Annotated in this window: 62 protein-coding genes, 1 other RNA gene and 6 pseudogenes (2 of these 69 cut by a window edge); 40 read left to right on the plus strand and 29 right to left on the minus strand. The window is 51.0% G+C overall.

Annotated elements, in window-relative coordinates; all coding sequences use genetic code 11:
- From nadK to bamE, 3 genes are all read left to right on the plus strand, one after another.
- A protein-coding gene (gene nadK, locus FEM41_RS23980) for an NAD(+) kinase (RefSeq protein WP_138098991.1) crosses the window boundary here: on the plus strand, nucleotides 1-20 show its 3' portion. The gene continues 859 nt to the left of window position 1, outside the view; 20 of the gene's 879 nt are visible here — the last part of the coding sequence; its start codon lies off the left edge, out of view; its stop codon occupies nucleotides 18-20.
- An 84-nt stretch (nucleotides 21-104) separates the two neighbouring features.
- Nucleotides 105-1,766 (plus strand): DNA repair protein RecN, encoded by a 1,662-nt coding sequence (gene recN / locus FEM41_RS23985; RefSeq protein WP_138098992.1) that lies wholly within the window; start codon nucleotides 105-107, stop codon nucleotides 1,764-1,766.
- A 304-nt stretch (nucleotides 1,767-2,070) separates the two neighbouring features.
- On the plus strand, nucleotides 2,071-2,409 hold the full coding sequence (bamE, locus tag FEM41_RS23990; protein ID WP_138098993.1) for an outer membrane protein assembly factor BamE: 339 nt from the start codon (nucleotides 2,071-2,073) through the stop codon (nucleotides 2,407-2,409).
- A 58-nt stretch (nucleotides 2,410-2,467) separates the two neighbouring features.
- On the opposite strand, the gene FEM41_RS23995 is transcribed toward bamE, so the two are convergent.
- Together FEM41_RS23995 and FEM41_RS24000 are read right to left on the minus strand one after the other, a co-directional pair.
- Nucleotides 2,468-2,758 carry an RnfH family protein gene (locus tag FEM41_RS23995; protein WP_138098994.1) on the minus strand — a complete coding sequence of 97 codons (291 nt, stop codon included), beginning with the start codon at nucleotides 2,756-2,758 and terminating at the stop codon, nucleotides 2,468-2,470.
- Nucleotides 2,748-3,185, minus strand: coding sequence for a type II toxin-antitoxin system RatA family toxin (locus FEM41_RS24000; RefSeq protein WP_138098995.1), 438 nt, complete (start codon nucleotides 3,183-3,185; stop codon nucleotides 2,748-2,750). The genes FEM41_RS23995 and FEM41_RS24000 overlap by 11 nt, the downstream gene beginning before the upstream one ends.
- A 147-nt stretch (nucleotides 3,186-3,332) precedes the next feature.
- Here FEM41_RS24000 and smpB point away from each other — a divergent pair, with 147 nt between their 5' ends.
- The 9 genes from smpB (at nucleotide 3,333) to FEM41_RS24045 (ending at nucleotide 12,222) form a co-directional block, all read left to right on the plus strand.
- Nucleotides 3,333-3,815, plus strand: a complete 483-nt coding sequence (gene smpB, locus FEM41_RS24005) for an SsrA-binding protein SmpB (protein WP_138098996.1) — start codon at nucleotides 3,333-3,335, stop codon at nucleotides 3,813-3,815.
- 163 nt (nucleotides 3,816-3,978) lie between these two features.
- A complete protein-coding gene (gene alr, locus FEM41_RS24010; RefSeq protein ID WP_138098997.1) occupies nucleotides 3,979-5,229 on the plus strand; it encodes an alanine racemase in 1,251 nt (416 codons plus the stop codon).
- Between the two features lie 101 nt (nucleotides 5,230-5,330).
- Nucleotides 5,331-5,695: a transfer-messenger RNA gene (gene ssrA / locus FEM41_RS24015) on the plus strand.
- Between the two features lie 165 nt (nucleotides 5,696-5,860).
- On the plus strand, nucleotides 5,861-7,090 hold the full coding sequence (locus FEM41_RS24020) for an integrase domain-containing protein (RefSeq protein WP_063268356.1): 1,230 nt from the start codon (nucleotides 5,861-5,863) through the stop codon (nucleotides 7,088-7,090).
- A gap of 214 nt (nucleotides 7,091-7,304) precedes the next feature.
- Nucleotides 7,305-8,504 (plus strand): hypothetical protein, encoded by a 1,200-nt coding sequence (locus tag FEM41_RS24025; RefSeq protein ID WP_138098998.1) that lies wholly within the window; start codon nucleotides 7,305-7,307, stop codon nucleotides 8,502-8,504.
- Nucleotides 8,501-8,947, plus strand: coding sequence for a three component ABC system middle component (locus FEM41_RS24030; protein ID WP_138098999.1), 447 nt, complete (start codon nucleotides 8,501-8,503; stop codon nucleotides 8,945-8,947). Before FEM41_RS24025 ends, FEM41_RS24030 begins: the two co-directional genes overlap by 4 nt.
- Nucleotides 8,947-10,812, plus strand: a complete 1,866-nt coding sequence (locus FEM41_RS24035; RefSeq protein WP_138099000.1) for a DUF3732 domain-containing protein — start codon at nucleotides 8,947-8,949, stop codon at nucleotides 10,810-10,812. Before FEM41_RS24030 ends, FEM41_RS24035 begins: the two co-directional genes overlap by 1 nt.
- Before the next feature lies 1 nt (nucleotide 10,813).
- Nucleotides 10,814-11,746 carry a hypothetical protein gene (locus tag FEM41_RS24040; RefSeq protein ID WP_138099001.1) on the plus strand — a complete coding sequence of 311 codons (933 nt, stop codon included), beginning with the start codon at nucleotides 10,814-10,816 and terminating at the stop codon, nucleotides 11,744-11,746.
- A 77-nt stretch (nucleotides 11,747-11,823) separates the two neighbouring features.
- Nucleotides 11,824-12,222, plus strand: a complete 399-nt coding sequence (locus FEM41_RS24045; protein ID WP_138099002.1) for a hypothetical protein — start codon at nucleotides 11,824-11,826, stop codon at nucleotides 12,220-12,222.
- Between the two features lie 36 nt (nucleotides 12,223-12,258).
- Here the strand turns inward: FEM41_RS24045 and FEM41_RS24050 are convergent, their stop codons facing one another.
- The gene (locus FEM41_RS24050; protein ID WP_138099003.1) at nucleotides 12,259-12,546 is read right to left on the minus strand and encodes a hypothetical protein; all 288 of its coding nucleotides are present in this window, start codon (nucleotides 12,544-12,546) and stop codon (nucleotides 12,259-12,261) included.
- Between the two features lie 245 nt (nucleotides 12,547-12,791).
- Here FEM41_RS24050 and FEM41_RS24055 point away from each other — a divergent pair, with 245 nt between their 5' ends.
- From FEM41_RS24055 to FEM41_RS24070, 4 genes and pseudogenes are all read left to right on the plus strand, one after another.
- On the plus strand, nucleotides 12,792-13,229 hold the full coding sequence (locus tag FEM41_RS24055) for a hypothetical protein (RefSeq protein WP_138099004.1): 438 nt from the start codon (nucleotides 12,792-12,794) through the stop codon (nucleotides 13,227-13,229).
- Nucleotides 13,198-13,533 (plus strand): annotated as a pseudogene (locus FEM41_RS24060) (relaxase/mobilization nuclease domain-containing protein); the annotation flags it as partial. The gene FEM41_RS24055 and the pseudogene FEM41_RS24060, both read left to right, overlap by 32 nt.
- A gap of 276 nt (nucleotides 13,534-13,809) precedes the next feature.
- On the plus strand, nucleotides 13,810-14,328 hold the full coding sequence (locus FEM41_RS24065) for a DUF2778 domain-containing protein (RefSeq protein WP_138099005.1): 519 nt from the start codon (nucleotides 13,810-13,812) through the stop codon (nucleotides 14,326-14,328).
- Nucleotides 14,306-14,563, plus strand: a complete 258-nt coding sequence (locus FEM41_RS24070) for a hypothetical protein (protein WP_138099006.1) — start codon at nucleotides 14,306-14,308, stop codon at nucleotides 14,561-14,563. The genes FEM41_RS24065 and FEM41_RS24070 overlap by 23 nt, the downstream gene beginning before the upstream one ends.
- 14 nt (nucleotides 14,564-14,577) lie before the next feature.
- Here FEM41_RS24070 and FEM41_RS24075 read toward each other — a convergent pair.
- Both FEM41_RS24075 and FEM41_RS24680 read right to left on the minus strand, forming a co-directional pair.
- Nucleotides 14,578-15,066 (minus strand): annotated as a pseudogene (locus FEM41_RS24075) (Hcp family type VI secretion system effector).
- 148 nt (nucleotides 15,067-15,214) lie between these two features.
- Nucleotides 15,215-15,358: a hypothetical protein gene (locus FEM41_RS24680; RefSeq protein WP_168198857.1), complete on the minus strand. Its 144-nt coding sequence runs from the start codon at nucleotides 15,356-15,358 to the stop codon at nucleotides 15,215-15,217.
- Between the two features lie 29 nt (nucleotides 15,359-15,387).
- Here FEM41_RS24680 and FEM41_RS24080 point away from each other — a divergent pair.
- Nucleotides 15,388-15,788: pseudogene (locus FEM41_RS24080) on the plus strand (phage portal protein); the annotation flags it as partial.
- Between the two features lie 76 nt (nucleotides 15,789-15,864).
- On the opposite strand, the gene FEM41_RS24085 reads toward FEM41_RS24080, so the two are convergent.
- The gene (locus FEM41_RS24085) at nucleotides 15,865-16,182 is read right to left on the minus strand and encodes a contact-dependent growth inhibition system immunity protein (RefSeq protein WP_138099007.1); all 318 of its coding nucleotides are present in this window, start codon (nucleotides 16,180-16,182) and stop codon (nucleotides 15,865-15,867) included.
- A gap of 5 nt (nucleotides 16,183-16,187) precedes the next feature.
- Nucleotides 16,188-17,003, minus strand: coding sequence for an RNase A-like domain-containing protein (locus FEM41_RS24090; RefSeq protein ID WP_138099008.1), 816 nt, complete (start codon nucleotides 17,001-17,003; stop codon nucleotides 16,188-16,190).
- Between the two features lie 458 nt (nucleotides 17,004-17,461).
- On the opposite strand from FEM41_RS24090, the gene FEM41_RS24095 reads away from it, so the two are divergent.
- The gene (locus FEM41_RS24095; protein ID WP_138099009.1) at nucleotides 17,462-19,246 is read left to right on the plus strand and encodes an AIPR family protein; all 1,785 of its coding nucleotides are present in this window, start codon (nucleotides 17,462-17,464) and stop codon (nucleotides 19,244-19,246) included.
- Nucleotides 19,247-19,323: 77 nt separating this feature from the next.
- Here the strand turns inward: FEM41_RS24095 and FEM41_RS24100 are convergent.
- The 3 genes and pseudogenes from FEM41_RS24100 to FEM41_RS24120 all read right to left on the minus strand — a co-directional run.
- Nucleotides 19,324-19,779 (minus strand): annotated as a pseudogene (locus FEM41_RS24100) (IS3 family transposase); the annotation flags it as partial.
- A gap of 83 nt (nucleotides 19,780-19,862) precedes the next feature.
- A complete protein-coding gene (gene ltrA / locus FEM41_RS24105) occupies nucleotides 19,863-21,371 on the minus strand; it encodes a group II intron reverse transcriptase/maturase (RefSeq protein WP_168198877.1) in 1,509 nt (502 codons plus the stop codon).
- Nucleotides 21,372-22,043: 672 nt separating this feature from the next.
- Nucleotides 22,044-22,729: pseudogene (locus tag FEM41_RS24120) on the minus strand (IS3 family transposase); the annotation flags it as partial.
- 22 nt (nucleotides 22,730-22,751) lie between these two features.
- Between FEM41_RS24120 and FEM41_RS25025 the strand changes: the two are divergent.
- The 3 genes and pseudogenes from FEM41_RS25025 to FEM41_RS24135 form a co-directional block, all read left to right on the plus strand.
- Nucleotides 22,752-22,970 (plus strand): annotated as a pseudogene (locus FEM41_RS25025) (hypothetical protein); the annotation flags it as partial.
- 71 nt (nucleotides 22,971-23,041) lie between these two features.
- Nucleotides 23,042-23,302 (plus strand): hypothetical protein, encoded by a 261-nt coding sequence (locus FEM41_RS24130; RefSeq protein WP_138099013.1) that lies wholly within the window; start codon nucleotides 23,042-23,044, stop codon nucleotides 23,300-23,302.
- Between the two features lie 2 nt (nucleotides 23,303-23,304).
- The gene (locus FEM41_RS24135; protein WP_138099014.1) at nucleotides 23,305-23,772 is read left to right on the plus strand and encodes a hypothetical protein; all 468 of its coding nucleotides are present in this window, start codon (nucleotides 23,305-23,307) and stop codon (nucleotides 23,770-23,772) included.
- Between the two features lie 567 nt (nucleotides 23,773-24,339).
- Here the strand turns inward: FEM41_RS24135 and FEM41_RS24140 are convergent.
- Entirely contained in the window at nucleotides 24,340-24,975 is a 636-nt protein-coding gene (locus FEM41_RS24140) for a hypothetical protein (RefSeq protein WP_138099015.1), read from the minus strand.
- A gap of 121 nt (nucleotides 24,976-25,096) precedes the next feature.
- On the opposite strand from FEM41_RS24140, the gene FEM41_RS24775 reads away from it, so the two are divergent.
- From FEM41_RS24775 to FEM41_RS24160, 5 genes are all read left to right on the plus strand, one after another.
- Nucleotides 25,097-25,294, plus strand: a complete 198-nt coding sequence (locus FEM41_RS24775; RefSeq protein WP_206665540.1) for a cupin domain-containing protein — start codon at nucleotides 25,097-25,099, stop codon at nucleotides 25,292-25,294.
- Between the two features lie 193 nt (nucleotides 25,295-25,487).
- Nucleotides 25,488-26,063, plus strand: a complete 576-nt coding sequence (locus tag FEM41_RS24150; protein WP_206665541.1) for an SDR family NAD(P)-dependent oxidoreductase — start codon at nucleotides 25,488-25,490, stop codon at nucleotides 26,061-26,063.
- A gap of 5 nt (nucleotides 26,064-26,068) precedes the next feature.
- A complete protein-coding gene (locus FEM41_RS25255) occupies nucleotides 26,069-26,185 on the plus strand; it encodes an SDR family oxidoreductase (RefSeq protein WP_206665542.1) in 117 nt (38 codons plus the stop codon).
- A gap of 97 nt (nucleotides 26,186-26,282) precedes the next feature.
- Nucleotides 26,283-26,600: an ArsR/SmtB family transcription factor gene (locus tag FEM41_RS24155; protein WP_138099016.1), complete on the plus strand. Its 318-nt coding sequence runs from the start codon at nucleotides 26,283-26,285 to the stop codon at nucleotides 26,598-26,600.
- Nucleotides 26,597-27,121: a rhodanese family protein gene (locus FEM41_RS24160; protein ID WP_138099017.1), complete on the plus strand. Its 525-nt coding sequence runs from the start codon at nucleotides 26,597-26,599 to the stop codon at nucleotides 27,119-27,121. The genes FEM41_RS24155 and FEM41_RS24160 overlap by 4 nt, the downstream gene beginning before the upstream one ends.
- Before the next feature lie 15 nt (nucleotides 27,122-27,136).
- Here FEM41_RS24160 and FEM41_RS24165 read toward each other — a convergent pair whose 3' ends face one another.
- Complete coding sequence (locus FEM41_RS24165) at nucleotides 27,137-28,018, minus strand: LysR substrate-binding domain-containing protein (protein ID WP_138099018.1); 882 nt, start codon at nucleotides 28,016-28,018, stop codon at nucleotides 27,137-27,139.
- Nucleotides 28,019-28,136: 118 nt separating this feature from the next.
- Between FEM41_RS24165 and FEM41_RS24170 the strand changes: the two genes are divergently transcribed.
- The gene (locus FEM41_RS24170) at nucleotides 28,137-29,618 is read left to right on the plus strand and encodes a UbiD family decarboxylase (RefSeq protein ID WP_138099019.1); all 1,482 of its coding nucleotides are present in this window, start codon (nucleotides 28,137-28,139) and stop codon (nucleotides 29,616-29,618) included.
- 63 nt (nucleotides 29,619-29,681) lie between these two features.
- On the opposite strand, the gene FEM41_RS24175 is transcribed toward FEM41_RS24170, so the two are convergent.
- The 5 genes from FEM41_RS24175 to lpxO form a co-directional block, all read right to left on the minus strand.
- On the minus strand, nucleotides 29,682-30,020 hold the full coding sequence (locus FEM41_RS24175) for a YegP family protein (protein WP_138099020.1): 339 nt from the start codon (nucleotides 30,018-30,020) through the stop codon (nucleotides 29,682-29,684).
- 113 nt (nucleotides 30,021-30,133) lie between these two features.
- Nucleotides 30,134-31,369 carry an HD-GYP domain-containing protein gene (locus FEM41_RS24180; protein WP_138099021.1) on the minus strand — a complete coding sequence of 412 codons (1,236 nt, stop codon included), beginning with the start codon at nucleotides 31,367-31,369 and terminating at the stop codon, nucleotides 30,134-30,136.
- An 88-nt stretch (nucleotides 31,370-31,457) separates the two neighbouring features.
- On the minus strand, nucleotides 31,458-31,592 hold the full coding sequence (locus FEM41_RS25095) for a hypothetical protein (protein ID WP_277752987.1): 135 nt from the start codon (nucleotides 31,590-31,592) through the stop codon (nucleotides 31,458-31,460).
- A gap of 613 nt (nucleotides 31,593-32,205) precedes the next feature.
- The gene (locus FEM41_RS24185; RefSeq protein ID WP_138099022.1) at nucleotides 32,206-32,985 is read right to left on the minus strand and encodes a hypothetical protein; all 780 of its coding nucleotides are present in this window, start codon (nucleotides 32,983-32,985) and stop codon (nucleotides 32,206-32,208) included.
- A gap of 68 nt (nucleotides 32,986-33,053) precedes the next feature.
- Nucleotides 33,054-33,956 (minus strand): lipid A hydroxylase LpxO, encoded by a 903-nt coding sequence (gene lpxO, locus FEM41_RS24190; RefSeq protein ID WP_138099023.1) that lies wholly within the window; start codon nucleotides 33,954-33,956, stop codon nucleotides 33,054-33,056.
- A 219-nt stretch (nucleotides 33,957-34,175) separates the two neighbouring features.
- Here lpxO and FEM41_RS24195 point away from each other — a divergent pair, with 219 nt between their 5' ends.
- Nucleotides 34,176-34,355, plus strand: a complete 180-nt coding sequence (locus FEM41_RS24195) for a YodC family protein (RefSeq protein WP_138099318.1) — start codon at nucleotides 34,176-34,178, stop codon at nucleotides 34,353-34,355.
- A gap of 38 nt (nucleotides 34,356-34,393) precedes the next feature.
- Here FEM41_RS24195 and stpA read toward each other — a convergent pair whose 3' ends face one another.
- Nucleotides 34,394-34,789 carry a DNA-binding protein StpA gene (gene stpA / locus FEM41_RS24200; RefSeq protein WP_138099024.1) on the minus strand — a complete coding sequence of 132 codons (396 nt, stop codon included), beginning with the start codon at nucleotides 34,787-34,789 and terminating at the stop codon, nucleotides 34,394-34,396.
- A 26-nt stretch (nucleotides 34,790-34,815) separates the two neighbouring features.
- Complete coding sequence (locus FEM41_RS24685; RefSeq protein ID WP_168198858.1) at nucleotides 34,816-34,971, minus strand: hypothetical protein; 156 nt, start codon at nucleotides 34,969-34,971, stop codon at nucleotides 34,816-34,818.
- A 557-nt stretch (nucleotides 34,972-35,528) separates the two neighbouring features.
- Here FEM41_RS24685 and FEM41_RS24205 point away from each other — a divergent pair.
- Nucleotides 35,529-35,984, plus strand: coding sequence for an L-alanine exporter AlaE (locus FEM41_RS24205; protein ID WP_421804689.1), 456 nt, complete (start codon nucleotides 35,529-35,531; stop codon nucleotides 35,982-35,984).
- A gap of 22 nt (nucleotides 35,985-36,006) precedes the next feature.
- Here FEM41_RS24205 and FEM41_RS24210 read toward each other — a convergent pair whose 3' ends face one another.
- Complete coding sequence (locus FEM41_RS24210; RefSeq protein ID WP_138099025.1) at nucleotides 36,007-36,342, minus strand: DUF2002 family protein; 336 nt, start codon at nucleotides 36,340-36,342, stop codon at nucleotides 36,007-36,009.
- A gap of 347 nt (nucleotides 36,343-36,689) precedes the next feature.
- Complete coding sequence (pdxR, locus tag FEM41_RS24215; protein WP_138099026.1) at nucleotides 36,690-38,051, minus strand: MocR-like pyridoxine biosynthesis transcription factor PdxR; 1,362 nt, start codon at nucleotides 38,049-38,051, stop codon at nucleotides 36,690-36,692.
- Nucleotides 38,052-38,125: 74 nt separating this feature from the next.
- On the opposite strand from pdxR, the gene FEM41_RS24220 reads away from it, so the two are divergent.
- From FEM41_RS24220 to proX, 8 genes are all read left to right on the plus strand, one after another.
- On the plus strand, nucleotides 38,126-38,557 hold the full coding sequence (locus tag FEM41_RS24220) for a carboxymuconolactone decarboxylase family protein (protein WP_138099027.1): 432 nt from the start codon (nucleotides 38,126-38,128) through the stop codon (nucleotides 38,555-38,557).
- 184 nt (nucleotides 38,558-38,741) lie between these two features.
- Nucleotides 38,742-38,990, plus strand: a complete 249-nt coding sequence (nrdH, locus tag FEM41_RS24225; protein WP_138099028.1) for a glutaredoxin-like protein NrdH — start codon at nucleotides 38,742-38,744, stop codon at nucleotides 38,988-38,990.
- Entirely contained in the window at nucleotides 38,987-39,397 is a 411-nt protein-coding gene (gene nrdI, locus FEM41_RS24230; RefSeq protein WP_138099029.1) for a class Ib ribonucleoside-diphosphate reductase assembly flavoprotein NrdI, read from the plus strand. The genes nrdH and nrdI overlap by 4 nt, the downstream gene beginning before the upstream one ends.
- A complete protein-coding gene (gene nrdE, locus FEM41_RS24235) occupies nucleotides 39,370-41,514 on the plus strand; it encodes a class 1b ribonucleoside-diphosphate reductase subunit alpha (protein ID WP_138099030.1) in 2,145 nt (714 codons plus the stop codon). The genes nrdI and nrdE overlap by 28 nt, the downstream gene beginning before the upstream one ends.
- A gap of 10 nt (nucleotides 41,515-41,524) precedes the next feature.
- On the plus strand, nucleotides 41,525-42,487 hold the full coding sequence (gene nrdF, locus FEM41_RS24240; protein WP_138099031.1) for a class 1b ribonucleoside-diphosphate reductase subunit beta: 963 nt from the start codon (nucleotides 41,525-41,527) through the stop codon (nucleotides 42,485-42,487).
- A 363-nt stretch (nucleotides 42,488-42,850) separates the two neighbouring features.
- Nucleotides 42,851-44,053 (plus strand): glycine betaine/L-proline ABC transporter ATP-binding protein ProV, encoded by a 1,203-nt coding sequence (gene proV, locus FEM41_RS24245; protein WP_138099032.1) that lies wholly within the window; start codon nucleotides 42,851-42,853, stop codon nucleotides 44,051-44,053.
- Nucleotides 44,046-45,155, plus strand: coding sequence for a glycine betaine/L-proline ABC transporter permease ProW (gene proW / locus FEM41_RS24250; RefSeq protein WP_138099033.1), 1,110 nt, complete (start codon nucleotides 44,046-44,048; stop codon nucleotides 45,153-45,155). Before proV ends, proW begins: the two co-directional genes overlap by 8 nt.
- Before the next feature lie 55 nt (nucleotides 45,156-45,210).
- On the plus strand, nucleotides 45,211-46,206 hold the full coding sequence (proX, locus tag FEM41_RS24255) for a glycine betaine/L-proline ABC transporter substrate-binding protein ProX (protein ID WP_138099034.1): 996 nt from the start codon (nucleotides 45,211-45,213) through the stop codon (nucleotides 46,204-46,206).
- A 72-nt stretch (nucleotides 46,207-46,278) separates the two neighbouring features.
- Here proX and ppnP read toward each other — a convergent pair whose 3' ends face one another.
- The 3 genes from ppnP to aroL all read right to left on the minus strand — a co-directional run bounded on the left by ppnP (nucleotide 46,279) and on the right by aroL (nucleotide 48,065).
- Nucleotides 46,279-46,569, minus strand: a complete 291-nt coding sequence (gene ppnP, locus FEM41_RS24260) for a pyrimidine/purine nucleoside phosphorylase (RefSeq protein ID WP_138099035.1) — start codon at nucleotides 46,567-46,569, stop codon at nucleotides 46,279-46,281.
- Between the two features lie 63 nt (nucleotides 46,570-46,632).
- Nucleotides 46,633-47,307: an AroM family protein gene (locus FEM41_RS24265; RefSeq protein ID WP_138099036.1), complete on the minus strand. Its 675-nt coding sequence runs from the start codon at nucleotides 47,305-47,307 to the stop codon at nucleotides 46,633-46,635.
- A 233-nt stretch (nucleotides 47,308-47,540) separates the two neighbouring features.
- Nucleotides 47,541-48,065: a shikimate kinase AroL gene (gene aroL / locus FEM41_RS24270; protein ID WP_138099037.1), complete on the minus strand. Its 525-nt coding sequence runs from the start codon at nucleotides 48,063-48,065 to the stop codon at nucleotides 47,541-47,543.
- Nucleotides 48,066-48,425: 360 nt separating this feature from the next.
- Here aroL and FEM41_RS24275 point away from each other — a divergent pair, with 360 nt between their 5' ends.
- Nucleotides 48,426-49,178 (plus strand): DUF2076 domain-containing protein, encoded by a 753-nt coding sequence (locus FEM41_RS24275; protein WP_138099038.1) that lies wholly within the window; start codon nucleotides 48,426-48,428, stop codon nucleotides 49,176-49,178.
- On the opposite strand, the gene FEM41_RS24280 is transcribed toward FEM41_RS24275, so the two are convergent.
- Nucleotides 49,175-49,627, minus strand: coding sequence for a YaiI/YqxD family protein (locus FEM41_RS24280; protein ID WP_138099039.1), 453 nt, complete (start codon nucleotides 49,625-49,627; stop codon nucleotides 49,175-49,177). The two genes, FEM41_RS24275 and FEM41_RS24280, sit on opposite strands and share 4 nt — an antisense overlap.
- A gap of 136 nt (nucleotides 49,628-49,763) precedes the next feature.
- On the opposite strand from FEM41_RS24280, the gene proC reads away from it, so the two are divergent.
- Complete coding sequence (gene proC, locus FEM41_RS24285; RefSeq protein WP_138099040.1) at nucleotides 49,764-50,573, plus strand: pyrroline-5-carboxylate reductase; 810 nt, start codon at nucleotides 49,764-49,766, stop codon at nucleotides 50,571-50,573.
- 61 nt (nucleotides 50,574-50,634) lie between these two features.
- On the opposite strand, the gene FEM41_RS24290 is transcribed toward proC, so the two are convergent.
- From FEM41_RS24290 to FEM41_RS24305, 4 genes are all read right to left on the minus strand, one after another.
- A complete protein-coding gene (locus tag FEM41_RS24290) occupies nucleotides 50,635-50,949 on the minus strand; it encodes a PsiF family protein (RefSeq protein WP_138099320.1) in 315 nt (104 codons plus the stop codon).
- Nucleotides 50,950-51,183: 234 nt separating this feature from the next.
- Entirely contained in the window at nucleotides 51,184-51,441 is a 258-nt protein-coding gene (locus FEM41_RS24295) for a sigma-S stabilization anti-adapter protein IraP (protein WP_168198859.1), read from the minus strand.
- Between the two features lie 215 nt (nucleotides 51,442-51,656).
- Complete coding sequence (locus tag FEM41_RS24300; RefSeq protein ID WP_138099042.1) at nucleotides 51,657-52,862, minus strand: multidrug efflux MFS transporter; 1,206 nt, start codon at nucleotides 52,860-52,862, stop codon at nucleotides 51,657-51,659.
- A 126-nt stretch (nucleotides 52,863-52,988) separates the two neighbouring features.
- Nucleotides 52,989-53,687, minus strand: coding sequence for an extensin-like domain-containing protein (locus FEM41_RS24305; protein ID WP_138099043.1), 699 nt, complete (start codon nucleotides 53,685-53,687; stop codon nucleotides 52,989-52,991).
- Between the two features lie 136 nt (nucleotides 53,688-53,823).
- Here FEM41_RS24305 and ddlA point away from each other — a divergent pair, with 136 nt between their 5' ends.
- Nucleotides 53,824-54,843 carry the 5' portion of a D-alanine--D-alanine ligase gene (gene ddlA / locus FEM41_RS24310; RefSeq protein WP_138099044.1) on the plus strand. Its footprint extends 78 nt past the window's final position, so the window shows 1,020 of its 1,098 coding nt (coding positions 1-1,020); it begins with the start codon at nucleotides 53,824-53,826; its stop codon lies off the right edge, out of view.

The following is a 54,843-nucleotide window of genomic DNA, read 5'->3' on the forward strand; positions in this document are numbered from 1 at the left end:
GGTCAAAAAAATTATTCTGAAATTCGCCCAGCCACTTTACTGTATAAAAAACCAGGCTATACTGTGCAAAAACACAGCCCTGATATTTATACAGGAGAGTGGCTATGCTGGCACAACTCACCATCAGCAACTTCGCTATCGTTCGCGACCTTGAGGTAGATTTTCAGCGTGGTATGACCGCCATCACCGGCGAGACCGGCGCGGGGAAATCCATTGCTATCGACGCACTGACCCTGTGCCTGGGCGGCCGTGCCGATGCCGAAATGGTACGCCCCGGCGCCGCTCGTGCCGACCTGTGCGCCCGTTTTTCACTTAAGGATACCCCCGCCGCCCGCCGCTGGCTGGAGCAGAACGACCTGGAAGATGGCAGCGAATGTCTGCTACGCAGGGTGATCAACGCCGATGGTCGCTCCCGGGGCTTTATTAACGGCACCGCCGTCCCTCTCTCTCAGCTACGCGACCTGGGCCAGCGGCTGATCCAGATCCACGGTCAACACGCCCATCAGCAGCTTCTGCGCCCGGAACATCAGAAACACCTGCTGGACGGTTACGCGGGGGAAGCGGCGTTACAACAGGAGATGGCCGAACGCTACCGCGCCTGGCATCGTAGCTGCCGGGAACTGGCCAGCTTCCAGCAGCAGTCACAGGAGCGCGCCGCGCGCGCCGAACTGCTCCACTACCAGCTAAAAGAGCTTAATGAGTTCGCCCCTCAGGCCGGCGAGTTCGAAACTATCGACGAAGAGTACCGTCGCCTGGCGAACAGCGGTCAGTTGCTTTCTACCGGTCAACAGGCGCTAACGCTGCTGGCCGACGGAGAAGATCAGACGCTCAGCAGCCAGCTCTATAGCGCCCGCCAGCTGGTCACTGAACTGGCAGGCATGGACGATAAGCTTTCCGGAGTGCTGGAAATGCTGGAAGAGGCCGCCATCCAGCTCGACGAAGCCAGCGACGAGCTGCGCCACTACTGCGATCGCATGGACCTGGATCCCAACCGCCTGTTTGAGCTGGAACAGCGTATCTCACGTCAGATAGCCCTGGCGCGCAAGCATCAGATTGCGCCGGAAGCGCTGCCGGAACTACACCAGCAACTGCTGGAAGAACAGCGCCTGCTGGACGAACAGGGCGAAGGTCAGGAGGCGCTGGCCCTGGCGGTGGAACAGAACCATCGCCAGGCGCTGGAAACCGCGCAACGCCTGCACCAGAGCCGTAGCGCCAGCGCCCGCGAGTTGGAACGACTCATCGCCGACAGCATGCAGGCGCTGGCCATGCCCCATGGCCGCCTGACCATTGCGGTAGAGTTCAGCGAAAACCAGCTGACGGCGGAAGGGGCGGATCGCGTGGAGTTCCACGTGTGCACGAACCCGGGCCAGCCCTTGCAGCCGCTGGCCAAAGTCGCCTCCGGCGGCGAACTGTCGCGTATCGCGCTGGCAATCCAGGTGATTACCGCCCGCAAGATGGAAACACCGGCGCTGATTTTCGACGAAGTGGATGTGGGTATCAGCGGCCCCACTGCCGCGGTCGTAGGTCAGATGCTGCGCCAGTTGGGCGACTCCACCCAGGTGATGTGCGTTACCCACCTGCCCCAGGTGGCTGGCTGCGGGCACCACCACTTCTTTGTCAGCAAAGAGACCGACGGCGAAGTGACAGAAACCCGCATGCAGCCGCTGGATAAGCGAGCCAGACTGCGCGAACTGGCACGCCTGCTGGGCGGCAGCGAAGTCACCCGCAACACCCTGGCCAACGCCAAAGATCTACTGGCCGCCTGACAGCCCAGGGACAGCGCCGCAGCCGGATTTCGGGTGCGGCGCCGGGTAAAACAGTGAATAACGCAGGAATTCGCAACAGAATAAAACGAGCTACTGACCGGGTCATGAAAATCAGCGAGGCGGCGTAAAACGCGGCACTCAGGCAAAAACAGCGTAAAAACAGTCACCCTGCCGCCAACTTTTTTCACCGCTGGCGGTCTCAGTGAAGCGCCTTTAAGGTTTTAAACTGCGTAAAGGTTTATTATCATCGGCGTATTACGTATGAGCCACGCGCCGTTCGGGCCCGAAAAGGAATCAAATCACTATGCGCTGTAAAACGCTGACTGCCGCCGCAGCGGTTCTTCTGATGTTAACCGCCGGCTGTTCCACTCTGGAGCGAGTGGTTTATCGCCCTGACATCAGCCAGGGTAACTATCTGGCTCCTGGCGACGTTTCAAAAATCCGCGTCGGTATGACGCAGCAGCAGGTTGCCTATGCGCTGGGTACGCCGATGATGACCGATCCCTTCGGTAGCAACACCTGGTATTATATCTTCCGCCAGCAGCCGGGCCACGAGAAAGTCACCCAGCAGACCCTGACGCTGACCTTCGACAGCAACGGCGTACTGACCAATATCGACAACAAGCCCGCGCTGCAGAAGTAAACCGGCGGACCGGCATAAAAAAAGCTCCCAAGGGGAGCTTTTTTGTTGCGCTAAACCGCTACGACTTATTCTTGCCTGCGGCACGCTGACGGCGCAGCTCTTTCGGATCGGCAATCAGCGGGCGATAGATTTCCACCCGGTCGCCATCGTGCACCTCATCGCCCGCTTTTGCCGGACGGCTGTAGATACCCAGCTTATTTTTTTGCAGACTGATATCCGGGCGCAGCTCCAGCAGACCGGAAGCCACAATGGCCTGCTCCAGGGTCGCCCCCTGGGGTAGCGTCACCCGCCGCAGATACTGATGTTCCGGCAGCGCATAAACCACCTCGACCTGGATTTCAGGCGACACTGTACACCTCTTTGGCCCGGCTCGTGAACGCCTGCACCATATTGCCCGCCAGCTCTTTAAAGATGCGGCCAAACGCCAGCTCGATCAGCTTATTGGTAAATTCGAAATCCAGCTGGAATTCGATACGACAGGCATCCGGCGCCAGCGGCGTAAACTTCCAGCCGCCCATCAGCTTCTTAAAGGGGCCATCCACCAGATGCATCAGGATACTCTGGTTGCTGGTCAGCGTATTGCGGGTGGTAAAAGTCTTGCTGATCCCGGCTTTCGCCACCTCCACCGCCGCCGTCATCTGGCCGGGAGTGGATTCCAGCACCCGGCTACCCACGCAGCCCGGCAGGAAGTCGGGATAGGACTTTACATCATTGACTAACTGATACATCTGCTCAGCGCTATAAGGCACCAGCGCAGTGCGACTGATCTGCGGCATACCATTTCCTGTGTCTCATACAACCCACAGATAATAACATTTCTGGCCTGGCAAAGAAAAATTACGCAGCAAGACATGCTAACATAGTCTGTCCCCCACGGGATGGGGGTGCGTTTTACCATCGGATTACCTATACTGAGCGGCACTATGACGAAGAAAAAAGCACACAAACCTGGCTCAGCCACCATTGCGCTTAATAAGCGCGCCCGCCATGAATACTTTATCGAAGATGAATACGAAGCGGGCCTGGCCCTTCAGGGCTGGGAAGTTAAGTCGCTGCGCGCCGGTAAGGCCAATATTGGCGATAGCTATGTGATCCTGAGAGATGGCGAAGCCTACCTGTTCGGCGCTAACTTTACGCCGCTGAGCGTTGCCTCTACCCACGTAGTCTGCGACCCGATCCGCACCCGTAAGCTGCTGCTGAATCAGCGCGAGCTGGACACCCTGTACGGACGCATTAACCGCGAAGGCTATACCATAGTGGCGCTGTCGCTGTACTGGAAGAACGCCTGGTGCAAGGTGAAAATTGGCGTGGCGAAAGGTAAGAAGCAGCACGACAAACGTAACGATGTGAAAGATCGTGAATGGCAGGTCGATAAAGCGCGGATCATGAAAAACGCCGGTCGCTAAACCAACTCCCCTCCCGTGCTGTCGCCACGGCGGCAGCCATTTTCCCTCTATCCCCCTGACTTTTCTTAGTAAATGGCCATAGCCAGAGTATTGACTCACGCCTGAATTCGAATAATTATGCGTTAAAAATAAAAACTCATTCATCAATACTTTGGGACAGACCATGAAAAACGCTAAAGGACTTCGCCACGCGCTGCCGCTGCTGGCGCTCTTTACGCTGGCCGGCTGCCAGCAGACCACCACACCGGTATCGGCTCATCAGACCGCACCAGACCATCACGCGGCCCTGTCGCGCAGCGCCGAACAACCAGGACACGCCTGGCTTGAGATCTCGCGCGGCAAGCTGACCAGCAATATCCACCAGGTTCAGCAGCTACTGGGCGGGAAATCCACGCTGTGCGCCATTCTGAAAGGCGACGCCTACGGCCACGACCTGTCGCTGGTCACGCCGGTCATGATGGAAAATAACGTTCAGTGCATTGGCATTGCCAGCAACGCCGAAGTGAAAACGGTGCGCGACCTGGGCTTTAAAGGTCGCCTGATGCGGGTGCGTAGCGCCTCGCCCCAGGAGATGGCGAAAGTGATCGACTATAACGTCGAGGAGTTAATCGGTAACCCGCAGGTTGCCAGCGAGCTGAACGCACTGGCAAAGCAGCGCGGTAAAACTCTGCCCATCCACCTGGGACTGAACTCTGGCGGTATGTCGCGTAACGGTCTGGATGTCAGTACCTTACAGGGCATTGCCACGGCCAGCCAGATAGCCCACCTTAGCAACCTGAAGGTGGTGGGGATTATGACCCACTACCCAATGGAGGATGAAGCCGAAATCCGCGCCGGGCTGAAGCTGTTTAACCAGCAGGCGGCTGCCGTTATCGCCGCCGCCGGGCTGAAGCGCAGCGATATTACGCTGCATACCGCCAACACCTGGGCCACGCTGCGGGTACCGGAATCGCGCCTGGACCTGGTGCGGGTCGGCGGCATCTTCTATGGCGATACCACCGCCACCCATAGCTATCAGCGAGTGATGACCTATAAATCCAACGTCGCTGCCGTTAACGCCTATAAAAAAGGATCCACCGTCGGCTATGACCGCACTTACACGTTAAAGCGCGACTCGCTGCTGGCTAACATTCCGGTGGGCTATGCCGACGGCTATCTGCGCGACTTCAGCAACAAGGGCCACGTACTGATTGGCGGCCAGCGCTACCCGGTGGTGGGCAAAACCTCGATGAACACCATTATGGTAGATGTTACCGGCACATCGGGTATCGTCCCAGGCGCCGAAGTGGTGCTGTTCGGCAAACAGGGCAATGCCGAAGTGACCGGTGAAGAGGTGGAAGAGATTACCGATGTGCTGTTCACCCAAACCTCTATCCTGTGGGGCGCCACCGTTCCCCGGGTGCTGGTAGACTAAATCACGCGGCGGCCCGCAAGCGCAGGCTGCCTGAATTGTCGCCACTCTCGTTAGCGACGGTTCTCCCGTGATAAATTTGTGATATACTCGATTCACTCTTTGGGGCTGATTCTGGATTCGACGGGATTCGCGAAACCCAAGGTGCATGCCGAGGTGCGGTAGGCCTCGCTAAAAAACCGCAAAAAAATAGTCGCAAACGACGAAAACTACGCTTTAGCAGCTTAATAACCTGCTCAGAGCCCTCTCTCCCTAGCCTCCGCTCTTAGGACGGGGATCAAGAGAGGTCAAACCCAAAAGAGATCGCGTGGATGCCTTGCCTGGGGTTGAAGCGTTAAATCTAATCAGGCTAGTTTGTTAGTGGCGTGTCCGTCCGCAGCTGGCAGGTGAATGTAAAGACTGGACTAAGCATGTAGTACCGAGGATGTAGGAATTTCGGACGCGGGTTCAACTCCCGCCAGCTCCACCACTTTCTAGTTGTTTGAAGTACAATGAAGTCTACTAAGCCCGCACAGCACAAGCTCTGCGGGCTTTTTTACGTCTATTGTCGTCCAGTGAGAATTGCTGAGAACTACGAGTTATGGCACCCTGAATGGGACCCACTAAGAAGGGTCCAAAAACCGAGGGTCCCAAAATGGCAAAAATCGCTAAGAAGCTCACTGACACTGAAATCAAAAGCACCAAGCCAGCCGATAAAGAAATCAACTTGTTTGACGGTGATGGTTTGATTCTGCGAATCGCTCCTTTGGCGAAAGGAGGCAAGAAAAATTGGTATTTCAGGTATGCAGTACCAGTGAGCAAGAAAAGAACCAAAATGAGCCTTGGGACATATCCTCACCTTACCCTTGCAAGAGCCAGAGCCTTACGTGATGAATATCTCTCCTTTCTGGCAAATGGTGTTGATCCCCAAATCCATAACAACGATAAGGCGAAGGCATTAAAGAGTGCTACTGAGCACACTCTCCAAGCCGTAGCGCGGAAATGGTTAGATGAGAAGGTAAAGACATCAGGTATCTCACAAGACCATGCAGCAGACATCTGGCGCAGCTTAGAGAGAAATGTCTTTCCTGGTCTGGGTAATGTCCCTATCAATGAGATCCGACCTAAGCTCTTAAAACAACACCTTGATCCTATTGAGCAACGAGGCGTATTGGAAACTCTACGCCGTATCATTTCTCGTCTGAATGAAATCTTCCGGTGGGCAGCCACTGAAGAACTTATTGAGTTCAACCCGGCTGACAACCTTGGTCAAAGATTCAGTAAACCAAAAAAGCAAAATATGCCTGCCCTTCCCCCAAGCGAATTGCCAAGGTTTATGGAATCTTTGACGAATGCGTCAATCCGGTTGGAAACACGTATGCTAATTGAATGGCAATTGTTGACATGGGTTCGTCCGGGTGAAGCTGTTCGCGCAAGGTGGTCTGATATTGATACAACTAACAGCATTTGGAACATTCCTGCTGATTTTATGAAAATGAAAAAGCCACACAAAGTTCCTTTGAGTAAAGAAGCTTTGCGCATCCTTGAATTAATGAAATCAATAAGTGGGCATAGAGAATGGGTTTTCCCCAGCATTAAAGCGCCTCTTAATCATATGCATGAACAAACAGCCAACGCAGCTATCATCCGAATGGGGTTCGGAGGCGAGCTTGTAGCTCACGGTATGCGTTCTATTGCAAGAACAGCGGCAGAGGAGTCTGGTAAGTTCAGAGCCGAAGTTCTTGAGGCAGCGCTTGCCCACTCAAAAAAAGATGAAATTATCGCAGCATACAATCGTGCAGAATATCTGATAGAGCGACAGAGTTTGATGCAATGGTGGAGTGATTACGTTCAAACTCAAAGAGCTAAAGCTATCGCTGCTTGACTGATACAGGGGATTAGCAAGAAGGATAGGGATAGCCTGGAAAGCCCATATACTGACGAATGCCCCTTAGCTAAAACATTCTCATCGGATTGAAAGCGCACATGTACATAAAACCAGTATAAAAACATAAGGTTATATAACTAAACTTTGATACGTATGCTTCCATATGTTTTTAGTGTTTGATATGGTGAAAAAAAGATACTGATGTTTTTTTATGCTTTCATTGCTTGTTTCCTTAGTGGGCTACCATATGGATTTCTTTGAAAAAACTAATGCTGACAAAAATTCAATAGGTTTTACCTATCAAGATTACGTTGCTTTAAAACATGCCTTAGAGCTTAAACCAGAAGAACACATTGGGATTGAAGTTTATGACGATCTCCATCTTGAGAGCATCGAGGGTCATAAAACTTTGGTTCAAGTTAAACATTCAATTAACAAGTCTAATATAACTAATAAAGACATAGACTTATGGAAAACATTATATAATTGGTCAGAGGCGATTAAGACCATAGGCGACAAAAGCATTAGCCTTATTTTTTACACTAACAAAGGTCTTACCTTAGAGCCTGGTATCGTGCAACTTTTGACTAACGACACTAAGGACATTGAAAAAATAAAAAATGAAATAGAAAAGATAGAACAAGATCATAAAAATAAGTCAGATGACCTCTATAAGTATATTTCTATCATAAACTCACTCGATAGCAATTCTTCTAAACGTTTATTTAATAGTATAAGTTTTCAACATAGCGAAGATGGGATCATCCGCCAAATAAAAACATTACTAAAAACATTAGCAATCCCTGATGATAAAATAGATGATGCTTTTAATTATATTTCAGGTGCTTTTTTTAAACATAAATATGACTTGGTTAAAAATCATACCAAAATAAATATAAGTTATGATGATTTTCGAAATAATTTGGGAATAGATAGGATTATTCAAATTTCAAGAAATTGTATAAATAATTTCGACCAATACTACGATTTTGAATCTGCATACCCAACTAACGTTGAGTCAAAGATCTCTTACAAACAACTCAAAGATTTGGATTTGAATAGCGATTCAATCGTAAAATATGTAAATGAAATGGCCAAAACAGAAGCTTTCATTCAAAAATTGCAAAGCTCTGGAGATTTAACAACTCAAGAAGAAAGACTAATATATCAAAAAGCGCTTGATGAATGGCAATCACGTCATTCAGCAACGTATATACGAAGCCGTTTTACAGAAATAAATGAAGATCATCTTAATAAAGCCTTCTCTGTCTATACTGAATTGACAGGGAACTGTAATATTGTGTTGGATAAAAATCAATTACCTAAATCTATGACTACAGGAACGTTCTTGCTCCTTTCAGATAAGCCAAAAATAGGATGGCTTCAAAACTGGGAGTCAGTCTATAAATGAAAATATATAACAATGAGCTTTTGGGTATATTCTCTTTGCAAGAGGTGTTATCAATAGCATCAAATATTGAAATAAGCAATGCAATGCTAATTTTACCAATTATATTTCATAAAAAAAGCTTAGATTACCTTGCCCACAAGAGAACCAATACACTATCTTTTCAAGATCTACTATTAACCAAGCCCGAAATAATAGTATCCATAAATAAAAGATTCTATAATTTCCTTCCATCCTCAGTTAATTGTGTTTCATTGTGCCTTGAAAATGGAATAGCTGAATTAGAACACGGTAAATTAGCATTTAAAAACAAGTTAATATTAGATAATGCGATCCCGTTTATTGGCAAAAGAGCCGTAAAAATACAGGCAGCATCTATAAATGTTGCACGTTTATTATTAGAAGAAGCACACAATATATATGACATTTGTGGAGTTAGATTATAATGCAGATTACTAATATTTTAATATGGCAAATTGATTCAACCTTGAGGAATTTAGAACTTGAGGAAAATAAGGTAAATGTAATAACAGGTGATTCTGGCAAAGGGAAATCCTCAATACTGGCTATCATTGATTATTGCCTTTTATCCTCATCATCTGATGGTATATCAAAAACAAATGTCGATAATTTTGTAAATTGGTATGGGATTAGATTAAGTATAAACGGTAAATATTTCACTATTTGTAGAAAAGCGACACACTTTGAAGAAGATGATCTAGTTTACTTTGACAAAAATGGAGACATTCCACAAATCCCTATTAACAATATCAAAAAGGATGTTTTAAAAGAACATCTGAATTATGAGTTTGGTATTAATAGTTCTCTAAAAATCCCTTATGGTGGTAGATTCATACAACAAGGGTCAAAAGTATCCTATAGATATTTTATCCCGCATTGCTTTATAGATCAAACAACACTAACCTCTTCAGAACATCTTTATTCGAAAATCTCTGATTTAAAGACAAGAGAGCGTATTGACCGAACCTTTGACATGGCTCTTGGCAGTGAAAACGCCGAAACTATGATAATGAGAACGCGGTTAGAAGAATTACAAAGGAATCTTGCTCGTATCGAATATAAACAGTCGGCTAGCAAAGACTCTTATTTCAATTTCGAAAGTGAAATAGAATCACTATACGACAGGGCGTATTATTTTGGTTTAATAAGTGAAAACAGCAAGAATGAACCAACTGTAAGTGATAAACTTGAAAATTTGAAAGCGATAGTTAATTACAAGGATATAAACGAAATCCCAGCAATTAATGAAAGAACAAAAATTGAAAAAGAACTTTTCCTCTTAAAAAAAGAACTGACAGACATTAATGAATATATAGAAACAAATACTGAATATAAGAAGTTTTTAAAAGATAACCAAGACTCCCTTTTAATAGCCAAATATTTAGATGATAATTATAGCGAAATATTATATACAAAAAACATCTATTCAATCATTAAATCCTTATTGAACCAAAGCTCAGAGATAAAAAAGGCTATAGCCGAAAAAGGACAAAACTCACTCATATCAAAAACAAATGCTAAGAGAAAAGAGTTAGAACTTAAAATATCATCCTTGAGTAAAAAACTTGCAACTGTTAGTGATGAAAAAATCACACCAATCGAGCTTTATCGGTTCATGGGTGAACTCAGCTCTGAAATTAAACGGATAGTTGTTCTCCCTAAATATGATTATACTGATACTATAGAAAAGATAACTACTAAAATTAATGAGTTAGAAAGCAAGATAACAGACAATAATGCCTTTAAAGAATATACATTGAGTTTACTGAACGGAAAAATAAAGGAAATATTCACACGGATGCCTTTAAAAGGATTTGAGGATGCAACTCCAATATTCAATAAGGCAAAAAAAACACTTGATTTGATAAATAAAAATCAAGTTGAAAAAATGATAGATATTGGAAGTGCTTCTAACTATATGTATGTACATGTAGCTTATTTCCTTGCACTTCACGAATTGGTAAGAGATAGAAAAGTACCGTGGGTTCCACGATTCTTAGTCGTTGACCAGCCCAGCACTCCATATTTTAGTACTGCTGGTAAAAAAACTGATGACTTTGCAAGTCTTGATGCAGCCCTAAATGAAATTAATTCTTTTGTTGAGAAAATGCGGTCTCATGGTGGTTTCCAAATAATACTGTTAGAGCATATTGAAGAGTCTTATTGGCTTGACAGACAAATGACAAATTTTAAGCTCGTCGATAAAGAACTAAGAAATGATTATGGATTGATACAAGTTAATTCGGAAAAAAATACTCAAAAAAAACAAATTGACGACAAGGAGCAGTAATATGAACAACAAAGATAATTACAATATAGGACATTGCGAACTATGTGGCACTCAAAATATCAGTTTAATAAACAGCCATTACTTACCGTCATTTTTTTATTCAAGAATGTATGATATAAAAGATAAAAACCATACGTTAAATCTTATCCAATCTGATTGGACAAAAAGGAATATGGGTGATCACCAAATAACAAAATATATGCTCTGCAAATACTGCGAAGATCTTCTCAGTAAATATGGAGAGACGCCATTTCCTAATATAGCACTTCCAATAAACCAGCGAAATCCGGATCTTTTTGTAAAACTAATCCGAAATCTTCTACCGAAAACACAGAACAACTTGACTTTATCTAAATTAGATAATTTCGATAATGACAGCCTTTACTATTTTATTATAAGCATGTTCTGGAGAAGTTCACTCAGCTGGAACAAAAATCAATATGATAAGAGAACATTCCAGTGTCATTACCCTAAGCAATTCATTGATGAAATGAAATTATATCTACAAAAAAGAGTAATTCCACTGAGCTTCAAAATATTGGTAATCCCTTTATTGAGAACCCCATATAACTCTTGCTCTCTTCCAAAGGAAACAAATCTTAAAGGAGGTGGAAAGTATTACTCCTTCAATATATATCAATATTTATTCATTCTTTTGAACGATACCCTAGCTGAAGAAAAAATTGAAGGATTGCAAAATGGTAAAATAGCATATTGCATTTCGGATTATTTTGAAAATAATTTTTCATATCAGTTCAATAGAAGCTATAAAGAAAGCAAAACCAAAGGTAGAAAAAGCCTCGATGTATCATGGATAGATCAAAAATTCACTTTTGGTTGGTCATTCACTGGTTCAACACAACCATTGTATTTTATCTCTGGAAACTATTTGGTCAAAGAATGCAATATTTCTTGGACAAAAACCAACACATGATCCCACTGATATTACAAAAAACATTTTCAATGTTTTTTTCATCTACCATAATTAACATTTTCATAGAGGTTTATAAAATGAATAGATATATAATTGTTAAAGTTTTTGGAGTTAAGCACTTACTGGAAAATGATATGAGAGAAGAAAAAAATCCTATATTTCTAATCTTCGATACACAATCATCAATAGTTGTTGGCAGCTATAAAATAGACGAAAAAGATGCATTATCAGAAAGTAATAGATTAAATAAAAATGACAATCCAATCACGCTAAGTTTTGTAATTAACATTTCAAATAATAATAACTCTGACTTCACAAACACCAACGTCATGATAAATATAAAAGAAACAAAAAATTTAAATATCGATTTAGAACTTGACTCACAAGATATAATTTTTGATGTGGTAAAAGATAACCTCATTACTATTCTCAACAACCTTTTTTCTCCAAATTCAAATTTTGGTATGAAAATATAGTAAAAGCTACCATACGTTCAGTATGGTAGCTATAAACTACCAAGCTCTGTATATGTATTGCATTTCATTAATAGGAGCATCATCTCTGAACTTTACTTCGAAAGATATATTTTTATCAACAAATTCAAAGATCCTTTTATCCAGATAGTAAACATACTTTTTTAAGTCTCCCTTTCTTGTCTCGATAGTCAATAAGTATCTTTGTAGAATCTCTGGATGCTCTCCTAATCGTAATACTATTGGCGTGATACTTTTCAACTTACCACTCGTGTATCCTATGTATGTATATTCCAGATCTATATGATAGCTGTCTAATTCTTTCATAAATTAACTCCTATTTTTATAATATTATGAATGTAATATAACAATTGAAAGAAATGTCAATATGGTAAATCAGCAAGGGCTAACTCTACGAAGCGCTACGCTGCTTCTTCGAGTTCCCCTTGTTTTTCCGCCCTTCGGTTGGAAAAAATTAAAAGCAAAATCGAGACAAGCATTGACATTATTCACATCTACCATATAAATAAATTAAGAATAAGGAATATGCTTTTATATGAAAAGGAGTTCATATGACCGAAAATAATACTTTTAATAAGATCGTTGTGAGTAAACATTCCCGTAATGGAAGCGTTAACGAAGCGAAGCTCTCACACAACCAGCTTCGTTCTCATTGCGTCAGTGTCAGATTTAATGATGAAGAGCTAACGCTTCTCAATGAGAGACGTGGCAGTCATCGTAAAGGCGAGTGGCTTCGCTTATCTTTACTTAATAAACTTCCCGCTGTCGTTCCAGCTATCAATATTGAAGCCTGGAAAACCCTTGGTGAGATTTCGCAGAAGCTGAACAAGCTTGTGGCTCATCTTGATAGCAAGAGCTATGAAAGCTCTTTGTCGCAAACTGAACTCTTCGCCGTAAAGCGTCAGGTCTCAGAACTTCGCTTGCATTTAATTACCGCTGACCTGTGGAGAGCTTCCCATGAAGGGAATGCAAAAAATCCGCAGGGGTAAGAGCTTCGCTGGTGTAGTGCTTTACGCATTAAAACCAGCTTCTCATCATAAAAAAGATCCGATAGTGATTGGCGGGAACATGGATGGAAGCGCCGCTGAAGATCTGATAGTTGAATTTAATACCACAAAAACGCTTCGCCCGGATGTTGCTAAACCCGTCTGGCACAACTCGCTTCGCTTACCTAAGGGTGAATCACTAACGCCTGTGCAGTGGTCCTACATCGCAGATGACTACATGAAGCGCATGGGCTTCGCAGAAACGCATCTCAGATGCTACGTGCTACATGAGGACGAAGATGGCCAGCCCACCAAATAAAACAAGGGGTTACACGCAAGTGTAACCCTTTTTTTATGTCCAGTGTCCACTTTGCGTCCACTACCCTGCCTTTTACATTTCTCAAAGCAACGTCAGTTGTTGATTTACCGGTAGCAACACCGCGCTATATCAGGTTTGGCTTGTATTTGTGGCTAATGAGATAATTTAAATTCACCACGTTAACAATCAATTACGAAAATAGTTGTAAAATAACAGACTGTTGCGCTATACACTTTATCCACAGTATCAAGAGGGAATTAGTGTATGGCGTTAAATGGAAAAATGCTTTTAAACGGTGCTGACATCGCGCCACTTGTATTTCCTGGCGTGGGAATGTTTATGGCCTTTTCGGGCAATGGCACTTACAAAAACCGGGGGAGTTGTGGGAAACATCCGGGAGATGGGCCAATTCCAGAAGGGCGATACTGGATAGTTGCACGTGGCAGCGGTGGGCCGGTATCAAAAATAATTGCTTTTTTTAAAGATACTTACAACAAATACCATAGCGGCGCAGAATTCGCTCGCTCTGAATGGTTCGCTCTTTATCCCAATGACTGGAACATAGACGATGCTACATGGATCGAAGGGGTTAAACGCGAGCATTTTAGATTGCACCCTGGTGTCCTATCTGACGGGTGTATAACTCTTGTTAGCAATTCCGATTTTCGCACGCTACGCAATGCGCTACTGGCAACATCACAAATTCGCGTGCCATGCATGAAAGACCTAATGGCGTATGGCATGATCGAGGTTATCAATAATGGTTACAACACTTGCTCGTAAGTTATCTAAAATTCTCTGGTTTGCCGCGTTGTTCTATCTCGGTTTACGTCTTATCGATCCGGCAAAATTTATCAGTCTCCACACGACACAGCGTTTTGCACTATGGGCTGAGGGGAGTGTGAGTCAGGAGAACTTTGATGATTTATGGGTGCTGGCATGGGTTGTTTGCTCGTTCTTATTCGCCACCGTGGGGTATCTGGCCTTGATGTGGACCATTCGAAAAGTGCGCCGGTGACGGCGCATTTATTCTTAAGCTGTTTTTCGCTCATTCCATGCGTCGGCAAACTTGACGTTGCCATCAACATAGTGCCAGGTGATTTTTTCGTAGTTTAGGCTAACGTGCTCGACGTGATTGATCTGCGAGCTGGATAGCTTCGTATTCGGAATAGAAGTAGTAACGCTAGTTACCTTCACATTTTCCAGCGTGATGATGTAATAGCATTGCTCCTGACCTGAATAATTAATTTTATAGAAGCGGATCTCTGCACTCTTCAGAGCCTGTCCGGTAGCTGCGGCACGGTTGAGATACGGCGAAGAACTATCGATTTATTTTTCTAGCATCATTGTTGAATGTTGGCGTGTACCAGTGATTTTACCGCTCGCGCCATCAACTGGCAGAGTCAATCCGTGAGATAGTCCGATAATCTCTATGCTACCATCACGATCCTGAACATCTACAGATCCTTTAATGTCTGCGCCGCCGTCGTCCTTGAGCCACATATAAGCAGGAATTGGCATTTTTCCTTTTTCCTCATGTTGTTAGTTAATCTACATAAAAACTATAGACTTTATGGATTGGCGAGTAAACGTTCAAAAATTTGCAGTCAGCCTAATTAAATGGAATTTATCTGGTCAGGCGCAATTTTTACGGCTGTCGCATTAAGCCTTACTGCCGCCAATTATCTGTTTTAAGTGTTACATTATTTTCAGTAGCCAAAATCAAACCTTCTTCCATAAAACCCGCACCAGCCAAGGCTTTGCGGGTTTTTCTTTGCCTGCCTTCCAGATTGCCGCCCATCGATAACAGCACCACCTGCTCCCCAGGTGATGGGCACCACCAGGAACCAGGAGGACGTGGACAACATCCGCAAGGCGATGAAAAGCGCCAAAGGCCCAGGCAACTTCCGCAACCTGTTTATGTACAGCCCGAACGGCAAGAAGGACAGCATCCAGATCATTCCGCTGTCCGAGGTGGCGGCAAAGGACGAGTTTCTGAACATCAAGAACGTGAGCCGCGACGATATGATGGCGGCTCACCACGTTCCGCCGCAGATGATGGGGATTATGCCAAGTAATGTTGGGGGTTTGGGGATGTGGAAAAGGCTAGTCGGGTGTTTGTCCTCAACGAGCTGATGCCGCTACAGAAGCAACTGCAAGAGCTGAATAAGTGGCTGGGTGAAGATGTGATCAGATTCGAGCCGTATGTACTGGAACCGGTGGAAGATAAACGTAACGATTAACCTGCTTCACCAACAGCCAAATCCCCCACCACACCGCCCCTGCAGCATTCTGTCGGGGCGCCCTTTTCCCCTTTGCTTATTGACAAATTTCATTTAATTTATGGGAAGCCCTTGATTTAATCATTTCCAGCCAACTTTGCGCAGTGAATCCCCAAAGAGTAGGGTCAAAGTCAAAACTATAGCGTTTTATAAAAACACTATATCCATCGGCCTGCTCTTCAAGCTCCTTAATATCATCCAATAATAACTCAAGATTTAATTTCTCTGAGTCATTGAAATAAGCTTCCAATAGCGCTTCCACATCGCCATTCTCATCAATAACCGTATAGTCCTGACCAAAATAAATAGTAATCAGGGTATCCAGTTCACGGGGTTTATTTAAGTTGGTATCCATATGTTTTATGGTGTCGGAAATGCAGTTAGTATGAAATAGGGTTTGCCATTATGGGTGACCGGTTTCAAAACCACTCTGACATTATAAGCCTTTTGCACTTCGGTACCTCCACGACTGATGTAAAGCCCTGTTGGCCTTGAAAATCGGTGCGTATAGGCATAAGAACGGTTAGGGATTGCAACCTTAAGCCACCCCTCTATCTGGGATTTTTTCACTGAAAGGACTTCAGATATTAACAACTCTGCAGAAGTGTGACTGGTAAAAGTGCTGACATGCGGCATATTCTCAGATGACAAACGAGCCAAAAGAGCCTGCTTATCAAGTCCAACGTGGCGACTCAAAGTATGGCCTAAACGACTCCCTTCCTGATCCAATAATCTGATCCGTCCTGTATAAATCGCTCCCACACGGGCGGCCCCAGCGGCCCCAGCTAAAGCAAATGGCACGACTAAATCAACAGTCAGCCCGACGTTATACGCTGTAGCCTTATCGGCCCCCAACTTTTCAGCAGTCATCTCAGAAAGTTGAACCGTTGCAGTCCGGGCTGTTTGCCCGGTTAAAACTTGTTTAAAGGATGTTGAAATCGTATCCATACTGTGGGCACCGACTACAACACAACCAACCTTAGATAGCATTGTGGGTTCCGGCACAACACACATTACGCCAGCGCCAAACATTTCAATGACTCCCCCAACAACATTCAGCCCCCCCCAAAGCCGATTGCTCAGACTTGAGCCTTCATCAATCGTTTGGCGTCGTAAAATAGCCGAGAGTTGCACGGGAGAGAGTACTATTTTCACACCATTATCAGATTCATTCATATCTATATTAACGTTTAGCCCTGATAAATGATTATTCGACCACTAATTTAACATACACCCAACAAAACCGAAGTTCAACAGGTCAGAAAGCAACCAAGCTCATACGAACAAACCTCGTGTGCGCGCTCGTATCCCCGCCACGCCAGCCCGCTTTGTGTAGTGGTTTTCATGCACCTGCATGATATAAGCAAAAGCCCGCCATTCCTGGCGGGCCTCAGCAAAAACGATCCTCAAACGATCATGCGGATTCATGCAGCATAGGTATTCATCATTGAGAACAGCTTTGGCTTGCTCCTAGACTCGCAACTCCCGAGCCTGGCTGCACGTAATGTGTCAGGGATTAACAAGCGTCACTAAATATTAATTCTCAGGAAGTAGGCTAACTATGACTGACGACATTGCAGCTTATTGATTTTTGTAGTATTGAAATCATTTTAGAATATTGAGAAAAACAAGCAATGACGATTGTTACTGACATACCTCAAAATGCTAATAGCATACCAGCCTCTGCTACCGCAGGTGTTCAAGCTCGCCGAATAGGGCAAAAACTTCTCGAACGGTTCGAAGCACACATTGATCCCCGAGAATGCGCGGTAGGAAGCAGCCAGTATAATGAGAAAATGACAAGCCGGGCGATAGCTGCTTTCGCAATTCAATGCTATGGCGTGACTGATGATATTGAAGCTGGTAATGCTGTATGCGATAGTTCGAGTGATGGCGGAATTGACGCAATATATGTATCTCATGTAGAAAAAAAAGTTATTTGTGTTCAAGCAAAATATAACCAAAGTGGAAATGGCACATGGTCATTAAATGATTTTCTTAGATTCAAAGATGCTTGTTCATATTTACAGAGAGAGGAATATCATCGCTTTGATGAACGTGTTTCTTCAATTTCTCAAGATATAGCTGCAGCTCTGGATTCAATAGACTATAAATTTTATTTTGTTATGGCACACACAGGTAAAACCGGTGCAGCAAATCAAATATTAGCTGACATGCAGACATGGCAGTCTGAGTTAAATGATGATGCGTGTGTAAACACCTCAACGATGCCCTCATCAGATTATCCGTTCCAAGTACATCTATTTTCAGCTGAGGATATTTCAAGTGCGATCCAAGGGCAATCCCTCTCTGCCATCAATCTTGAAGATGTTGAAATGATGGAGTATGGGAAAGTATCAGAGCCATATAATGCATACTTCGGAGTGGTTACTGGAGAACAGGTTTCTGAATGGTGGTCTACACACGGAACACAACTTTTCTCCAAAAACATCAGAAACATACTTGGGCAAACTGATGTTAATGACTCAATTAAGAAAACCGTACTAGATGAACCAAGCAACTTTTGGTTCTATAATAATGGAATCACTGTATTAGTAAGGGAAGCGAATGCACATAGGAGAAATACATCTGACAATGCTCGGGGCCTCTTTACCTTTCATAACATAAGTATTATTAATGGGGCACAAACAGTAAGTTCTATTGGTCTGATTGGTAAGCAGCACAATTTGTCTGATGACTATTTGCGGAACATTAAATTGCAGGCTCGATTTATTGTTACAGACGATAACGATCTAGTTAAAAATATAACACGTGCTAATAATCATCAAAATAGAGTGTTAGGTCGAGACTTTGCCTCACAAGAGCATGAACAGGTCAGGCTTAATAAAGACCTTATTGTTGAAGGTTATATATACCAATTACTACGCACCAATGAGACTCAAGTTACAACAGAGAAAACAATAACAATAGATGAAGCCCTAAATGCTTTAGTTTGTGCAAACGGAACACCAAGTGCAGTTGTCACATTAAAATCACAGCGCGGTAAATTCTTTGAGAACCTAGAGGGTTCATTATATCGTTCAACATTCAACTCTACAGTCTCGGGAGTAACAGTAATTAACGCAGTAAATTTCAACAGGATTATCGAAAGAAAAATACATGAGAAGCTTTCAACTATTAATCGGCAGCGCGATAAAAAACTCTACGGAATACTAACGCACGGAAATAGATATATTTCGGCTATGATGTTTAAACTTGACCCGTCGTGGAAAGCAAGAACAATTGCTTCCTATGACGATGACGCTTTACATTTAAAATTCAATACATTAACAAGCTCTACAGAGCGCTATCTAACTCAAAATCATGACGGTGCTTATCTCGCTCGATTGTTTACTAATGTTGAAAAAACAACGGCAGCCATGAGTTATATTCAACAAAGGCACTCAATCAATCAGTAAGCTAAAATGATAAATGCGGTCAATATGTAAGCTAGCATTTAATGGACTGACCCCATGCCTGTAGACAGATTCTGTCCTCACGACGAGGCCTGTTCAAAGGCCTCCGGACTGACGCCGCCGGGGTGGCTGTGGCGCCGGGCCCGGTTGTAGAACACTTCAATGTAATCGAAGATATCCGCCCGGGCCAGCTCCCGGGTTTTGTATATTCTCTTCCTGATGCGTTCTTTTTTCAGTGAACTGAAGAACGATTCGGCCACCGCATTATCCTGGCAGTTGCCACGTCGGCTCATGCTCGGTGCCAGGTGGTTGGCCCGGCAGAAGCGCTGCCAGTCGTCACTGCCGTACTGACTACCTTGATCGCTATGTACGATGACCTCGCCGTCCGGTTTTCGGCGCCAGACCGCCATCATCAGCGCGTCGAGCGCCAGTTCGCGCGAGAGAGTGGGTTTCATCGACCAGCCGACCACATTACGGGCAAAGAGATCGATAACCACCGCCAGATACAGCCAGCCCTGCCAGGTGCGGAGTAGAGTAAGAGACAGGGCGTAGTCGGACTATTTCCCTGCCTCTCCTCTCCGAACCGGACGTGCACCTTTCAGCGCATCCGGCTCTCCATTTAAACGCTGGCGAACGCCATTGCTACTTCAGTGTAGCGCGATGTATATGTGTTTCTGGTTTCCGTTCTCAGGTAAGGGTTACCTTCGGGCAGTCGCCAGCGAAACAGCTTCTTGCCTTGCCCCACCAATCGGTACAGCACTTCACCGCTGAGCTTGCCGTTATTGGTTTTACCAAATAAAACCCACGTTTTGCTCTGACCTGGCTTCGGCGATTTACACCACCACCTCATCAGGGATGCAATACCGGTACGGTATTTACGGGCCAGCCAGTGAGCCAGCTTCCAGAACACGACACGATCGATATAACTGAAAACTTTGGCCTTAAAATCAACAAACTGGTAGAACGCTGCCCAGCCTTTAAGTTTCCGGTTGAGTTGTTCAGCCATATCGACTTTGCTTTCACTGTAATGCCCTGATAACAGTGCTGTCAGCGATGCGGCGAAGTTTCTGACTTTCTCCTTCGGGATCGTCGACACCACCCGCATATCACCGTAACGACTGCGTTTGCGGATGATCCTGTGACCCAGAAAGATAAAACCGTCGTTTACATGGGTGATTCTGGTCTTGTCCATGTTCAGCCTGAGTTTCAGGCTGTCTTCGAGCACGCACCGACACTCCTCTCTGATGGCCTCCGCCTGTGCTTTGGTGCCCTTGACGATAAGTACGAAGTCATCGGCATAGCGACAGTAAGCAACGGCAGGTTTCCATTGCCAGTTTTCCCTGACTGCAGTACTCCGGCCCCGCTGGATACTGTGATTCCAGTACCAGCGATCCTTTCTGGCTTTCCCGCTCAGGTAGCGTTTATGCAGGTACTGATCGAATTCATTGAGCATGATATTCGACAATAACGGCGATATTACGCCGCCCTGCGGCACACCCTGACTGGCAGCCCGAAAAAGACCAACATCGATATGTCCTGCTTTGATTGTTTTCCACAGCAGGGCCATGAAACGTGCGTCACTGATCCTGCGACGTACGACTTTCATCAACAGTCGATGGTGCACAGAGTCAAAGTAGCTGGACAAGTCACCTTCAATCACCCAGCGCCCCCGGTTTTCCCCGCAGTCGGTGAGCTGTAATTTCACCGTGCGGATCGCGTGGTGGACACTGCGTTCAGGCCGGAAGCCATACGAGAGCGTATGAAAATCACTCTCCCATATCGGCTCCATCGCCATCAGCATGGCCCGCTGAACAATACGATCCCGCAACGCGGGGATACCCAGTGGGCGCAGTTTGCCGTTGCTTTTAGGGATATAAACCCGTCGGGCAGGCAAGGGCTGGTAGTGGCCTGAGAGAAGTTCATCCCTGAGGATTTGCAGCTCAACAGCCAGTCTGGCCTCCAGCTTTGCTTTATTCACACCATCAATGCCGGGAGTATGTGACCCCTTTGATGAAAGTGTGATCCGCGCAGCTTCAGCCAGCCATTCTGGTTGTGTTATCAGACGGTGCAGCCGTTCAATCCGTCGGGACGGATCGGTGGCTGCCCATGTGGCAAGCTTGCGTTGCATTTCGCTGATTATCAAAGGTCTTCACCCCATTAGGTCAGTTAGTTCTCACCGCAAACACATTCAAACTGCTCCCCTTCGCCATGTAATGGGTTTTCCCCATCGCGGACTACTACGGAAGCTCCGCCAGCCAGCGCGTCATCGGAGCCATGCCTCCTTAACATCCGCCGCTGGCCTTCCCCGGTTCACCTGCCTGGACTCAGACATACTGAGGAGGCTGCCCGTCGCACTCTTTGTCCTTGCTTACCGCAAGTTGGCAGAAGTCAGCAGCGAGAGCGTGATGGGTGCTGCTTCCCCGGTGTTTCGCATACATGTCAAAACACCTTCGACCGGCAGTGCTTACGTATCACTGCCAGTTCCTCCTGCACGGCCTGTCAGATCACGTAGGCCATGGTGACGTTTTCAACCCACAGAGGCGGATTAACGGGTTCATGTTCTTCAGCCTTTCAGCACTTAACCTTGAGGATCATCTCGGCTTAGTGATCTCGCCTCAATCCGCGTTGTCAGCGGGTTACATCACCCTGCGGGCATGCCACAGGTCACTGCCGCTCAGGTTCTCCACCGTCACACCCGGTGGGATTGTCGGGCTTCTCATCGTGAGTTGCCGGTTCAATATTCCAGACAGACTCGTGGTTCATTTGGGCGTCCATGCCCGCCCTGAACTCCGGGCACACTATAAGTAATATCGGTGACCCAGACCTGGTTGGCCCGGACAACGGTGAACTGCCGCTGCACGCGATTAGGAGCAACGATTGAAGGCCTGCCAGCGATACGACGTGGCGCTTTATAGCCGCGCACGGCTTTAATCCGGTTCAGTTGCATGATCCGACCCACCCGGTTTTTACCGCAGGTTTCCCCGATTTCGTTCAGATCGCCATGAACCCGCCGGTAACCGTATACGCCTCCGCTCAGGGAATATGAGTCGCGGATAAGCATCAGCAGGCGCTGGTTATCTTTATCACGCGCCGAGACAGGGTTATGCAGCCACGCATAGAACCCGGCCCGGGCGACATTCAGTACCCGACACATCGTCATCACACCCCATACAGTGCGGTGCTCATTGATAAAGCGGTACTTCAGTCGGGCTCCCTTGCAAAGTACCGCGCGGCCTTTTTCAGGATATCCCGTTCTTCTTCGGTGCGTTTTAGCTGCGCCCGGAGTTTCAGGATCTCGCTTTTAGCTTCCAGTAAATCCCGGGCATGCTGCTCGCTGTTATCAGGTTTGATAGCCCGTAGCCACTTGTAGAGGCTGTGTGCAGAGACGCCCAGACGGTCAGATACTTCGGCGACGGAATAACCGCGTTCCGTTATCTGACGGACGGCTTCTTCCTTAAATTCAGGTGTAAATCGTGGTGTGCCCATACGCTCCTCCTATGCTCAAACTATAGGGCAGGATCGTCTACCGGGGCGGGGTCAGTCCACCAACACCGAAGTTCTGCGCGCTAAAGCGTTAGAGGAGACTCTAACTCGGCATGATGGAGATGGGCGTTTCCGTTATCAACGTCCGACAACAAAGCTGCGAACAATGATGGGGCTCGGTGCCTTCCCCGTCCTTTTGCTTGCCGATGCCAGAGGGTTAAGAGCGGATTACCTTGCGTTATTAGATAAACGTCGTAAAAATCAAGACATACAGACTAATCCGCAGGCAAGTCTAACCCTCAGGTAAACCTGAAAATGATGCAACTTTCCCGTATCGGGAGAGGGCTTATTGTTCTTTCGATTGCGATTTCTGTTTACGAAATTTACACCGCTGACGATAAAGTTTCTGAATCAGGTAGACAGATAGCCATTACTGGTACAGGTATTGCCGGTGCCGCCGCAGGTGGCGCTATGGCAGGATTGATGTGTGGGCCTGGCGCACCTGTTTGCGTGCTTATTGGTGGCTTCATCGGCGGCGCACTCGCCGCATGGGAAATGGGGCGTTTGTGGAATTGATTATGCAGCAGGTTAACTCAATAGCTTTGGTAAAGGTACGTGAAGCTACCGATTTATCGCAGGCTCAATCTGACGTTGTGCTCAATGGCAATAGCACTGGCATCATTGTACCGGGAGAAGAGCTGGAAGCGGCAGTTCAGGTCAATGACAGAAGTTACATCCTCTTTCTGACAGATAACGTTGTTTTCGAGGAATCACTGACAATTGCTCTCATCGATGTCCGCAATGGTGTTAAAGAGATAGTTCATTTAGGTCATGAATACTCGACGGGAAGTTTTGAGAATCTAACCGTTACTGGCGATAGCGTAAGTTTCAACTTTATTGGTGATTATATATGGACACTTCAGGTATCTGATTCTCCTCGCTTGCGACTGCCTTTCGCCTCAGCCCCAGGAGGTGTTAAACGCGAGCCCGGCCTGAAGAAATACATAACGATTTCAGCCTCTCCTGCGCCGAAGAAGGTTCGTTAAAGCTCACATTTCCAACCATTGGTATACGTTTGGGTATACCAATGATTCCTGAACCCAACAAAAATACCAAAAATTCAACAAATTAAAGTGTAGTGGTTCACTGAATTTGGCCACCTGAACAGAGATGATATGCTCACCTCAGAACACCACTGGTTCTCCAATGAAAAGAAGAAATTTTAATCCTGAATTAAAATGCAAATCAGCTCAGTTGGTTGTCGACCCAAATTACATCGTCTCTGACGCCGTCGCGCCTACGCTTGCCTTTTGGTGGCGCTCCCAAAGGCGGCATTAAACGCAAATTTGGATCTAAAACGTACCTGATGATATCCGCAGAACCAATCCCGTAAATAATTAAGTGATCTATCCCCGGTTACAGCAAAACACGCCTGTATAAACCACTACGACTGGCGCCATTTTGCAGCCTGATAGCTGAGAAAGTAACCTGCGATGAGAGAGACAGCAAAGCCACTCAACTTTGCCCATATGTTGTCAAACCAGAAAAAAGACCCCATAGCCAGAAAAATGGAAACAGCTGTAATAAGCCCCTCTACAGAGTGGGACGCCAGTTTAGTTAAAAACGATTTTACAGACTTCATTCTGTATCTCTTTACAATCGATAGGGTGGCTTTCAATGAAGACAAGGTAAGGTTCAAGCTGTTTTTCTACCAGAAAATATACCATATCCAGATTTTCACGCTTCACCCTTATATACGTCATTGGAAATCTCTTTGACATTCTCCTGGAGGCTCTGGCTGATTCTTCTATCAACCCCTGAATCATAACCACGTTGAGAAATGCTGACGTAGTAAAACGCACAAAATGCTGAAATGCCTTATCGATCATCACTCGTTTTATAATCTGACTGGCTACCGTTTGCGCAATAACAATCTGCCCTGTGACTCTGGCTCCAATAGCGCCAGCGCCATACCCCAGCTGATTATCAACAGCGGCTTTGCCTCTTTCATCCAGCTTTTGGTAAAACTCAGTGATAACAATGGTAATTAATCGCCGAAGCGGAGACTCAGGGTTTCCCAGACTTTTAATCATTAAGAAAAAACGTTCTGTCTCCTCTTGATTTCGATATTTTTCCCTGTTACCAGTAACGCCTAGATCTTCCCATGTCCGTACCACGCCAAGATACATGCCATGGGGGATGCTCGAAAGCCCATCCAAAATTCCATGTGCGATCATCTTTGCATCCATACTCTCTCCGGTAACATTTAATTAACGAATTCAGGTTACCTAATTATTCTTTGAGTTTCTACTCCTCTCTTCTTTGCAGTCCCATCTCATAACGGCCGATCCTGATGGAACACGCCTGCTGGTGGTGCAGTTTCCCCCTGATGCTTCCCTGGCTTCAGCAGATATCGATCCCGTCGCTGCGGATGCGGAATATACCGCACACCTTCCGTGTCTGGCAGAAACCTTCGAACCTGATGGTTCAGGTTTTCACCGTACGCAATCCGTCGATTACGTCATCGTGATTTCTGACGAATTGTGGCTTGAGCTGGATGACCACTAAATACGCCATCTGAACGCTGGCGATATTGTCATTCAGAACGGTACTCGTCATGCATGGCGCAATTGCGGCTCCGCTCCCGCGATCATGGTTGCAGTACTCATCGGCGCAAAGCATTAAAGCAAAAACCGATGGCGGCGTGCTGCGCCGCCTTATCCCTGGCATAGCGTAAGCGCTATCCGAAATGGAGGAAGCAATGTTCAAAGATAAAGTCGGCATTATCACAGGCGGCGGTTCAGGAATGGGTCGGGCAACCGCTATCTCGCTCGCCAAAGAGGGTGCAATGGTCGTACTCGCAGGTCGATCCGAAGACAAGCTGATGGCGGTACGTGATGAGATCAGGGCATTACAGGGGCAGGCGGAAATTTTTTGCGCCGATGTGTCGCAGAACGACGATAACAAGGCGCTGGTGGCCTTCGTGGAATCGCGTTTTGGCAGGCTCGATTTTGCATTCAACAATGCTGGCGGACATGCGGATTTCAAGCCTATCGATCAGACATCGATCGACGAAGCCGAATGGGTTATCGATCTGAACTTCAAAGGGGTTTACTACGGCGTTAAATATCAGATTGAAGCCATGTTACGGACTGGTGGCGGATCTATTGTTAATAACGCCTCTATCTTCGGGCTGCGGGGTATGGATGGTATAGCACACTATGTCGCCAGCAAGCACGCCGTTGTAGGTTTAACGCGCGCAGTCGCAAAGGAGTATGCGGGCCCTGGTATTCGGGTCAACGCGGTCCTGGCGATGCACATCTGCTTGATGACATGATTCCAATGCGGCGTATCGGTCAGCCTGAAGATGTAGCGGAAACCGTGTTATGGCTGCTTTCAGAAAAAGCCTCCTACGTAACGGGCTCGACCTTTTCAGTCGATGGCGGTATGTCGATTTAATCTTTCCTGTTACCGAAGTTTTACTTCGGTAACGCTTCCCCTTCTCCTCATCCTCCTGTATTTTAGACTTTCCTTAATTTAGCATCCTCTAAATAAAATGACCGAAAGCAACCTCACCCAGCTTAAAGAGAGCGCCCGGGCAGCCTCTGCGCTACTGAATGCCATGAGCAACCCCGGCAGGCTGATGATTCTTTGCACGCTAATTGACGCCCCCGGCACTCCGGCCGGTGAGCTCAGCAGGCTTATTGGGCTAAGCCCGTCTGCGACATCGCAGCATCTTGCCAGGATGAAAGAGGAAAACCTGATTGAGGGTCGTCGCCAGGCGCAGCGGATGAACTACTTCATCATTGACGACGCCGTTCAGAAAATTGTCGCGACCCTGAAAGCGATTTACTGCCCGGAGCCAGAACAATGAGTCTTACCAGCGCATTACCCAAAGAAATTCAGCAGATTAACCAGCAAGGCGCACTGATTGTCGATATCCGTGAACGGGACGAGTTTCGCCGCGAGCATATCCCTGACGCCATTTCCCTGCCGCTGTCAGAGATTCAGGCAGGCGCAAAACTGGCGGGATCTTCCCCTGCTCAACCGATGATTTTTCACTGTCAGGCCGGTTCGCGAACCCGGCAAAATGCGGATGCTCTTGCCCGTCTGGCTGAGCCCGCCCGGGTGATTTTAATGGATGGTGGAATCAACGCCTGGAAGCAGGCCGGGTTGCCAACGGTGAAAGTCAGCAAACAGCCGCTCCCCCTGATGCGCCAGGTACAAATCGCCGCCGGTAGCCTTATTCTGGCGGGAGTCATCGCCGGTTACAGCATCAGCCCTGGGTTCTTTCTGCTACCCGCCTTTGTCGGGGCCGGACTGACTTTTGCCGGTATCAGCGGCTGGTGCGGTATGGCGATTTTGCTGGAAAAAATGCCCTGGAACCGGCGCTAAGCCGGTGGGCTCTTATCATTCCTGAATCTGCCCCAGAAACTTTTTCAGCACTTCGGAGCGGATCGCCCGATGATAAACCAGCGCCAGTTCGCTCTGAACCAGGCGATCCAGCGTATCGATATAGACGACATTATTGAGCCGAATCGCCTGTACGGAAGCAGGAAGCAGCGCAATGCCGAAACCCGCCGAGACCAGGCTTATCACCGTGGGCACATCGCTAACCTTTTGCACCACCTTCGGCTGAAAGCCGGCCTGGCGGCAGGCATCGGTAAAATACTGCTCCAGCCCCATACCGTCGGGATCGGTCAGGGTTATCCAGTTTTCATTTTTCAATGACGCCAGGGTTAGCGCCGTGGCATTCGCCAGCGGATGCTGCTCCCAGAGCGCCAGTCTGGTTTTTTCGCTAAAGAAAGGCCGCACCACCAGCTCATCCGGCACTGCTGCAAGCGGGGCGCGGATCGCCGCTATATCCAGACGATAGTTTTGTACTGCTTCATACAGCGTCTGAACGTCACCGGTGGTCAGTGAAACCCGGATGTCAGGCCAGCGGGTATGAAGCTGGCGCAGCATAGCGGGGAGTTTTTCATTAAACATAGCGCTGGAGACATAGCCCAGATTCAGCACCCCCTGCTCTCCCCGCGCCGTACGCCTGGCTTCCAGCACGGCCTGGTCGGCCATCTCAATCGCCATACGCGCCTTTTGCAGGAAAGCTTCACCGGCGGGGGTCAGCGTTAAGCGCCGGTGGGCCCGGGAAAAGAGCGATACGCCGAGCCGCTGCTCCAGGCTTTTAATCTGCTGGCTCAGGGCTGGCTGGGCCATGTTCAGCCGCTCCGCCGCCCGATGCATATGAAGCTCTTCCGCCACCGTAATAAAGTTGCGCATCAGCCGAAACTGCATCGTCTGTCTCCCTCTCGCCTTTTGATTATAAAAAACTTATCAATATTGAATAAATGATGCAATTGATAGCAATCCTTATTCGAATCACACTGATCCCATCGGTTTGAAGGAGGACTATATGGAAAATCAGGTTCAGGATTTGCGTAGCGCCATCGCGCTGCTGCAACAGCATGACGGTCAGTTTATTGAAACGAATCATCCGGTGGATCCGAATGCCGAACTGGCGGGCGTATACCGGCACATCGGCGCGGGTGGTACAGTGAAACGCCCTACCCGCACCGGCCCGGCGATGATGTTTAACAGCATCAAAGGCTATCCCCACTCGCGCATTCTGGTGGGGATGCACGCCAGTCGCGAGCGGGCCGCGCTGCTGCTGGGGTGTGAGCCTTCCCAACTGGCTTTGCACGTCGGTCAGGCGGTCAAAAATCCCGTCGCTCCCGTGGTGGTGCCTGCCTCACAGGCTCCCTGTCAGGAACAGGTCTTTTACGCTGACGACCCCGACTTCGATTTGCGTAAACTGCTTCCCGCCCCAACCAATACCCCCATCGATGCCGGTCCGTTCTTCTGCCTGGGGCTGGTGTTAGCCAGCGATCCTGAAGACGCCTCGCTCACCGATGTGACGATTCACCGCCTCTGCGTACAGGAGCGCGACGAACTTTCGATGTTCCTTGCCGCCGGGCGTCATATCGAAGTCTTCCGTCAGAAAGCGGAACAGGCCGGAAAACCGCTGCCGGTCACCATCAATATGGGGCTCGATCCCGCCATCTACATCGGCGCCTGCTTTGAAGCCCCCACCACGCCCTTTGGCTATAACGAACTCGGCGTCGCCGGGGCGCTGCGCCAGACGCCGGTCGAGCTGGTACAGGGGGTTTCCGTTGCACAAAAAGCCATCGCCAGAGCCGAAATTATTATCGAAGGGGAGCTGCTGCCAGAGGTGCGAGTCCGGGAAGATCAACACACCAATACCGGCCACGCCATGCCCGAATTCCCGGGTTACTGCGGTGAAGCCAACCCGTCGCTGCCGGTTATTAAGGTCAAAGCGGTCACCATGCGTCACCAGGCCATTCTTCAGACTCTGGTCGGCCCGGGCGAGGAACACACCACTCTGGCCGGATTACCAACCGAAGCCAGTATCTGGAATGCTGTCGATGCGGCTATTCCCGGCTTCCTGCAAAATGTTTACGCCCATACCGCAGGCGGCGGTAAATTCCTGGGAGTTTTACAGGTGAAAAAACGCCAGCCGTCCGATGAGGGACGCCAGGCCCAGGCGGCGCTGATTGCGCTGGCGACTTACTCGGAACTAAAGAATATTATTCTGGTTGATGAGGATGTCGATATCTTCGACAGCGACGATATTCTGTGGGCTATGACCACCCGCATGCAGGGCGATGTCAGCATCACTAATATTCCGGGAGTCAGAGGGCACCAGTTGGATCCGTCCCAGATGCCGGATTACAGCCCGTCGATTCGCGGGCAGGGTATCACCAGTAAAACGATATTCGACTGTACGGTACCCTGGGCGCTGAAGTCCCGTTTTGAGCGGGCGCCGTTTATGGAAGTCGATCCCCGCCCGTGGGCGCCGGACTACTTTAAAAAATAATCGGCCACGCTAAATGCACAAAGCCCGCATGGCACTGCTCATGCGGGCTTGAGTCTCTCTGGCTCAGGCAGAGGTCAGATCTTTAATCTTCTCGCTGCTGCCATTACTCTTCACCGAGGCAATCCCCGTTTCCCGGGACTGGGGCGAAGCGTACATCTGGCTAGTGCCAATCACCTGATGATTAGCCGCTTTCAGGTTGAAGAATAACTTGCCGTTACTGGCCTCTTTCTTCTCGTAACGCTCATCCTGCGGGCTGTTGATCTGAACGGATTTAATCCCATTTTCAGCCGCGCTTTTGGTGGTGTACAGCTCGCTGGTAAGAATGATCTCGCCATTACCGGCTTTTAAAACAAACCGGAACTGATCGTTGCTGCTTTTACTTAACTCGAACCATCCAGACATGTGAACTCCTTAATATAAGGCCATGGCGCAAAGAGTTTGCGATTTCCCTTAAACAGTATGCACAGAAAACGTACCGCTTCCAGTATGTTACTCGCGGTTCCAGGCAGATCGCATCAGGTCGCAATCCGGTAGCACTCCCGGACATGCTGGTTAAATACCGCCACGACTTCGGGGCAAAGTTTACCACCGGACGCTTCATCGTTAACGATAGCGATGGCCTGCTCAAGCGGCAGCGATGAGCGGTAGGGCCGGTGCTGACACAGCGCCTGAAAGACGTCGGCCACCGCCATAATGCGGCTTTCCAGCGCTAACTGCCCTGCCCGCTTCCTTAGCGGATAGCCCGACCCATCCAGCCGTTCGTGGTGATCGGCAGCCCAGGTCACGACCTTTTCCGAATCCAGGATATAGCGCAGGATGGCGCGGGTATCGGTCACATGGCGGCGAATGGTTTTATATTCGGCGTTATCGAGCCGCCCCTTTTTGTTCAGCACCTCTTCATCGGTAAATAGCTTACCGACATCGTGCAACAACCCGGCCACGAAAATCTGATACCGGCCTGCCTCATCCACCCCCATTTTGCTGGCGATAAAGAACGCCAGCTCTGCCACCTTACGCGAATGCTGATAGGTATAGGTGCTTTTATTATCGACAATCCGTGAAAAGAACTGGGCGATATCAATAAAGTACTGACGGGTCTGCGCCGGAAACAGCGCATTCAGATCCTGCTTAAGGATCAGGGTCTCAATATAGTGAGCGCGGAAGTAGAACCAGAAATCGTCAACCTCAATCATCTCATGCAACGCCGCGAGAATGCCTGGGTAGAATGCCGCACAGTCGCTGTTGGCGATCAGGTAATCATAAACCGGCTCAATGACGATTTCCGACTCCTGGCCGTGCTGAAGCAAATCGAAGATCCTGGTTTTGCGGCAGGCCACGTCCAGCCGATCGCAGAGATTCACGATGGACGACAAAAAGCACTCTTCTTCCGTCAGACCGCCGTCGCGTGCTCTCCGCCAGTCGCCATGATGATATTGCACTGGCCTTGCGAACTGCCGCAACGGCGCACACTCCTGGAGCATCCTGTAGCCGCGAATGCTGTGCTGGCTGTCGACGCCCACGTCGACTTCATCGTTCAGCAACCGTCGAATCTCATCCTGACTGGAAACGCCGCAATCGTGCAGCAGACCGCAAATTAACGCTTTCTGACACAAAGGCTCTGGCTTACCCATCGTCAACGCCAGCCGGTAGCACATAAAGCCAACATTGATACCGTGAAACGAAGGAGTGCTGGTAAAATTTTCCTCTGTTTTGGACACCGCGATCAGCGCCCGGTTAATATCAATTTTCAAGATGATCACCAACGATGGAACTTAGAGTAGGAAGCTATTTTTTCTCTGTTTTTAACCCGATAGAGCTTTTTATCGGCGCGATTAAAGGTCAGCGCCACCCGTGCTCAATACAGGAAATGCCGATGCTAACGCCGGTAGGAATCTGCGGACTGGCATCAATAGCCCGTGACAGTCGCCGGACAATCCGTTCAATCTTCTCCGCCACGCTGGACGCTGGCTTCATTTCCGCGGGTAAGAATAGCGGCAATCGTATCCAGGTCTTGATAGACTTTTCACTTTACCTCATTAAAATCGTTTAGGTTATTTTTAAGGTAATGTTATCAGTATCCAGCACCATGACTGATTTGATGTCATTTATATAGTTTTTATAGCACTGAACGCCCGTGGATATAAGGATACTAACAACAATGATAGTCATGGCGGAGATAATAAGCTCCCACCGGGTAATGTTCCATAAATGATTCATATAAACAAAAGGCCACAAGATAGCAACCCAAAAAACGGCCTAAAAGTCTACCCGAAACGATAGCAGACTAACAGATTACTTTAGTTTTTTTCTTATCAGAAAAAGCCGTGAGTGCAGAAAGATTTAACGTTAATAAAAATAACGATGAAGTTACAAATGACGCGATTTATTAATAATGCGGAAAACTGAATTAAGAAAAGGCTTTAAATTAATGGCTATTTGCTTGCGAGGATAACCTATTACCCCGAGTGATTAGTAGTGAAGTGAAAGATAAATGGTTTTACCGGCGCGTTATGAATATCCGACTCTTCAGCACAAAATGACAACGCGGCACGGCAAAATCCACAGCGCCGCGTGATATCACCAGGGTTCAGGCGGCCGGTAAAGCCTTACCCTCGGGCAGAGACTCCCCCGGAGCCGGGGAGAGCATTCGGGCAAACCCGGGCATCATTCCCAGCCAGCAGTCCCGGGTAAACAGCGACTGCCATCCGGCATAGCCGGTTTCTCCGCGTACCAGCGCCTGGTGGCTGGCTTCCAGCAGTTCGGGAAGATAATCGCCGGATACGCCCCAGGCGCACAGCTGGTCCGCAGCGCCAATACGCGCCACGCCGGGCAGCGCCTGAATCGGCGCTATCTGCTGATAGCTGGCCCCCAGAATCAGCCCCTGCCACTCCAGATAAGGCAGGTGTTGCAGCAACTTGCTCAGCCTCCTCAAGGCACGGCGATCGGCGCTGAAGTGAATGCCACTTTCCAGCACCAGTAGATTCCCCCACTGCTGATCCAGAGCACTAGTCAACAGCCCGCTACAGCGCTCCAGCGGCGTATTGCCCACGGCAGGAACCATCACCATCCTGGCACGCCGCTGACCGGCGCGAGCCAGTTTATCAAACTGCACGCTGGCCGCTTCCCGCCTGGCGGGATCGTACAGCAATGCCACTGTCTCAAAGGCGTAGCGCACCGGCTGCTGCCCACCATTGCCATCTCCAGCCGCGAAGTCCGTCGGGCTTTCCCTGTGGCCATGAAAGATTGTCTGTTTCATCGTATCCGTGATCTGATTAACTCTGAGTTGATTACCGCCTGGTGACGTGGCGCTATCCGGCGCGCCGGTTTCCATTATCGGCCAGGCTTTTAAATGCATTAGTGTAGCCATCGGATTCGCTCCGGGTTACCTCCGGCGGCCGGTTACGCACATTTCGATGTAGCTGGCCTGCCAGAGGATTAGAGCGCCCACCAAATCAGCGCGGCGATACCACCAAACAGCAACCACTTAATAAGATAATAGACCGGCTTGTTCCACTTCTTCAGACGTTTGCCCACCCGCCGTATCGAATAAATATATTTAAAGGCGCGGTTAATTCCCCCTACCCGGTCGCTATCACTGTTGGGTGCCACTGCTGCGCTCATCAGATTGCGCCCCAGCCAGTGGTTAACGGCCTGTGTCCAGCGGTAGCGCATGGGGCGCTCTACATCGCAGAACAGAATAAGGCGGTTTTCCCCACTGGTGTTTTCCGCATAGTGGATATAGGTTTCATCGAACAGCACCCCTTCCCCATCGCGCCAGCTGTAGCATTTACCGTCCACCTCAATAAAACAACGATCGTCATTGGGCGTCGCCAGTCCCAAATGGTAACGCAGGGAACCGGCATAAGGATCGCGGTGACGCGGCAGACGGCTACCGTCCGGTAGCGTCGCGAACATGGCTGCCTTAATGGAGGGTATCGTCTTTAGCAGCGCAGTGGTTTTCGGGCACAGCTGATGCGCCGAAGGATGAGCCTCTTCATACCACTTCAGATAGAAGCGTTTCCAGCCGGTTTTAAAAAATGAGTTAAATCCAGCATCGTTATATTTGTCAGAAGCTTTAATCTCCTGGAGCGCCATCAGTTGCTGACCCTCTTCACGAATCTCCTGCCAGTTATCCTGTAATGTTTTAAGTTCCGGAAAGGTTTCCAGTGGTAGATAAGGCGTGGTCGGCACCCGGGAGAAAAGATACATAAACCCGTTTAGCGGTGCAGTAAATGTGGAGTGATCGGATAGCTGGCGCCAGAATTTATAACGGACGCGTCCCCGATAATGAACATACAGAACAGAGACAATAAAAATGAGCAGGATGACATACTTCATTGTTAATTCGCCAAAGTCGTTCAGTTACAAGCCAGCGTTATAATCCCTGCTAACAGGCTCTAAATGGCTCAGTTAAGCGCAAATATCATATCTTCAAAAACCTTTTGGTAACACACTCGTAGCATTTCTACAGCACGAATGGCATAAAACAGTAAACAGATCTCGCCAGTCACGCTATACCAGGAAAGTGGCGTTATCACAAAACAGAGGAGAACAATGATGTACCAGATTGGTGATATTGTGCAGCCGCGCACTGGCGGGCCGAAACTGAAAATTGTGGAAATTCACGACGACCAGGTGGTCGGCGTAGCGACAAATGATGAAAACGCAGAAAAGATTACCCTGAAAGCCGCCGATGTCACCCCCTATACGGAAGAGGGTGATTTCGGCGTCTGTTAAATAAGCGACTCCTCTCCCGATACGGGAGAGGAGTATTATCAGATCAGGAAGTCGTCCAGAGACTTACCGGATTCGATAGCCTGAGCGATAGCTTTCGGCGTACGGCCCTGACCGGTCCAGGTTTTTTCGCTGCCGTCCAGATCGGTATAACGATATTTCGCCGGACGGGCGGCGCGCTTTTTACGCGGGGCGCTGCCGAGCTCTTTAATCAACTCATTCGGGTCAATACCGTCGGCCTGCATCAGTTCAACCCAGGTCTTTAACTTCTCTTCACGTTCCGCAATCTCCTGCTGACGAGAGCTCTCTTCCTCACGGCGCTCTTCAGCCACCATCCGGAATTTTTCCAGGATCTCTTCGAGCTGCTCAATAGAAAATTCGCGCGCCATAGCACGCAGGGTACGGATGTTATTGAGGTTTTGTAATGTTAAAGACATATATCTCCCACAGTATCAGGCAAGGATTAGAAATAAACGGCGTCATAAGGTACTGGATTGGAAATTATATTACCAGTCGCAGCCCCACAACCGTATAAACTTTCAACAACAACGCCGCTATAACGATATATATAGTAACCTAACTGAATATTATTTAAACCCCAATGAGATTCATCTGTCATATTAACCTCCTCTGGATTCAGGTTATTCTTCGAATATCGCCGTGGACAAGCGTTGCTGCTCTGTGCTGAAAACGCAGAAAGGACGCTACCTGGCGCGAAGAGAAATATCGTTTCAGGCGCGGGAAAATTCGCTTAACAATAATAAATATGACGATCGTAAGACTGCCGGAAATATCGCAGTAGTCACCGGACATCATCCGCACTCCCCTCCGGGTGATACAGTCAGGCGTTTACCATTAGTTCACAATAAATCTACATTTACGACCATTTTATCAACGGTCAGACGGGGTGTTCAGAAAAAGCAGTCTGAAATTATGAATCCACCATCAAATTGATATTAAAGAAGTTACCTGACGAAGACCGTCAAAAATGGTGTAAATAGCACCTTTTGAGGTTCCGCAAAAAATTTTGTGACTAAAAGTCCCGGAAATAAAAACTTTCACCTGGTTGCCCACCGCAAAGATAGTGCTATATCCTATACATAGCCCATTAAAGCAAAAGATAAAACCATAACAAAAGCGCTTTTACAGCAATTGACGCCAAAAAGAGAGGATCCCGTGATATTTAAAACGTCGCATCTGCGCCATGCGGCCGCAGACACCTTCGCTATGGTGGTCTGGTGCTTTGTTACGGGGATGCTGATCGAGATCTTTATTTCAGGAATGGCATTCGAGCAGTCGCTGTCGTCCAGGCTGGTCTCAATTCCGGTCAATATCATCATCGCCTGGCCCTACGGCCTGTGGCGTGATGCGGCTATCCGCTTTTCCCGGCGGCTAACCAACGCTCGCTGGGGGAAAACCCTGGCCGATGTGCTGGCCTACGTAAGCTTTCAGTCGCCCGTGTACGCTGCCATCCTCTGGTCGGTTGGGGCGGAGCCCGCGCAGATCCTCGCGGCTGTCAGCTCCAACATCGTGGTTTCCATGCTGATGGGCGCCGCATACGGGTTTTTTCTGGATTACTGTCGGCGCCTGTTCCGGGTTTCCGGCTACGAGCGAATCAGGGCAAGCGCCTGATCTCTGAAAGGGATTTTCGGTATTAGCCAAACAGCCCGGACAAATAGCGTTCCAGTGCAATGCGCGAACTGAAGCCGTGAGGAATGCCATAGTGTTCTTCTGCATCGCCGCCCAGCCATAGCGGGAATTCATGATAGTGATTGCAGGTTTTGATTTCCGAGGCAGGGTCGGCAAGCGTCAGGCTGCGCTCTTTCAGGGCCGGGTGGATAATCAACGCGGTACGTCCCATACGCGCCTCGCGATTGACATAAACAAAGTTGTCACCGCGGCGATAGCCATAGGCTTTGTTGGTCACAGCCTCCATGGTAAAGCCAGCTTTTTCCAGTACGCGCGCTACCTCATCGGGTCGTAAATACATAGTTTTTCCTCGTCATCTTTGTACCGCAGCGCAACCTTACATGATGCTCCCGGCATGCGCTTTCGGAATAATCCACAAACCATGCCCTGCGGCCCACTCCGGAGCAAAAATGCAGATTCGGGCGTTTTTCTCGGGAATCGGACCGGGAGATTTACCAGGTGTAGCAGAAAAAATCACCGCTGGCGGGCGATCCGAAACCCGGCAAGGTAACAGAATTTTTCAGCAATCGAGGATCGACGTATAGCGCTGCGCGTCCGGGCCTGTCTGGTTCCCGCTCATCACTCGGGGAAGCCATAACCCGGAGAAATACCCCTTCTTTCTTCCAGCCGCTCGCGGAGCCGGATTTTTTACAACAATGCCCGATGCAAACGCGCTGCCAGCTCTTCCGCGTGGCGGGCGCTGGTAATATTGGTAAAGCTCATGATCAATCCCCCTTCTCCCTGGCTTTCCAGTCGCCATGCGCCCAGCGCCTCCACCGCCAGTCCGGCATCACGAGCCCTGGCCGCGGCAGTGCGATCGTCCCCGGTCACCGGCATCAGTAGTTGGATCCCCCCGGCCTGAGGCACGACCGGAAACCCCTGTTCCGCCAGAGCCTGTTCCAGCCAGCGGCGGCGCTGAGTATAGATCTGGCGCATCTTTTTCAGGTGGCGCCAGAAGTGACCTTCGCCGATAAAGTCGCTGATGGCCAGTTGAATCAGCGGCGGTACGGAACAGGGCGTCAGCACGCTCTGTTCAGCAAAGGCGTTCGTCACCTCTTCCGGCACTACCAGCCAGCCACAGCGCAAAGCGGGAAACAGCGTCTTGCTGAAGGTGCCTGCATAGATGACGCGCCGGGGAGCATCCAGGCTCTTCAGAGGCGGTAGCGGACGCCCCTGATAGCGAAATTCACTGTCATAGTCATCCTCGATTATCCAGGCATCACGCTGTACTGCCCAGGCCAGCAGCTGGCGACGGCGGCTAGCGGCAAGTGCAACGCCCAGCGGACTCTGATGAGCTGGAGTCAACAGGGCAAAACGGGCACCGGGATAGCGGCGGATGGCTTCATCAATCACCATCCCTTCCCCATCTACCGGCACCGGATTCAGCCGTAATCCGTTTTGCTCCAGCACCGGGCGGATAAAAGGATAACCGGGGTCTTCCACCCAGATACCGTCGCCCTGGCGAGCCAGAGCGCGTAGCAGCAGCGTCATCACCATGGGGTAGCCAGCGGCGATAAATACCTGTTCCGGACGGCAGTCGATACTACGCGAAAAACGCAGCCAGTCGGCAATAGCCTGCCGCAGCCCCCAATTTCCTGCGGGATCCGGTAATGCCAGATCGAAGCGACTCTGCTGACGCAGGCGCCTGCCCATCACCCTGGCCCACAGCCCACGGGGGAAAGCATCCAGCGCCGGAAGGCCAGGCTGGAACGGCAGCGGCGCCGGATGGCGGCGATCTGCCCCTTTTTGTAAGGGACGGACGGGCCGGGTGGAAAGTGCCGCGCTGACATAGGTTCCCGAACGGCTACGGCGTTCCAGCCAGCCCTGAGCCACCAGCTCCCCCAGTGCATTTTCCACGGTAGCTCGTGACACGCCCTGCTCCTGAGCAAGTACGCGGCTGGACGGCAGGCGGGAACCGGGCGGTAGTTCTCCGCTTTCAATGGAACGCCTAATCTGCTCCGCCAGTTGCCGGTAGCGCGGTACAAATGAGGAAGAAGTTCTGGTCTGCATTTTTATCCATTTTCTGGCTCTCTTTTACAGACCATTATAGTGTTATTTTCCCCGGACCACTTGAGGAGGAAAAGATGAGCACACTACGTCAGCCCTATCGCGAACTTTCGGCAGAGGTGAATAAACAGATGGTTGCGGCGCTGATGGCGCTGGAAAAAGGGCCGCTTGATGGCCGCTTAATCGAGCTGGTCTTTCTGCGGGTATCCCAGATTAACGGCTGCGCATACTGCCTTGAAATGCACAGCAACGCGCTGCGCAAACGCGGCGAAGATCAGGCCAGACTGGATGCACTGGCCGGCTGGCGGGTCAGCCAGCGTTTTAGTGAAAAAGAGCAGGCGGCGCTGGCCTGGGCTGAAGCGGTCACTCATATCGCGGAAAGCGGTGCCGGTGATGAGGTTTATCATCCGCTGGAGCAGCACTTTAGCCCCCAGGAAATCAGCGATCTGACCCACGCTATCGCCCTGATGAACGCCTTCAATCGTCTGGCCGTCGGCATGAGAATGTAGCGCCAGCGCCAGTTTCAGGCACGGAACGACAGCGCCCCGGACGGGGCGTTTTTTATGGTTAAAATACCATATATTGCGCGGTTGAAAGTTTTACAAACTACATCTAGTATTTACCCATCAGACAACAGACGATCCTGACGACCTAAACGTCGCCGCCTTGTCATTTTAAATGGAAATACGAATCATGCGCATTACTATTTACACTCGTAATAACTGCGTGCAGTGCCACGCGACGAAGCGCGCTATGGAGAGCCGCGGTTTCGACTTTGAGCTGATTAACCTGGACCAGCATCCCGAGATGGCAGACGGCCTGCGCAGCCAGGGCTATCGCCAGCTGCCAGTGGTAGTCACCGATAGCGAAAGCTGGTGCGGATTCCGCCCCGATATGATCAACCGACTGCGGATGCCAGTGAACAGCGCGGCGGGCGCATGACCCGGCTGGTTTACTTCTCCAGTACATCGGAGAACACCCACCGTTTTATCCAGCGCCTTGGATTACCGGCGCTGCGCATACCGGTGGATGAAGCGCAGCCTCTGTGCGTCAGCGAACCCTACATCCTGGTCACCCCGACATACGGCGGCGGCGGCTCTAAAGGCGCCGTTCCCCGCCCGGTTATCCTGTTTCTGAATAACGAACATAATCGCGCGCTGCTGCGCGGCGTGATTGCCGCTGGCAATCGCAATTTTGGCGAAGCTTATTGCCTGGCGGGCGACATCATCGCCCGAAAATGCCACGTTCCCCTGCTCTACCGCTTCGAGCTGCTGGGAACCCCACAAGATATCGACAACGTGCGTAAGGGAGTAACCGAATTTTGGCGACAACAGACCCCCTCTCTGTAACTCCGGAAATGCCTGACTGGCACGCCCTGAACGCGATGCTCAATCTCTATGATGAGCAGGGGCACATTCAGTTCGACAAAGACCATCTGGCAGTGGACAGCTACCTGCACCAGCACGTTGAGCCCAACACTCGTCGCTTCCCGGATACCAACACACGGCTAACCACCCTGGTGGAGGAAGGCTATTACGAAGCCCAGGTGGTTGAGCGTTACTCACGCGCCTTTCTGGTTGAACTGCTGGAGCAGGCCCACGCCAGCGGCTACCGTTTCAGCACCTTCCTCGGCGCCTGGAAGTTCTATAATAGCTACGCGCTGAAGAGCTTCGATGGCAGCCAGTATCTGGAACATTTTGCGGATCGGGCCTGTATGGTCGCCCTGACCCTGGCTCAGGGCGATGAACGCCTGGCGCGCCAGCTGACGGACGAAATACTGAGCGGCCGTTTCCAGCCAGCGACCCCGACCTTCCTCAATGCGGGCAAACAGCAGCGCGGCGAGATGGTCTCCTGCTTTCTGCTGCGCATCGAAGATAATATGGAGTCCATCGGTCGCGCCGTAAATTCGGCGCTTCAGCTTTCCAAACGCGGCGGCGGCGTGGCATTTTTGCTGTCGAATCTGCGCGAGTCGGGCGCTCCCATTAAGCGGATCGAAAACCAGTCGTCGGGCGTGATTCCGGTGATGAAGATGCTGGAAGATGCCTTCTCCTACGCTAATCAGCTCGGTGCCCGCCAGGGGGCTGGAGCCGTCTGGCTCCATGCTCACCACCCGGACATCCTGCGCTTTCTGGATACCAAACGCGAAAACGCCGACGAGAAGATCCGCATCAAAACCCTGTCATTGGGGGTGGTGATCCCCGATATCACCTTCCGTCTGGCGAAGGAAAACCGGCAAATGGCGCTGTTTTCTCCTTATGATGTAGAACGCCTGTACGGTAAGGCGTTCGGGGATATCAGCATTTCGGCAATGTACGACCAGCTGCTGGCCGACAGCCGGGTGCGTCGTAAGACTATCAGCGCTCGCGCCTTCTTCCAGACTCTGGCGGAAATCCAGTTTGAATCCGGCTATCCCTACATCATGTATGAGGACACGGTGAACCGCGCCAACCCCATCGCCGGTCACATTAATATGAGCAATCTCTGCTCTGAAATTTTGCAGGTGAACGCCGCCAGCGAATATCTCGACGATCTTAGCTACAGCAAGGTGGGGCGCGATATCTCCTGCAACCTGGGATCGCTGAATATCGCCCATACCATGGATTCGCCTGACTTCGGCCTGACGGTAGAAACGGCAGTGCGCGGCCTGAGCGCAGTCTCCGATATGAGCCATATTCACTCTGTGCCTTCCATCAAGGCAGGTAATGCGGCTTCCCACGCCATTGGTCTGGGGCAGATGAACCTGCACGGCTATCTGGCCCGGGAAGGCATCGCCTACGGCTCTGAAGAGGGTCTGGATTTCACCAATATCTACTTCTACACCATCACCTGGCACGCCCTGCGGGCCTCTAACCAACTGGCCAGAGAGCGCAACCAGCGCTTTGCCGGGTTTGAATCTTCCCGCTATGCCAGCGGCGACTGGTTCCGCCCCTATCTGGAACAGCGCTGGCAGCCGAAGACCGAAAAGGTGGCGGCGCTGTTTGCCCGGGCCGGTATTACCCTCCCCACCCGGGAAATGTGGCAGCAGCTACGCGACGATGTCATGACATGGGGGCTGTATAACCAGAATTTACAGGCGATTCCCCCCACGGGCTCTATCTCTTACATCAATCACGCGACGTCCAGCATTCACCCCATTGTGTCGCGCATTGAGATTCGTAAAGAGGGCAAGACCGGTCGCGTCTACTATCCGGCCCCCTTTATGACCAATGAAAACCAGGCCCTGTGGCAGGACGCCTATGAAATCGGCCCGGAAAAAATCATCGACACCTATGCCGAAGCCACCCGTCATGTGGATCAGGGGCTGTCGCTGACGCTGTTCTTCCCGGATACCGCCACCACCCGTGACATTAACCGGGCCCAGATCTATGCCTGGAAGAAAGGCATTAAAACGCTGTACTACATCCGCCTGCGCCAGATGGCGCTGGAGGGCACCGAGGTCGAAGGCTGCGTCTCCTGCGCGCTGTAAGGAATCACTAATGAGACATTTAACCCGGGTTTCCGCCATCAACTGGAACAAAATTCAGGACAGTAAGGATCTCGAGGTCTGGAACCGGCTAACCAGCAATTTCTGGCTGCCGGAAAAGGTACCGCTATCTAACGATATCACCGCCTGGCAGAGCCTGAGTCCCGCCGAACAGCAGCTAACGATTCGGGTCTTTACCGGCCTGACGCTGCTGGACACCATTCAGAACACCATTGGCGCCCCCGCGCTGATGGAAGATGCCCTCACCCCTCATGAAGAGGCGGTATTTTCCAATATCAGCTTTATGGAGGCGGTCCACGCCCGCTCATACAGCTCTATCTTTTCCACCCTGTGCCAGACCCGGGAAGTGGATGCCGCTTACGCCTGGAGCGAAGAGAATGAGGCGCTGCAGAATAAAGCGCGTATTATCCTGGAACAGTACGCAAGCCACTGTCCGTTAAAGAAAAAAATCGCCAGCGTATTTCTGGAGTCGTTCCTGTTCTATTCCGGCTTCTGGTTGCCGATGTACTGGTCGAGCCGCGGCAAACTCACCAACACCGCCGATCTTATCCGCCTGATCATTCGTGACGAGGCGGTACATGGTTATTACATCGGCTATAAGTATCAGAAGGGGCTGGAGAGCGTGACCCAGGAACAGCGCGATGAACTACGCAATTTCGCCCTTGAGTTGATGATGGCGCTGTACGAAAACGAGCTTACCTATACCGAAGCGCTGTATGGCGAGTCAGGCTGGGAAGAAGAGGTTAAATCGTTCCTGTGCTACAACGCCAACAAGGCGCTGATGAACCTGGGGTATGAGGCGCTGTTCCCGCCTGAAATGGCGGAAGTCAACCCGGCGATTATGGCCGCCCTCTCTCCCAATGCCGATGAAAACCACGACTTTTTCTCCGGTTCAGGCTCTTCCTATGTGATGGGAAAAGCGGTTGCCACCGAAGATGAAGACTGGGATTTTTAATCTCTCTTTATTCTTTAATTGAATGGCCAATTAATAAAAAATAACGCCCGAATTATTTGAATTCGGGCCAAAAAAAACACACTATAAGCATTTGCTTATTACAAAAATTATCTTTAAAAATGGTGTTCATTTCTCCATCAGAAAAATGACCATTTTCTGCACCACATCACAAAAATAGCCTCATCGATTATCCACTCCGAGCCCTTGCCTCACGGTAAATTTACAACCATTAGCATATTCTCATGCAAAGTCATCTCAGGATATGAGGGTTGCCACAGAATCTGAGTATGTTAGGGTATAGCCTGAGTTTTATTTCACCAGGAATTTCAATATATTCAAATAAAAACAGGAATACGCTCTTTCATGGCAATTAAATTAGAAGTCAAAAATCTTTACAAGGTATTTGGGGAACATCCCCAACGGGCCTTCAAATATATAGACCAGGGTTTCTCAAAAGAGCAACTTTTAGAGAAAACAGGGCTTTCACTGGGCGTTAAGGACGCCAATCTGACCATTGAAGAAGGCGAGATCTTCGTCGTTATGGGGCTTTCCGGATCGGGAAAATCCACCATGGTACGCCTTCTCAATCGCCTGATAGAGCCCACCCGCGGCCAGGTACTGATCGATGGTGTGGATATCGCCAGAATATCGGAACCTGAACTCCGTGAGGTGCGCAGAAAAAAAATCGCCATGGTCTTCCAGTCCTTTGCGCTAATGCCCCATATGAATGTCCTGAATAATACAGCATTCGGTATGGAATTAGCCGGCGCCTCTCAGCAGGAGCGCCAGGAAAAAGCCCTCGACGCCCTGCGCCAGGTGGGACTGGAAAATTACGCGCACGCATACCCGGATGAACTTTCCGGCGGTATGCGTCAGCGCGTAGGTCTGGCCCGCGCCCTGGCCATTAATCCCGACATTCTGCTAATGGACGAAGCTTTCTCGGCGCTCGATCCCTTAATTCGCAGTGAAATGCAGGATGAATTAGTCAAACTCCAGGCTAAACATCAGCGCACCGTGGTCTTTATTTCCCACGATCTTGATGAGGCGATGCGGATTGGCGATCGCATTGCCATTATGCAAAACGGCGAGGTGGTTCAGGTCGGTACACCGGATGAGATCCTCAACAACCCGGCCAACGATTACGTTCGCACTTTCTTCCGCGGCGTTGATATCAGCCAGGTCTTTAGCGCCAAAGATATCGCCCGCCGGACACCGCGCGGCCTGCTGCGCAAGACCACCGGTTTTGGTCCCCGCTCGGCGCTGAAGCTGCTTCAGGACGATGCTCTGGAGTTCGGCTACATCATCGAGCGCGGCCAGAAATTTCTTGGCATCGTCTCTATCGACTCCCTGAAACGCGCGCTGGCGGCGGGACAGGGACTGGATGAGGCGCTGCTCGACTCTCCGGAGCCCGTGATGGCAGATACGCCACTCAGCGAGCTGCTCACCCCCGTCGGCCAGGCCCCCTGCGCGGTACCGGTCGTGGATGAGGCACAGCAGTACATCGGCATCATCTCCAAGGGGATGCTGCTGCAGGCATTAGATCGGGAGGGAGCAAACAATGAGTGAACAGAATAATCCATGGGGTAGCGCCGAAACGACTAACCAGGCCGCAGATGCCGCAAACCAAGCGCCGAATAACGGCGCAGACGCCGGTTCAGCCGCCGATGCCTGGGGCGCCCCGGCCCAGACGCCGCAGGACGGCGGCGGCGGTGCCGACTGGCTGAACAGCGCCCCCGCGCCGCAACCAGAACACTTCAACATCATGGATCCGTTCCACCATACGCTGATTCCGCTGGACAGTTGGGTCACCACCGCCATCGACTGGATAGTCACCCACTTCCGCCCGCTGTTCCAGGGGATCCGCGTACCGGTGGACTATATCCTGAACGCCTTCCAGCAAATGCTGCTGGGCATGCCGGCGCCAGTGGCGATTCTGATTTTCGCCCTGATCGCCTGGCAGATGTCGAGCCTGAGCATGGGGGTGGCGACCCTGGTGTCGCTGATCGTCATCGGCGCCATCGGCGCCTGGTCCCAGGCGATGATCACCCTGGCGCTGGTGCTGACCGCGTTGCTGTTCTGCGTGGTGATAGGTCTGCCACTTGGGATCTGGCTGGCGCGTAGCCCCCGAACCGCGAAGATCGTGCGCCCGATACTCGACGCCATGCAGACCACGCCAGCCTTCGTCTATCTGGTACCGATCGTCATGCTGTTCGGTATCGGCAACGTGCCCGGGGTGGTGGTGACCATTATCTTCGCCCTGCCCCCCATCGTGCGTCTGACGATCCTGGGGATTAACCAGGTGCCTGAAGATCTGATCGAAGCCGCGCGATCTTTTGGTTCCAGCCCGCGTCAGATGCTGTTTAAGGTTCAGCTGCCGCTGGCGATGCCCACCATTATGGCCGGGGTTAACCAGACCCTGATGCTGGCGCTGTCGATGGTGGTGATTGCCTCAATGATTGCCGTTGGCGGTCTGGGTCAGATGGTACTGCGGGGGATCGGCCGACTGGATATGGGTCTTGCCTCGGTGGGCGGCGTGGGGATCGTGATCCTCGCGATTATCCTCGACCGACTGACCCAGTCCATCGGCCGCGATGCCCGCAGCCGCGGTAGCCGCCACTGGTATCATTCTGGTCCGGTGGGTCTTCTGATGCGTCCCTTCACCAAATAAGCGTCGGGCGGCTTCGCAGCCGCCTGCTCTGCTCCCACAAACAAAAGGAATAACGATGAAACATTCTGTCCTGTTTGCCACAGCCTTTGCCACACTGGTCTCTACCAGCGCCTTTGCCGACGCCCTACCGGGCAAAGGAATCACTGTAAAACCGGTGCAGAGCACCATTACCGAAGAGACTTTCCAGACCCTACTGGTCAGCCGCGCGCTGGAAAAACTGGGTTATACCGTCGATAAACCGGGCGAAGTGGATTACAACGTCGCCTACACTTCCATTGCCTCTGGCGATGCCACCTTCCTGGCCACCAACTGGCAGCCCCTGCACGATGATATGTACAAGGCCGCCGGCGGCGATAACAAGTTCTACCGCGAAGGCACCTTTGTAACCGGCGCAGCCCAGGGGTATCTGATCGATAAAAAGACCGCCGATAAGTACAAGATCAAGAGTATCGATCAGCTTAAAGACCCCAAAATCGCCAAACTGTTCGACTCTAACGGTGACGGCAAGGCGGATATGACCGGCTGTAACCCGGGCTGGGGCTGTGAAACGGTGATCAACCATCAGCTTAAGGCCTTCGGTCTGGAAAAAACCGTGACCCATAATCAGGGCAACTATGCGGCGATGATGGCGGATACCATCACCCGCCACAAAGAGGGCAAGCCGATTCTGTACTACACCTGGACGCCGTACTGGGTCAGTGATGTGATGAAGCCGGGCAAAGACGTGGTCTGGCTGCAGGTGCCTTTCTCCTCAATGCCTGGCGAGCAGAAAGATATCGATACCAAACTACCGAACGGCACCAACTACGGCTTCCCGGTGAACGTGATGCATATCGTCGCCAATAAGGCATGGGCCGCGAAGAACCCGGCTGCGGCAAAACTGTTCGCCATCATGAAGCTGCCGCTGGCCGATATCAACGCCCAGAACGCGATGATGCATGACGGTAAATCATCCGAAGCGGATATCAATAACCACGTCGATGGCTGGATCAAAGCCCATCAGGCGCAGTTCGACGGCTGGATCAAACAGGCGCTGGCTGCCCAGAAGTAACGGATAGCTGATTGCAAAAACGCCCGCGTTCGTAATGGTCGCGGGCGTTATCGCGTGAGCATAGTTTCACGATCATCGCACCAGATAGCGGCACAGATAAGCCACCGGCTCCGCCACCTGCAGATGGAAACCGCTCTGCGCCGGTACGGTGAAAACCGAGCCGGAGCTAAAGGTTTTCCAGGCCGCCTCGCCAGGCAGCAGCACCTTTAACGCGCCGCTGACCACGGTAAACTCTTCCGGCTGCGCGGTATCGAAGGTATATTCCCCTACCGACATCACCCCCACACAGGCCTGTCCGGCGCTGGCGCTGGTAAAGCCGATGGATTTCACTTTCCCCAACAGATAATCATTGCTGTTAAGCATAAGGCCTCCCCCGTTGCCCTCTGGGAAGACTATAGTTGCCAGCGGCAATCCCCGCCACAGCGCTTAAACCAACAGCTCCGAAGTCAGACGCGCCAGTAGCATATGCGACAGCAGCACCGGCACATCCAGCGCCCGCTGTAGCAGGTCGCGATGATGCTGATGAAAACCCAGGCTGTCGAGCACCAGCACATCGGCTCCACGCTGTACCAGCTCCCTTCCTGCGCCGACCAGGGCGCTGTCATCGCTCAGAGAAGCCGCGGGGGTATAAAGGGGCGAATTCCCCAGCTCCCGCCACTTTTTCTGCTGGAACGAGAGCAGCTCCGGCGTTGGCAACAGGATCCCCACCTGATGCCCTTCTACGATCGAGGCCACCAGCGGCGGGATCAGTCGGTCAGGCACCAGCAGCATCGCATTGCGGGCGCTAAGCCGGGTGTAGCGGCCATTCCCCAGTACCAGAATGACGTCATAGTCCTGGTTATCCAGGAGCTCGATCATCCCCTGTAGCGCCAGTTCGACCTTATTGAGTGAGAGCTGTACCAGTTCGCCATCCCTGAGCAGCGCCAGCACGGTCTCTTCACCCGGGGCGGCGCCGTAATCCTCCAGTGCCTCTTCGCGGGTCAGCCGCCCTAACAGACTGATATGCGTGATTTGTTGTTCAGTGATATGTTCGGTTAAAAGTGGCATGACTTCACCCACCGGCACGACGCCGGCGGTGACAATCGCCAGGGATGTGTTCATCTTGCTCGCCTTTTTTGCCAACCACTACTTTTCGGATACGGCCGCCAGCGCGCACGTGCCAACGGTCGATTATAAATTAACCACAAGCCTGGCACGTTACGGGAAATGTTTCGTTAAAAAGATTAACGAAATGTCAACCGTTGCGCTTTAATCCCATGAAGTCACAGGTAAAAACGATGAGCAAAAGGAATAATTAATGTGCGGCGGGACACCGCACACGGGAAGTCAGGAAACTAGCAGGCATCTGCCAGTCGCAGCGCGCACAGAATCTGCGTCACCACCTGCTGCGGCGGAAGGCTGGCATCCACCACATGATGGGCAGCTTCGCGGTACAGGGCATCGCGGGCTGCCAGGACCTCGGCCACTTCATCGCTAATCCCACGGCCGGTCAGGGTTGGCCGCTGGCCCTCTTCCGGGAAAGCCTCCAGCCTTCTGGCCAGTTCGGCCACCGACGCCTCTAAATAGATAACCACGCCGCGTTCGCGCATAAAGCGACGATTATGGTCAGCCAGCACCATACCGCCACCGGTCGCGATCACCTGTTCGGGGGCCGTTACGGCCTGTAGAGCCTGGGATTCCCGCTGGCGAAAACCGGCCCACCCTTCACCTTCCACAATCTGCGCTACGTTCATTCCGGCATTCTGTTGCAGCCAGTGATCGGTATCGGCAAAGCGATAGTTAAGGGCCTGCGCCAGCTCGCCGCCAACCGTGGTTTTACCGCAGCCACGTGCACCGACTAAAAACAGGGGTTGTGTCATGGGTGGAAAATCCTCTCTCTCCGTCGTCCTTGTCGGTCCAGGTTTGTGACTGGGGGTCGAAACTGGGATCATATCAGCTGGCTAGTACAGAGAAAAGTGTAACGTAAATAATACAGTGCAACGTTGACGGTACGCGCCTGATAACCAGAAAAGTCTAACGTATTTATCAACTGTAAACTTTATGTACCAAATAGCAGCCCACCTTACCGAAAGTGGCCATCGTGCTCAACCTTTTCCTGCCAGATAAGAATGAGATGTCCGTTAACATATTTCCGCAAACCTTTACCCGGCTTCCCGTTTACAGCTCGCCATTTTACGGCAAACTGGTAACCGTATTGAGAATGATGGAGCCAGGAAACTATGCAATCTGAAGAACAACGCCTGATCGATGGGCTTTTTGATCGTCTGCAGCAGGCGCAGGATAACAGCACAGCACGCGATGAAGCGGCCGAATCACGGATTAATGAGCATCTGAAGCGTCAGCCTGCCGCCCCCTACTATATGGCGCAGACTATCCTGATCCAGGAAGCGGCGGTGAAACAGCTCAATGCCCGAATTCAGGAGCTGGAATCTCAGGTTCGCGAACTGGAACAGGCCAAACCGGCCAGTGGCGGTTTCCTGGCCGGGCTGTTCGGCGGCGGCCAGCAGAGCACGCCGACGCGTCAAACCGCCAGCGCCGCGCCTCATGGTGGTAGCGCCCCCATTCCCGGCACCAGCCAGTACCAGCAAAGTGCCGCACCGGGTGGTTATGCCCAGTCGGCAGCGCCTCAGGCGACTCGCGGCGGCGGCTTTATGGCTGGCGCCCTACAGACGGCGGCAGGCGTGGCGGGCGGCGTGGTACTGGGTAATATGCTGACCGGCATGTTCCAGCATTCCCAGCCGCAGGAGATCGTGAACATCATTAACGAGCCCGAGCCACAGGCGAATGATGCCGCCAGCACGACGGCCGATAACCCGGCGGCTGACAACTCCGCAGCCGACAACGATCGGGGCGACGACGCGTTCCAGGACGCCAGTGTCACTCAGGATGACGGCGGCGACTGGATGAACTTCGGCGACGACGATTTTGGCGGCGACGGCGACTTTGGCGGTGACGACGACAGCTGGCTCTAACCCCTCCTGGCCGCCTGCAGCCACTTGTCCAGTTCAGCGGCAAACTGCTGGCGGTCGCGCGGACTGAGCGTTGCCGGTCCGCCGGTTTGAACGCCGCTACTGCGCAGCGTTTCCATAAAGTCACGCATCGTCAGACGTTCACGGATGGTCGCCGGGCTGTAGCGTTCACCGCGCGGGTTAAGCGCTGCGGCCCCCTTTTCCAGCACCTCGGCGGCCAGCGGGATATCAGCGGTGATAACCAGATCTCCGGCTGCGCAGCGGCGCACAATTTCGTTATCCGCCACATCAAAGCCCGACGCCACCTGCAGGGTGCGGATCATTGGGGAAGCGGGCACCCTGAGCGCCTGATTCGCCACCAGAGTGACGGGAATTTGCGTCCGCATCGCCGCCCGGTACAGCACCTCTTTAATTACGTTCGGACAGGCATCCGCATCCACCCAGATTTGCATTATCTACTCCACGTTCCACTGATATGACCCATTGGGGAAAATCGTCAGTCTTCCCATTATGCGCCCTCCCCCTACATCAGGAGGGCAAGCTGCGATACTCTATCATTACTTGAGAGACAAATGACGGAGTGATGCTGTGGATAAGAAAATCGGTTTTATTGGTTGCGGCAACATGGGCAAGGCCATCCTGGGGGGCATTATCGCCAGTGGCCTGGTCTCCGCCGGTCAGATCTGGGTCTATACGCCGACGCAGGAAAAAGTCGATGCCCTGCGCGAGCAGTTCGGCATCAACGGCGCCCAGAGCGCGCAGGAGGTGGCTCAGATTGCCGATATCGTGTTCGCCGCCGTAAAGCCCAATATCATGCTGAAGATGCTGACCGACATCGCCTCAAGCCTGAGTAAAGACTCTCTGGTTATCTCTGTCGCCGCGGGTATCACCCTCGATCAGCTGGCGATGGCCCTGGGCCACGATCGCAAAATTATCCGCGCTATGCCGAACACCCCGGCGCTGGTGAATGCCGGTATGACCTCGGTCACTCCGAATGCGCTGGTTACCCCGGAAGATACCGCCGATGCGGTAAATCTGTTCCGCGGCTTCGGCCAGGCGGAGGTGATTTCGGAAGAGATGATTCACCCGGTAGTCGGCGTGAGCGGATCGGCGCCAGCTTACGTCTTTATGTTTATTGAAGCCATGGCCGACGCCGCAGTACTCGGCGGTATGCCCCGCGCTCAGGCCTATAAGTTTGCTGCTCAGGCGGTGATGGGATCGGCGCGAATGGTGATGGAAACCGGAGAACATCCGGGCGTGCTGAAGGATATGGTGTGCTCACCGGGCGGCACCACTATTGAGGCGGTCCGCGTGCTGGAACAGAAAGGACTACGCTCCGCCGTTATCGAAGCGATGGAACAGTGCATGGCAAAATCCCGCCAGATGAGCAAGTCCTGATACCTGCTTCCATAAAAAACGCCCCGGTTTATCGCCGGGGCGCGCTGTTATGCTTCACGCATTACGCCTTTTTCAGGCAGTTACTCATAAAACTCTTGCGCGCATCGCCGCTCAGAGATTTCTTCGCGGCATCGGCGTTACAGCGCTTCATTTTAGCCTGCTGAGGCGTAAGTTTTTTCTCTGCCTGCGCTGCATCTTTTTTCAGGCAATTGCTCATAAAGCTTTTACGCTCATCGCCTTTCAGACTTTTCGCGCCCGCCTGCTGATTACAGACGGTCATCCGCTGCTGTTGCGGCGTCGCCTGCTTTTCCGCAGCCTGCACGCTGGCGCCACAGGCCATACCAATAACGACCATTGCCATAAACAATTTTTTCATCATGCGATCCTTTTTTATTGTGCGCGCTAAATAGTGGCCCGACATTAAGAAAAAAGCCAGGGAAAAGAGATTACAGCCCTGATCGTTTCACATGTTCAACATTATCCTGAAAATGCACCAACAATAACCAGCACGCCACATTGCCGAATCCGGTGTTTACGAAATAAAACCGGATCATGATAGAAATAGCAGGTGACGATATTATGACAGCGGAGAGCGATTAATTAGGCTGGTTCAGGATGCCTGGCTGAGTAGTCTTTGCAGGTGATGCTGCAATAATTCCGGCGTGTAAACGTTTGCATTCATGTTTTTCCGGTAGCGATCGACTTCCGTCTCGACATTATCCACCAGCGCCTGTCGTTGCGGAGCGTCAAGCCCCCCCAGTAGCGCAGTAACAACCACTTCAAGCGCCCCAAGACGGGCAGCGATATCGTTGGTCTGGGCCTCTTTTTCAGCCAGATTAACCAATAGCTCGGCAATTAAGTTTTTCATGAGATGATTCCCACGAGGATTCTTTAACACCAACTTAACACTCATGCAGGATAAATCCCAGAGGCGGATAGCATATTTTTTTCAGGTCGGTGAGAGAATGTGCGAAACTGCAAAGAATCCGCGGCAGCGAAACGTTTTTACTGTCGCAGTTCACAATTACCGACCATTTTAGTCAGGAAATAAATGTGCAGTTTATATATCAGTTAACAATAATCTTATATTGTTTTTGATGCCGCCTTCTGCTGCTTCAGCGTTCGCCCCAGATGCCACAGATTAACTAACACTACCAGCGCCGTGGCGATAAACACCCAGCGATAGCCCGCCATTGCCGATACTCCGGCCCCCATAAGCGGCCCTACGACATTTCCCAGGTACATAAAGGACTGGTTATAACCAAAAATACGCCCGGTCACCTGCTCGCTGACATTTCTGACCAGCAGCGTCTGCACCGCGGGCAGCATAGCGCCATCGGCAAATCCCAACAGAAAACGCAGCACCGCCAATTGCACAGGGGAAGTGACAAATGACATGGCGAAGAAAAGCACCGCCGCCGCCGCCAGGGTCGCCACCAGTATACGGGAGGTACCGATACGATCCCCCAACCGCCCCAGACGCGGCGCGGAAATCAGCGCCGAGATGCCGGGCACCGCAGCGATCAGACCGCTCATAAAGGCGATATTGTTGCTGTCCGGCGCCATATTTTTAATAAACAGCGCCAGAATCGGCCCTACAGAGCCGTTACACAACTGAATCACCATGGTGGTCACAAACAGGCTGATGATCAGTTTCGGATAAGGCAACGACGCAAACACCGCCTTACCGCTCAGGCGTTCGCTCTTTGTCTGGGCCGGACGGGCCCCTTCATGAATCAGCAACAGCGTCACGGTAAAACTCACCATCAGCAGCCCGGCCGTCACCAGAAAGACGGTGCGTAACCCCAGATGATCAGCCATAAAGCCCCCCAGCAGCGGCCCGGCGATCACGCCGCTAATCTGGGCCGTAGAAAGCGTACTTAACGCCCAACCGCTGCGATCGCGCGGGACCTGTGATGCCACCAGCGCCATCGCATTAGGAATATAACCGGAAGTCAGCCCCATCAAACCACGCAGCAGGAACAGCTGCCAGACGTTACTGGCAAAGGCCTGTAGCAGAATCGCTACCGCCATACCGGCGGAGGCGCGCAGCAGCATCAGTTTGCGCCCTTTACGATCCGCCAGGCTCCCCCACATAGGCGAGACGATAGCCGAAACCAGAAAAGTGATGCTGAATGTCAGACCGGACCAGAGGGATAGCGCTTCGTGGGAAGTCACTCCTAATTGGGCGACGTAAAGTGGCAGAAACGGCAGAATCTGGCTGATGGCCAGGCCGGTGAAGAAACAGCCGAACCAGACCGATATTAGGTTGATCTTCCACTTTTCCATCAGGGGGAGTTACTCAGCAAGTCAAACGTCAATCAAAAAGAGATAAAAGCGTAGCAGAAAGCGCACCCCGGGATGGCGCACCCGATGCCCTTCCTCCAGGCGGTGCGATTTTATCATACAAACGGATTAGCGACACAGACCGAAGCCATTCACCCCAAGGTGAAAGTGGTCGGCATGGGCGGCGTTAAACTCCGGTCCCAGCGAATTGCCGAAATAAGGGCACCCCTGGTAAAACAGTTCCCGTAATAGTACGCCGCGCTGCCCGTCTTCCGGCCAGTCCTTCAGAATATTGATGCGCTGCCCGTCGGCAAAACGAAAGCCGCGCACATCCAGGGCATCGGCGCTGGCGTGTTCACTGCGCCGCCCTTCGCTGCGGTGGTAAATATTGCGGCAGGCATAGCTGCCGATATGGTCGATACGGGTGAGCGCACTGCCCTGTAACTGACCGGCCAGCTTCGCTCCCCGCTGATGCCAGAACATCACGCTGCGTAGCGCCAGCGGACAGCTGGCCAGAAAGGGACCGCTTAGCGCGATAGCGCCAAAATTCGCCACCCGAACCCGATCGTGCAGCGGACACTCGCCGCCGCCGTCCGGCTGGTGACGCCAGCCTATCATCCCCCTGGCGCGCGCAGTCTCCAGCAGCGCAAAACAGCGCTGAGGCTGTGATTCCAGCCCGCGCAGCTTATAGCGGGTCACAAGCGTCGGGGGGGCGTCCAGGGTCAGAGGCGCCCACGGATTGTATTGCGGGGGTATCGCGCCAGTGCCCCACCAGGCAAACGTCGCCGCCAGCAGCATGAAAATCAGGAAACCTCCCCATTTTGCCATGGCAGAATCCGGCTCTTCGCGTAGAGAATAATCAGTATAGAAGGTTGTGCCATATTGAACGCAGGAAGCAGATGAAGCCCTGTGGGGAGCGTGCTATTTTGTCTGCTTTGCACCATTTTCTTATAGGGTTTCTGACATGGCAAAACTACGGGTGGGTATCGTGTTCGGCGGCAAATCGTCCGAGCACGAAGTGTCGTTACAGTCGGCGAAGAATATTGTCGATGCACTGGATAAAACGCGCTTTGAACCGGTGCTGTTAGGCATGGATAAAACAGGCCGCTGGCAGTTAAACGCGCCCGACAGCTGGCTCAATCACGCCGACTCCCCGGCGCATATCGCGTTGAATCCCTCTCCACACCTTCTTGCCCTGCTGCCGGGAAGCGAAGCGCCAGCGCTGACCGATACCCTGAGCGGCGACGCTCTGCCGGTAGACGTCATCTTCCCAATCGTGCACGGCACCCTCGGCGAGGATGGCTCCCTGCAGGGCATGCTACGGATGGCGAATCTGCCGTTTGTCGGCTCTGACGTGCTGGGCTCGGCGGCCAGTATGGATAAAGATGTGGCCAAGCGCCTGCTGCGCGACGCCGGTCTCAATGTGGCGCCTTTCGTCACTCTGAGGCCAGCCATCCGCGACAGTGTCGACTTTGCCGCCCTCAGCCAGCGTTTCGGGCTGCCGATATTCGTTAAACCCGCCTGTCAGGGCTCTTCGGTGGGCGTCAGCCGCGTGACCAGCGCACAGGAGTACCAGGCGGCTCTGGATCTGGCTTTCCGCTTCGATACCAAAGTGATTGTCGAACAGGGGATTCAGGGGCGTGAGATCGAATGCGCCGTACTCGGCAATGATCAGCCCCAGGCCAGCACCTGCGGCGAGATCGTGGTCAGCGCCCAGTTCTATAGCTATGACGCGAAATACATCAGCGACAACCAGGCCAACGTGGTGGTGCCCGCCGATCTGCCCCCGGAAATCAACGACCGCATTCGCGCCATTGCCGTCCAGGCATATCAGGCGCTGGAATGCTGCGGCATGGCCCGGGTGGATGTGTTCCTGACGCCGAATAACGAGGTCATCGTCAACGAAATCAATACGCTACCCGGCTTTACCAATATCAGCATGTACCCCAAGCTGTGGCAGGCCAGCGGCATCGGTTATCGCGAC

The organism is Jejubacter calystegiae (assembly GCF_005671395.1).
Taxonomy (GTDB): Bacteria; Pseudomonadota; Gammaproteobacteria; order Enterobacterales; family Enterobacteriaceae; genus Jejubacter; species Jejubacter calystegiae.

Coding starts and splice junctions, on each gene's coding strand:
- FEM41_RS24165 (WP_138099018.1), bottom strand. CDS start 28,018: ATGCAGTTTCGGCTGATGCGCAACTTTATTACGGTGGCGGAAGAGCTT.
- FEM41_RS25095 (WP_277752987.1), bottom strand. CDS start 31,592: ATGAAGCCAGCGTCCAGCGTGGCGGAGAAGATTGAACGGATTGTCCGG.
- proV (WP_138099032.1), top strand. CDS start 42,851: ATGGCAATTAAATTAGAAGTCAAAAATCTTTACAAGGTATTTGGGGAA.
- FEM41_RS24025 (WP_138098998.1), top strand. CDS start 7,305: ATGCTTTCATTGCTTGTTTCCTTAGTGGGCTACCATATGGATTTCTTT.
- FEM41_RS25255 (WP_206665542.1), top strand. CDS start 26,069: ATGCGGCGTATCGGTCAGCCTGAAGATGTAGCGGAAACCGTGTTATGG.
- FEM41_RS24265 (WP_138099036.1), bottom strand. CDS start 47,307: ATGAACACATCCCTGGCGATTGTCACCGCCGGCGTCGTGCCGGTGGGT.
- bamE (WP_138098993.1), top strand. CDS start 2,071: ATGCGCTGTAAAACGCTGACTGCCGCCGCAGCGGTTCTTCTGATGTTA.
- ppnP (WP_138099035.1), bottom strand. CDS start 46,569: ATGCTTAACAGCAATGATTATCTGTTGGGGAAAGTGAAATCCATCGGC.
- FEM41_RS24130 (WP_138099013.1), top strand. CDS start 23,042: ATGATGCAACTTTCCCGTATCGGGAGAGGGCTTATTGTTCTTTCGATT.
- nrdH (WP_138099028.1), top strand. CDS start 38,742: ATGCGCATTACTATTTACACTCGTAATAACTGCGTGCAGTGCCACGCG.
- FEM41_RS24135 (WP_138099014.1), top strand. CDS start 23,305: ATGCAGCAGGTTAACTCAATAGCTTTGGTAAAGGTACGTGAAGCTACC.
- FEM41_RS24050 (WP_138099003.1), bottom strand. CDS start 12,546: ATGAAAGAATTAGACAGCTATCATATAGATCTGGAATATACATACATA.
- FEM41_RS24065 (WP_138099005.1), top strand. CDS start 13,810: ATGGCGTTAAATGGAAAAATGCTTTTAAACGGTGCTGACATCGCGCCA.
- smpB (WP_138098996.1), top strand. CDS start 3,333: ATGACGAAGAAAAAAGCACACAAACCTGGCTCAGCCACCATTGCGCTT.
- FEM41_RS24290 (WP_138099320.1), bottom strand. CDS start 50,949: ATGAAAAAATTGTTTATGGCAATGGTCGTTATTGGTATGGCCTGTGGC.
- recN (WP_138098992.1), top strand. CDS start 105: ATGCTGGCACAACTCACCATCAGCAACTTCGCTATCGTTCGCGACCTT.
- FEM41_RS24300 (WP_138099042.1), bottom strand. CDS start 52,862: ATGGAAAAGTGGAAGATCAACCTAATATCGGTCTGGTTCGGCTGTTTC.
- FEM41_RS24155 (WP_138099016.1), top strand. CDS start 26,283: ATGACCGAAAGCAACCTCACCCAGCTTAAAGAGAGCGCCCGGGCAGCC.
- proX (WP_138099034.1), top strand. CDS start 45,211: ATGAAACATTCTGTCCTGTTTGCCACAGCCTTTGCCACACTGGTCTCT.
- FEM41_RS24070 (WP_138099006.1), top strand. CDS start 14,306: ATGGTTACAACACTTGCTCGTAAGTTATCTAAAATTCTCTGGTTTGCC.
- proW (WP_138099033.1), top strand. CDS start 44,046: ATGAGTGAACAGAATAATCCATGGGGTAGCGCCGAAACGACTAACCAG.
- nrdI (WP_138099029.1), top strand. CDS start 38,987: ATGACCCGGCTGGTTTACTTCTCCAGTACATCGGAGAACACCCACCGT.
- FEM41_RS24000 (WP_138098995.1), bottom strand. CDS start 3,185: ATGCCGCAGATCAGTCGCACTGCGCTGGTGCCTTATAGCGCTGAGCAG.
- FEM41_RS24160 (WP_138099017.1), top strand. CDS start 26,597: ATGAGTCTTACCAGCGCATTACCCAAAGAAATTCAGCAGATTAACCAG.
- FEM41_RS24095 (WP_138099009.1), top strand. CDS start 17,462: ATGACGATTGTTACTGACATACCTCAAAATGCTAATAGCATACCAGCC.
- FEM41_RS24085 (WP_138099007.1), bottom strand. CDS start 16,182: ATGGATACCAACTTAAATAAACCCCGTGAACTGGATACCCTGATTACT.
- FEM41_RS24275 (WP_138099038.1), top strand. CDS start 48,426: ATGCAATCTGAAGAACAACGCCTGATCGATGGGCTTTTTGATCGTCTG.
- FEM41_RS24045 (WP_138099002.1), top strand. CDS start 11,824: ATGAATAGATATATAATTGTTAAAGTTTTTGGAGTTAAGCACTTACTG.
- FEM41_RS24035 (WP_138099000.1), top strand. CDS start 8,947: ATGCAGATTACTAATATTTTAATATGGCAAATTGATTCAACCTTGAGG.
- FEM41_RS24195 (WP_138099318.1), top strand. CDS start 34,176: ATGTACCAGATTGGTGATATTGTGCAGCCGCGCACTGGCGGGCCGAAA.
- FEM41_RS24175 (WP_138099020.1), bottom strand. CDS start 30,020: ATGTCTGGATGGTTCGAGTTAAGTAAAAGCAGCAACGATCAGTTCCGG.
- FEM41_RS24185 (WP_138099022.1), bottom strand. CDS start 32,985: ATGGCTACACTAATGCATTTAAAAGCCTGGCCGATAATGGAAACCGGC.
- FEM41_RS24305 (WP_138099043.1), bottom strand. CDS start 53,687: ATGGCAAAATGGGGAGGTTTCCTGATTTTCATGCTGCTGGCGGCGACG.
- FEM41_RS24030 (WP_138098999.1), top strand. CDS start 8,501: ATGAAAATATATAACAATGAGCTTTTGGGTATATTCTCTTTGCAAGAG.
- stpA (WP_138099024.1), bottom strand. CDS start 34,789: ATGTCTTTAACATTACAAAACCTCAATAACATCCGTACCCTGCGTGCT.
- FEM41_RS24040 (WP_138099001.1), top strand. CDS start 10,814: ATGAACAACAAAGATAATTACAATATAGGACATTGCGAACTATGTGGC.
- FEM41_RS24295 (WP_168198859.1), bottom strand. CDS start 51,441: ATGAAAAACTTAATTGCCGAGCTATTGGTTAATCTGGCTGAAAAAGAG.
- FEM41_RS24685 (WP_168198858.1), bottom strand. CDS start 34,971: ATGACAGATGAATCTCATTGGGGTTTAAATAATATTCAGTTAGGTTAC.
- nrdF (WP_138099031.1), top strand. CDS start 41,525: ATGAGACATTTAACCCGGGTTTCCGCCATCAACTGGAACAAAATTCAG.
- FEM41_RS24210 (WP_138099025.1), bottom strand. CDS start 36,342: ATGTATTTACGACCCGATGAGGTAGCGCGCGTACTGGAAAAAGCTGGC.
- aroL (WP_138099037.1), bottom strand. CDS start 48,065: ATGACACAACCCCTGTTTTTAGTCGGTGCACGTGGCTGCGGTAAAACC.
- FEM41_RS24220 (WP_138099027.1), top strand. CDS start 38,126: ATGAGCACACTACGTCAGCCCTATCGCGAACTTTCGGCAGAGGTGAAT.
- FEM41_RS24140 (WP_138099015.1), bottom strand. CDS start 24,975: ATGGATGCAAAGATGATCGCACATGGAATTTTGGATGGGCTTTCGAGC.
- FEM41_RS24090 (WP_138099008.1), bottom strand. CDS start 17,003: ATGAATGAATCTGATAATGGTGTGAAAATAGTACTCTCTCCCGTGCAA.
- FEM41_RS24055 (WP_138099004.1), top strand. CDS start 12,792: ATGACCGAAAATAATACTTTTAATAAGATCGTTGTGAGTAAACATTCC.
- FEM41_RS24280 (WP_138099039.1), bottom strand. CDS start 49,627: ATGCAAATCTGGGTGGATGCGGATGCCTGTCCGAACGTAATTAAAGAG.
- FEM41_RS24170 (WP_138099019.1), top strand. CDS start 28,137: ATGGAAAATCAGGTTCAGGATTTGCGTAGCGCCATCGCGCTGCTGCAA.
- alr (WP_138098997.1), top strand. CDS start 3,979: ATGAAAAACGCTAAAGGACTTCGCCACGCGCTGCCGCTGCTGGCGCTC.
- FEM41_RS24020 (WP_063268356.1), top strand. CDS start 5,861: ATGGCAAAAATCGCTAAGAAGCTCACTGACACTGAAATCAAAAGCACC.
- FEM41_RS24150 (WP_206665541.1), top strand. CDS start 25,488: ATGTTCAAAGATAAAGTCGGCATTATCACAGGCGGCGGTTCAGGAATG.
- pdxR (WP_138099026.1), bottom strand. CDS start 38,051: ATGCAGACCAGAACTTCTTCCTCATTTGTACCGCGCTACCGGCAACTG.
- ltrA (WP_168198877.1), bottom strand. CDS start 21,371: ATGCAACGCAAGCTTGCCACATGGGCAGCCACCGATCCGTCCCGACGG.
- lpxO (WP_138099023.1), bottom strand. CDS start 33,956: ATGAAGTATGTCATCCTGCTCATTTTTATTGTCTCTGTTCTGTATGTT.